This window comes from Variovorax nitratireducens, assembly GCF_051216545.1.
Taxonomy (GTDB): domain Bacteria; phylum Pseudomonadota; class Gammaproteobacteria; order Burkholderiales; family Burkholderiaceae_C; genus Variovorax.
Genome location: NZ_JBPJZO010000001.1, coordinates 843,528 through 897,742 on the forward strand (window position 1 = coordinate 843,528; position 54,215 = coordinate 897,742).

The 54,215-nt window shown below is 66.3% G+C and carries 57 protein-coding genes (2 of these 57 cut by a window edge); 24 read left to right on the forward strand and 33 right to left on the reverse strand.

Going from position 1 to position 54,215, the window contains the following annotated elements:
• The 7 genes from ACSFA8_RS03895 to ACSFA8_RS03925 all read right to left on the reverse strand — a co-directional run.
• Window positions 1-197, reverse strand: the 5' end (the start) of a protein-coding gene (locus ACSFA8_RS03895; protein ID WP_435478187.1) for a DM13 domain-containing protein. Its footprint begins 277 nt before the window's first position; the window shows 197 of its 474 coding nt (coding positions 1-197); the start codon lies at window positions 195-197; the stop codon falls past the left edge of the window.
• Between the two features lie 8 nt (window positions 198-205).
• Window positions 206-844, reverse strand: a complete 639-nt coding sequence (locus ACSFA8_RS03900; RefSeq protein ID WP_435478188.1) for a LysE family translocator — start codon at window positions 842-844, stop codon at window positions 206-208.
• Window positions 845-970: 126 nt separating this feature from the next.
• Complete coding sequence (locus tag ACSFA8_RS03905) at window positions 971-1,444, reverse strand: GNAT family N-acetyltransferase (protein WP_435478189.1); 474 nt, start codon at window positions 1,442-1,444, stop codon at window positions 971-973.
• Window positions 1,441-1,983 carry a GrpB family protein gene (locus ACSFA8_RS03910; RefSeq protein WP_435478190.1) on the reverse strand — a complete coding sequence of 181 codons (543 nt, stop codon included), beginning with the start codon at window positions 1,981-1,983 and terminating at the stop codon, window positions 1,441-1,443. Before ACSFA8_RS03910 ends, ACSFA8_RS03905 begins: the two co-directional genes overlap by 4 nt.
• A gap of 6 nt (window positions 1,984-1,989) precedes the next feature.
• The gene (gene fghA / locus ACSFA8_RS03915) at window positions 1,990-2,847 is read right to left on the reverse strand and encodes an S-formylglutathione hydrolase (protein ID WP_435478191.1); all 858 of its coding nucleotides are present in this window, start codon (window positions 2,845-2,847) and stop codon (window positions 1,990-1,992) included.
• Window positions 2,844-3,761: an alpha/beta fold hydrolase gene (locus ACSFA8_RS03920; RefSeq protein WP_435478192.1), complete on the reverse strand. Its 918-nt coding sequence runs from the start codon at window positions 3,759-3,761 to the stop codon at window positions 2,844-2,846. Before ACSFA8_RS03920 ends, fghA begins: the two co-directional genes overlap by 4 nt.
• Complete coding sequence (locus ACSFA8_RS03925) at window positions 3,754-4,863, reverse strand: S-(hydroxymethyl)glutathione dehydrogenase/class III alcohol dehydrogenase (protein ID WP_435478193.1); 1,110 nt, start codon at window positions 4,861-4,863, stop codon at window positions 3,754-3,756. Before ACSFA8_RS03925 ends, ACSFA8_RS03920 begins: the two co-directional genes overlap by 8 nt.
• A 193-nt stretch (window positions 4,864-5,056) precedes the next feature.
• Here ACSFA8_RS03925 and ACSFA8_RS03930 point away from each other — a divergent pair, with 193 nt between their 5' ends.
• From ACSFA8_RS03930 to ACSFA8_RS03950, 5 genes are all read left to right on the forward strand, one after another.
• Window positions 5,057-5,425: a hypothetical protein gene (locus ACSFA8_RS03930; RefSeq protein ID WP_435478194.1), complete on the forward strand. Its 369-nt coding sequence runs from the start codon at window positions 5,057-5,059 to the stop codon at window positions 5,423-5,425.
• Complete coding sequence (locus tag ACSFA8_RS03935; RefSeq protein WP_435478195.1) at window positions 5,425-6,186, forward strand: hypothetical protein; 762 nt, start codon at window positions 5,425-5,427, stop codon at window positions 6,184-6,186. The genes ACSFA8_RS03930 and ACSFA8_RS03935 overlap by 1 nt, the downstream gene beginning before the upstream one ends.
• A gap of 133 nt (window positions 6,187-6,319) precedes the next feature.
• Complete coding sequence (locus ACSFA8_RS03940) at window positions 6,320-7,153, forward strand: shikimate dehydrogenase family protein (RefSeq protein ID WP_435478196.1); 834 nt, start codon at window positions 6,320-6,322, stop codon at window positions 7,151-7,153.
• Between the two features lie 22 nt (window positions 7,154-7,175).
• Window positions 7,176-7,622, forward strand: a complete 447-nt coding sequence (gene aroQ, locus ACSFA8_RS03945; protein WP_435478197.1) for a type II 3-dehydroquinate dehydratase — start codon at window positions 7,176-7,178, stop codon at window positions 7,620-7,622.
• Window positions 7,623-7,786: 164 nt separating this feature from the next.
• A complete protein-coding gene (locus tag ACSFA8_RS03950; RefSeq protein ID WP_435478198.1) occupies window positions 7,787-8,227 on the forward strand; it encodes a hypothetical protein in 441 nt (146 codons plus the stop codon).
• Between the two features lie 11 nt (window positions 8,228-8,238).
• Here the strand turns inward: ACSFA8_RS03950 and dnaJ are convergent, their stop codons facing one another.
• From dnaJ to ACSFA8_RS04020, 14 genes are all read right to left on the reverse strand, one after another.
• On the reverse strand, window positions 8,239-9,378 hold the full coding sequence (gene dnaJ, locus ACSFA8_RS03955) for a molecular chaperone DnaJ (protein ID WP_435478199.1): 1,140 nt from the start codon (window positions 9,376-9,378) through the stop codon (window positions 8,239-8,241).
• A gap of 88 nt (window positions 9,379-9,466) precedes the next feature.
• Window positions 9,467-11,404: a molecular chaperone DnaK gene (gene dnaK, locus ACSFA8_RS03960; RefSeq protein WP_435478200.1), complete on the reverse strand. Its 1,938-nt coding sequence runs from the start codon at window positions 11,402-11,404 to the stop codon at window positions 9,467-9,469.
• A 108-nt stretch (window positions 11,405-11,512) separates the two neighbouring features.
• Entirely contained in the window at window positions 11,513-12,073 is a 561-nt protein-coding gene (gene grpE / locus ACSFA8_RS03965; protein WP_435478201.1) for a nucleotide exchange factor GrpE, read from the reverse strand.
• Window positions 12,074-12,296: 223 nt separating this feature from the next.
• Complete coding sequence (locus ACSFA8_RS03970; protein ID WP_286545884.1) at window positions 12,297-12,647, reverse strand: FKBP-type peptidyl-prolyl cis-trans isomerase; 351 nt, start codon at window positions 12,645-12,647, stop codon at window positions 12,297-12,299.
• A 115-nt stretch (window positions 12,648-12,762) separates the two neighbouring features.
• A complete protein-coding gene (locus tag ACSFA8_RS03975; RefSeq protein ID WP_435478202.1) occupies window positions 12,763-13,083 on the reverse strand; it encodes a winged helix-turn-helix transcriptional regulator in 321 nt (106 codons plus the stop codon).
• Between the two features lie 175 nt (window positions 13,084-13,258).
• The gene (asd, locus tag ACSFA8_RS03980) at window positions 13,259-14,104 is read right to left on the reverse strand and encodes an archaetidylserine decarboxylase (RefSeq protein WP_435478203.1); all 846 of its coding nucleotides are present in this window, start codon (window positions 14,102-14,104) and stop codon (window positions 13,259-13,261) included.
• 100 nt (window positions 14,105-14,204) lie between these two features.
• The gene (locus tag ACSFA8_RS03985; RefSeq protein ID WP_435478204.1) at window positions 14,205-15,197 is read right to left on the reverse strand and encodes a Bug family tripartite tricarboxylate transporter substrate binding protein; all 993 of its coding nucleotides are present in this window, start codon (window positions 15,195-15,197) and stop codon (window positions 14,205-14,207) included.
• A gap of 54 nt (window positions 15,198-15,251) precedes the next feature.
• The gene (locus ACSFA8_RS03990) at window positions 15,252-16,016 is read right to left on the reverse strand and encodes an SDR family NAD(P)-dependent oxidoreductase (RefSeq protein WP_435478205.1); all 765 of its coding nucleotides are present in this window, start codon (window positions 16,014-16,016) and stop codon (window positions 15,252-15,254) included.
• Between the two features lie 23 nt (window positions 16,017-16,039).
• A complete protein-coding gene (garD, locus tag ACSFA8_RS03995) occupies window positions 16,040-17,638 on the reverse strand; it encodes a galactarate dehydratase (protein ID WP_435478206.1) in 1,599 nt (532 codons plus the stop codon).
• 7 nt (window positions 17,639-17,645) lie between these two features.
• Entirely contained in the window at window positions 17,646-18,944 is a 1,299-nt protein-coding gene (locus tag ACSFA8_RS04000; protein WP_435478207.1) for a TRAP transporter large permease, read from the reverse strand.
• Entirely contained in the window at window positions 18,935-19,381 is a 447-nt protein-coding gene (locus ACSFA8_RS04005) for a TRAP transporter small permease (RefSeq protein ID WP_435478452.1), read from the reverse strand. The genes ACSFA8_RS04000 and ACSFA8_RS04005 overlap by 10 nt, the downstream gene beginning before the upstream one ends.
• Before the next feature lie 190 nt (window positions 19,382-19,571).
• Window positions 19,572-20,540 (reverse strand): TRAP transporter substrate-binding protein, encoded by a 969-nt coding sequence (locus ACSFA8_RS04010; protein ID WP_435478208.1) that lies wholly within the window; start codon window positions 20,538-20,540, stop codon window positions 19,572-19,574.
• Between the two features lie 41 nt (window positions 20,541-20,581).
• Window positions 20,582-21,481 carry an SMP-30/gluconolactonase/LRE family protein gene (locus ACSFA8_RS04015; RefSeq protein ID WP_435478209.1) on the reverse strand — a complete coding sequence of 300 codons (900 nt, stop codon included), beginning with the start codon at window positions 21,479-21,481 and terminating at the stop codon, window positions 20,582-20,584.
• A gap of 20 nt (window positions 21,482-21,501) precedes the next feature.
• Complete coding sequence (locus tag ACSFA8_RS04020) at window positions 21,502-22,335, reverse strand: NAD-dependent epimerase/dehydratase family protein (protein ID WP_435478210.1); 834 nt, start codon at window positions 22,333-22,335, stop codon at window positions 21,502-21,504.
• Window positions 22,336-22,394: 59 nt separating this feature from the next.
• Here ACSFA8_RS04020 and ACSFA8_RS04025 point away from each other — a divergent pair, with 59 nt between their 5' ends.
• From ACSFA8_RS04025 to ACSFA8_RS04045, 5 genes are all read left to right on the forward strand, one after another.
• Entirely contained in the window at window positions 22,395-23,216 is an 822-nt protein-coding gene (locus ACSFA8_RS04025; RefSeq protein ID WP_435478211.1) for a FadR/GntR family transcriptional regulator, read from the forward strand.
• Between the two features lie 110 nt (window positions 23,217-23,326).
• Entirely contained in the window at window positions 23,327-24,301 is a 975-nt protein-coding gene (locus ACSFA8_RS04030; protein ID WP_435478212.1) for a Bug family tripartite tricarboxylate transporter substrate binding protein, read from the forward strand.
• 52 nt (window positions 24,302-24,353) lie between these two features.
• Window positions 24,354-25,265 (forward strand): 5-dehydro-4-deoxyglucarate dehydratase, encoded by a 912-nt coding sequence (kdgD, locus tag ACSFA8_RS04035; protein WP_286545899.1) that lies wholly within the window; start codon window positions 24,354-24,356, stop codon window positions 25,263-25,265.
• 40 nt (window positions 25,266-25,305) lie between these two features.
• Window positions 25,306-25,764, forward strand: a complete 459-nt coding sequence (locus ACSFA8_RS04040; RefSeq protein WP_435478213.1) for a nuclear transport factor 2 family protein — start codon at window positions 25,306-25,308, stop codon at window positions 25,762-25,764.
• 79 nt (window positions 25,765-25,843) lie between these two features.
• Entirely contained in the window at window positions 25,844-27,280 is a 1,437-nt protein-coding gene (locus ACSFA8_RS04045) for an aldehyde dehydrogenase family protein (RefSeq protein ID WP_435478214.1), read from the forward strand.
• 18 nt (window positions 27,281-27,298) lie between these two features.
• On the opposite strand, the gene ACSFA8_RS04050 is transcribed toward ACSFA8_RS04045, so the two are convergent.
• Window positions 27,299-28,828 carry an ABC transporter permease/substrate-binding protein gene (locus ACSFA8_RS04050; RefSeq protein WP_435478215.1) on the reverse strand — a complete coding sequence of 510 codons (1,530 nt, stop codon included), beginning with the start codon at window positions 28,826-28,828 and terminating at the stop codon, window positions 27,299-27,301.
• Here ACSFA8_RS04050 and ACSFA8_RS04055 point away from each other — a divergent pair.
• Window positions 28,789-30,030 (forward strand): ROK family protein, encoded by a 1,242-nt coding sequence (locus ACSFA8_RS04055; RefSeq protein ID WP_435478216.1) that lies wholly within the window; start codon window positions 28,789-28,791, stop codon window positions 30,028-30,030. The two genes, ACSFA8_RS04050 and ACSFA8_RS04055, sit on opposite strands and share 40 nt — an antisense overlap.
• A 122-nt stretch (window positions 30,031-30,152) precedes the next feature.
• On the forward strand, window positions 30,153-30,542 hold the full coding sequence (locus ACSFA8_RS04060; protein ID WP_435478217.1) for a response regulator: 390 nt from the start codon (window positions 30,153-30,155) through the stop codon (window positions 30,540-30,542).
• A gap of 10 nt (window positions 30,543-30,552) precedes the next feature.
• On the opposite strand, the gene ACSFA8_RS04065 is transcribed toward ACSFA8_RS04060, so the two are convergent.
• From ACSFA8_RS04065 to ACSFA8_RS04075, 3 genes are all read right to left on the reverse strand, one after another.
• Complete coding sequence (locus ACSFA8_RS04065) at window positions 30,553-31,932, reverse strand: phospholipase D-like domain-containing protein (protein WP_435478218.1); 1,380 nt, start codon at window positions 31,930-31,932, stop codon at window positions 30,553-30,555.
• The gene (locus ACSFA8_RS04070; RefSeq protein ID WP_435478219.1) at window positions 31,929-32,597 is read right to left on the reverse strand and encodes a glutathione S-transferase family protein; all 669 of its coding nucleotides are present in this window, start codon (window positions 32,595-32,597) and stop codon (window positions 31,929-31,931) included. Before ACSFA8_RS04070 ends, ACSFA8_RS04065 begins: the two co-directional genes overlap by 4 nt.
• 126 nt (window positions 32,598-32,723) lie before the next feature.
• On the reverse strand, window positions 32,724-33,839 hold the full coding sequence (locus tag ACSFA8_RS04075) for a 5-methyltetrahydropteroyltriglutamate--homocysteine S-methyltransferase (RefSeq protein WP_435478220.1): 1,116 nt from the start codon (window positions 33,837-33,839) through the stop codon (window positions 32,724-32,726).
• A gap of 144 nt (window positions 33,840-33,983) precedes the next feature.
• Here ACSFA8_RS04075 and ACSFA8_RS04080 point away from each other — a divergent pair, with 144 nt between their 5' ends.
• The 9 genes from ACSFA8_RS04080 to ACSFA8_RS04120 all read left to right on the forward strand — a co-directional run bounded on the left by ACSFA8_RS04080 (window position 33,984) and on the right by ACSFA8_RS04120 (window position 42,261).
• Window positions 33,984-35,102 (forward strand): aromatic ring-hydroxylating dioxygenase subunit alpha, encoded by a 1,119-nt coding sequence (locus tag ACSFA8_RS04080; protein ID WP_435478221.1) that lies wholly within the window; start codon window positions 33,984-33,986, stop codon window positions 35,100-35,102.
• Window positions 35,099-35,866 (forward strand): GntR family transcriptional regulator, encoded by a 768-nt coding sequence (locus ACSFA8_RS04085; RefSeq protein WP_435478222.1) that lies wholly within the window; start codon window positions 35,099-35,101, stop codon window positions 35,864-35,866. Before ACSFA8_RS04080 ends, ACSFA8_RS04085 begins: the two co-directional genes overlap by 4 nt.
• A 31-nt stretch (window positions 35,867-35,897) precedes the next feature.
• Window positions 35,898-36,890 carry a PDR/VanB family oxidoreductase gene (locus ACSFA8_RS04090; protein ID WP_435478223.1) on the forward strand — a complete coding sequence of 331 codons (993 nt, stop codon included), beginning with the start codon at window positions 35,898-35,900 and terminating at the stop codon, window positions 36,888-36,890.
• A 151-nt stretch (window positions 36,891-37,041) separates the two neighbouring features.
• Window positions 37,042-38,217: an ABC transporter substrate-binding protein gene (locus ACSFA8_RS04095; RefSeq protein ID WP_435478224.1), complete on the forward strand. Its 1,176-nt coding sequence runs from the start codon at window positions 37,042-37,044 to the stop codon at window positions 38,215-38,217.
• 137 nt (window positions 38,218-38,354) lie between these two features.
• Window positions 38,355-39,227 carry a branched-chain amino acid ABC transporter permease gene (locus ACSFA8_RS04100; protein ID WP_435478225.1) on the forward strand — a complete coding sequence of 291 codons (873 nt, stop codon included), beginning with the start codon at window positions 38,355-38,357 and terminating at the stop codon, window positions 39,225-39,227.
• Window positions 39,227-40,201: a branched-chain amino acid ABC transporter permease gene (locus tag ACSFA8_RS04105; RefSeq protein WP_435478226.1), complete on the forward strand. Its 975-nt coding sequence runs from the start codon at window positions 39,227-39,229 to the stop codon at window positions 40,199-40,201. Before ACSFA8_RS04100 ends, ACSFA8_RS04105 begins: the two co-directional genes overlap by 1 nt.
• A gap of 127 nt (window positions 40,202-40,328) precedes the next feature.
• Window positions 40,329-41,090 carry an ABC transporter ATP-binding protein gene (locus ACSFA8_RS04110; RefSeq protein WP_435478227.1) on the forward strand — a complete coding sequence of 254 codons (762 nt, stop codon included), beginning with the start codon at window positions 40,329-40,331 and terminating at the stop codon, window positions 41,088-41,090.
• Window positions 41,083-41,808, forward strand: a complete 726-nt coding sequence (locus tag ACSFA8_RS04115) for an ABC transporter ATP-binding protein (protein ID WP_435478228.1) — start codon at window positions 41,083-41,085, stop codon at window positions 41,806-41,808. The genes ACSFA8_RS04110 and ACSFA8_RS04115 overlap by 8 nt, the downstream gene beginning before the upstream one ends.
• A gap of 54 nt (window positions 41,809-41,862) precedes the next feature.
• On the forward strand, window positions 41,863-42,261 hold the full coding sequence (locus ACSFA8_RS04120) for an SRPBCC family protein (RefSeq protein ID WP_435478229.1): 399 nt from the start codon (window positions 41,863-41,865) through the stop codon (window positions 42,259-42,261).
• A gap of 13 nt (window positions 42,262-42,274) precedes the next feature.
• Here ACSFA8_RS04120 and ACSFA8_RS04125 read toward each other — a convergent pair whose 3' ends face one another.
• The 3 genes from ACSFA8_RS04125 to dnaG all read right to left on the reverse strand — a co-directional run bounded on the left by ACSFA8_RS04125 (window position 42,275) and on the right by dnaG (window position 48,134).
• The gene (locus tag ACSFA8_RS04125) at window positions 42,275-43,504 is read right to left on the reverse strand and encodes a multidrug effflux MFS transporter (RefSeq protein ID WP_435478230.1); all 1,230 of its coding nucleotides are present in this window, start codon (window positions 43,502-43,504) and stop codon (window positions 42,275-42,277) included.
• A 157-nt stretch (window positions 43,505-43,661) separates the two neighbouring features.
• Window positions 43,662-45,974 (reverse strand): RNA polymerase sigma factor RpoD, encoded by a 2,313-nt coding sequence (gene rpoD, locus ACSFA8_RS04130; protein ID WP_435478231.1) that lies wholly within the window; start codon window positions 45,972-45,974, stop codon window positions 43,662-43,664.
• Between the two features lie 261 nt (window positions 45,975-46,235).
• A complete protein-coding gene (gene dnaG / locus ACSFA8_RS04135) occupies window positions 46,236-48,134 on the reverse strand; it encodes a DNA primase (protein ID WP_435478232.1) in 1,899 nt (632 codons plus the stop codon).
• A gap of 70 nt (window positions 48,135-48,204) precedes the next feature.
• Here dnaG and ACSFA8_RS04140 point away from each other — a divergent pair, with 70 nt between their 5' ends.
• Window positions 48,205-49,152 carry a YihY/virulence factor BrkB family protein gene (locus ACSFA8_RS04140; RefSeq protein WP_435478233.1) on the forward strand — a complete coding sequence of 316 codons (948 nt, stop codon included), beginning with the start codon at window positions 48,205-48,207 and terminating at the stop codon, window positions 49,150-49,152.
• A gap of 36 nt (window positions 49,153-49,188) precedes the next feature.
• Here the strand turns inward: ACSFA8_RS04140 and ACSFA8_RS04145 are convergent, their stop codons facing one another.
• The 3 genes from ACSFA8_RS04145 to ACSFA8_RS04155 all read right to left on the reverse strand — a co-directional run bounded on the left by ACSFA8_RS04145 (window position 49,189) and on the right by ACSFA8_RS04155 (window position 52,616).
• The gene (locus ACSFA8_RS04145) at window positions 49,189-51,060 is read right to left on the reverse strand and encodes a gamma-glutamyltransferase family protein (RefSeq protein WP_435478234.1); all 1,872 of its coding nucleotides are present in this window, start codon (window positions 51,058-51,060) and stop codon (window positions 49,189-49,191) included.
• 106 nt (window positions 51,061-51,166) lie between these two features.
• Entirely contained in the window at window positions 51,167-51,925 is a 759-nt protein-coding gene (locus ACSFA8_RS04150) for a 3-hydroxyacyl-CoA dehydrogenase (protein ID WP_435478235.1), read from the reverse strand.
• Between the two features lie 133 nt (window positions 51,926-52,058).
• Window positions 52,059-52,616 (reverse strand): phasin family protein, encoded by a 558-nt coding sequence (locus ACSFA8_RS04155; protein ID WP_435478236.1) that lies wholly within the window; start codon window positions 52,614-52,616, stop codon window positions 52,059-52,061.
• Window positions 52,617-52,794: 178 nt separating this feature from the next.
• Here ACSFA8_RS04155 and ACSFA8_RS04160 point away from each other — a divergent pair, with 178 nt between their 5' ends.
• Complete coding sequence (locus ACSFA8_RS04160) at window positions 52,795-53,241, forward strand: acyl-CoA thioesterase (RefSeq protein WP_435478237.1); 447 nt, start codon at window positions 52,795-52,797, stop codon at window positions 53,239-53,241.
• A gap of 59 nt (window positions 53,242-53,300) precedes the next feature.
• Here the strand turns inward: ACSFA8_RS04160 and ACSFA8_RS04165 are convergent, their stop codons facing one another.
• The gene (locus ACSFA8_RS04165; protein ID WP_435478238.1) at window positions 53,301-53,705 is read right to left on the reverse strand and encodes a hypothetical protein; all 405 of its coding nucleotides are present in this window, start codon (window positions 53,703-53,705) and stop codon (window positions 53,301-53,303) included.
• Window positions 53,706-53,767: 62 nt separating this feature from the next.
• Complete coding sequence (locus tag ACSFA8_RS04170) at window positions 53,768-53,989, reverse strand: CsbD family protein (protein WP_435478239.1); 222 nt, start codon at window positions 53,987-53,989, stop codon at window positions 53,768-53,770.
• Between the two features lie 179 nt (window positions 53,990-54,168).
• Here ACSFA8_RS04170 and pncB point away from each other — a divergent pair, with 179 nt between their 5' ends.
• Window positions 54,169-54,215, forward strand: partial view of a nicotinate phosphoribosyltransferase gene (pncB, locus tag ACSFA8_RS04175; RefSeq protein WP_435478240.1) — the 5' end (the start) only. The gene runs 1,162 nt beyond the window's last position; the window shows 47 of its 1,209 coding nt (coding positions 1-47); it begins with the start codon at window positions 54,169-54,171; the stop codon falls past the right edge of the window.

Genomic DNA, 54,215 nt, shown 5'->3' on the forward strand with positions numbered 1-54,215 from the left:
CCCCAGTGCAGCATGTCGCTGCCTTTCAGGTCGCGCTGGAAACGGCCCTTGAACGTGGCACCGCTGGCAGCAGCGCCCAATTCCGCCATCGAAGGCGCCGGGGGCGCGATGAGGATCGGCAGCACGTAAATGCCGCCGGCAAAGCCCAACGCCAGCACCAGCAGGTGGCTGATGGCGAGCAGCACGGCTTTCTTCACGGGATCGTTCAGGCGTTGCTGGCCGAGCGCTTGACCGTGGCCAGCAAGGCGCTGGCACCGATGAAGACCGAGCCCGACGCGCGGTTGAACCAGCGTGCACGGCCCTCGGTTCGCAGCCAGGGCGCGATGCGTGCCGCGAAGCTTGCGTAGAACATCAGCCAGAACAGCTCGAAGGCCACGAAGGTGGCGCCAAGCACCACGAACTGCGGCAACTGCGGCGCGGCCGGGTCAATGAACTGCGGGAAGAAGGCGGTGAAGAACAGCAATGCCTTGGGGTTGCTCACGCCGACCAGCAGTCCCTGCAGATAGAGGCTTCGGCGGCTCTTGCGCCCAGTGCCGTTGGCGGGCAGTGCGAAGCTCGACGTGGTCGAGCGCAGCGTCGTGACGCCCACGTAGAACAGATAGGCGACGCCGAACCACTTGATCGCGCTGAACACGTGCTCCGACGCGGCCAGCACCGCGCCGAGGCCAATCGCCGAGAAGCTCATGATCGCAAGGACCGCCGTGACACTGCCCATGGCCGAGAAAAATGTGCGGCGCGCGCCGTGGTTGACGCCGTTGGTGACGCACATCAGCACGCTCGGGCCGGGCGTGACGGTGAGGACGAGGACGGCGATGACGTAAAAAAACCAGGTGTGCAATGACATGAGAGGAGCTTCGATGGTTCAGGAAGTGATTTCAATGCGGTTGCCGTCGGGGTCGAGCACGTAGAACTGCTTGCAGCGCTCCAGGTCTTCGGTCCAGATGGCGATGTGGTCGATGCGCATGGTGTTTCAATTTTCGCGGGGCAGGCAATGGTATTCAACCCGCTCGCGGCCGGTGCCCGGATGGCGGTCGACGGCGCCGCGCACCAGGCCATAGCGCGTATAGAAGCGCTGAGCGCTGCTGTTCGCCGTGGCCACATGCAGCCGCCATCCTGCAGGCATGCGCCGGCTGGCTTCGTCGAGCAGCACGCGGCCGAATCCCTGGCCATGCAGGTGCGGGTCGACAAACAGCTGTGCGACATAGCGCCGCGTAGTGTGCAGCGCCATGAAGGCCAGCAGTTGGCCCTGGCGCTCGATCACCAGCACCTCGCAGGGCGGCTGGAACTCGGCCTGCACGCGCGCCACCCAGTGTGCGATCGGTTCCAGCACCTGCACGTCGCGGTGGGCAGAGGCCCACCCGCGGCGCCAGATGCCGGCGAGGGCAGCGGCTTCGCCCGGTGCGAAGGTGCAACGGCGCAGGCGCGAAGTGGAGGCGGGTGTCATGCTGCGCCCAGGACGGAGGCCACGAACGCCGTCTTGGCATCGGTGTAAGCCTCGCGATCGACGCGATGCAGCACCGCAAGGTCGTTCTTCAGCGCGGCGTAGCGGTCGGCCAGCGCGCCGTCGGCGCGCAGCGCGTCGCGAAAGCGCAGGCGCCGCTGCCATTCGTCGCTGCCGTACACCACCACATGAAGATGGTGCGTGCGCCGGCCGTCGGCCCAGCGCATGAACCAGCGCCGGTTCGCCAGGGTGGCATTGAACCCGGCAGACGTGGTGTAGTGCGACCGCAGCAAGGGACCGGCCAGCGCATCGGCCACCGCCATCGATTCGACGCCGGCCAGGATATCGATCACCGGCTTGGCCGTCATACCCGGAATGGCAGTGCTGCCGAAATGCTGCACGTCGATCAATTGGCCCGGGAACAGCGACATCAACCTCGCGCGCTCCGCTTCGAATTGCGCCGGCCAGCGTGCGTCCCAAGGGCTCAGTGCCACTTCTTCATGGATCGCGCGTTCCAGCGACTCGGCCTCTGTCGGCAGCATGGGGTTTCAGCCCGACAACGTGGCGGCGTGATGCGCCAGATGGTCTGCCATGAAGCTCTGGATGAAGTAGTACCCGTGGTCGTAGCCCTCGTGCCGGCGCAGCGTGAGGGGTTGGCCGATGGCCTTGCAGGCCGCCTCGAACAAGTGAGGGTGCAGTTGCTCGACCAGGAATTTGTCGCCCAGGCCCTGGTCGATCAGGATGCCGGCCGGGTAGGGCGCCAGCGGCTGGTGCTGCATCAGCACCGTGGCGTCGTGCTCGATCCAGCGCCCGCTGTCGGCGCCCAGATAGCCCGTGAAGGCCTTGACACCCCATGGGCATTGCGTGGGCGCGCAGATCGGCGCCATGGCCGACAGCGACTTGAACAGGCCCGGATGCCGCAGCGCCAGCGTGAGCGCACCGTGGCCGCCCATCGAGTGGCCGGACAGGCCGAGCTTGTGCAGATCGATCGGAAACTGCGCGCCCAGCAGCGGCAGGAGCTCCCCGATCAGATAGCTTTCCATGCGCCAGTGTCTGGCCCAGGGCGCCTCGGTCGCGTCGAGATAGAAGCCGGCCGCGACACCGAAGTCCCAGCTGTCGGCCTCGCCCGGCGCATTGGCGCCGCGCGGGCTGGTGTCGGGCGCGACCAGCGCGATGCCCAGCTCGGCCGCCAGCCGCTGCGCGCCGGCTTTCACCATGAAGGTTTCTTCGTTGCAGGTGAGGCCCGCGAGGAACATCACGGCCGGCACCTTGCCGAATGCGGCCTGCGGCGGCAAGAAGACCGAGAAGCGCATCGGCAGGTTGATCTCGCGCGATTCGTGCTCGAGAAAGCGTTGCACGCCGCCGAAGCAGCGGTGTTCGGAAAGTGTCTTGATGGCGTCGGTCATTGGGAAAGCAGCGGAACGAGTTCGAGCACCGCATCGGCGAACACGCGTGGCGCCTCCTGCGGCATGTTGTGGCCGACGCCAGGCACCAGACGGTGCGAACGCGGCCCCAGGAAGTAATGGCTATGGTCGGCGGTGCCGGCCGGCGCCATGACGCCATCGTCGGCGCCATCGAAGGTGATGGACGGCACGGTGACGTGCGGCATTTGCGCGAGGCGCGCCTGGAGGTCGGCATAGGCCGGGTCGCCCTCGACCAGGCCGTAGCGGTGCCGGTACGAGTGGATCACCACATCGACGAAATCGGGGTTGTCGAAGGCGGCTGCGCTGCGTTCCCATGTCGCTTCGTCGAAGTGCCAGGTGGGTGACCAGAGCCGCCACAGCAGCTTGCACAGCGCGTGGCGGTTGTGCTCCAGCCCGGCACGGCCACGCTCGCCGTGGAAGTACCACTGGTACCAGTAGCGAAACTCGTTTTCCGGCGCGGCGGGCGTCGCCGCGGCCGCGATGTTCTGTACCTTGTAGCTGTTGAAGGACACCAGGCCCGCGCAGCGCTCGGGCCACAGTGTCGCCGCCACGCATGCGGCGGTGCCGCCCCAGTCGTAGCCGGCCAGCACGGCGCGCGGGATCACCAGCGCGTCGAGCAGCGCCAGCAGATCCGACGCGAGCGCCGCCTGCTCGCCGGAGCGCGGCGTCGCGGCATCGACGAACTGCGTCGGCCCGAAGCCGCGCAGGTACGGCACCACCACGCGGCAGCCTTGCGCCGCGAGCAGCGGCGCCACTTCGGCATAGGCATGCACGTCGTACGGAAAGCCGTGCATCAGCAGCACCGGCGGCCCGTCGGCCGGACCGCTCTCATGGAACGCGACATCGAGCACGCCCGCCCGGGTGCGGCGCAGCGTGCCCAGGGCCGCTTCAGTCATACAGCACCACGCCGCGGATCGACTCGCCGCGCTTCATCAGGTCGAAGCCCTTGTTGATGTCGGCCAAGGGCATCGTGTGCGTGATCAGGTCGTCGATGTTGATCTTGCCTTCCATGTACCAGTCGACGATCTTCGGCACATCGGTGCGCCCGCGTGCGCCGCCGAAGGCCGAGCCTTCCCACTTGCGGCCGGTGACCAGCTGAAACGGCCGCGTGCTGATCTCGGCGCCCGCTTCGGCTACGCCGATGATGATGCTGCGGCCCCAGCCCTTGTGCGTGCACTCCAGCGCCTGGCGCATCACCTTGGTGTTGCCGATGCATTCGAAGCTGTAGTCGGCGCCGCCGTCGGTGAGCTGCACGATCGCGTCGACCACGTTCTCGGTGTCCTTGGGGTTGATGAAGTGCGTCATGCCGAACTTGCGCGCCATGGCTTCCCGCTCCGGGTTGAGGTCGACGCCGATGATCTTGTCCGCACCCACCATCTTCGCGCCCTGGATCACGTTCAGACCGATGCCGCCCAGGCCGAACACCACGACGTTGGCGCCGGCCTCCACCTTGGCCGTGAAGATCACCGCGCCGATGCCGGTGGTGACGCCGCAGCCGATGTAGCAGACCTTGTCGAAAGGGGCGTCCTCGCGGATCTTGGCGAGCGAGATCTCGGGGGCGACCGTGTAGTTGCTGAAGGTCGAGGTGCCCATGTAGTGGAAGATGGGCTTGCCGTCCAGGCTGAAGCGGCTGGTCGCATCGGGCATCAGGCCCTTGCCCTGGGTGCCGCGGATCAGCTGGCACAGGTTGGTCTTGCGCGAGAGGCAGAACTTGCACTGGCGGCATTCCGGCGTGTAGAGCGGAATGACGTGGTCGCCTTTTTTCAGGGTGGTGACGCCGGGGCCGACGTCGACCACGATGCCCGCGCCTTCATGGCCGAGGATGGCCGGGAAGATGCCTTCCGGGTCGGCGCCCGAGAGCGTGTAGTAGTCGGTGTGGCAGATGCCCGTTGCCTTGATCTCGACCAGCACCTCGCCGAACTTCGGCCCCTCCAGGTCGACGGTTTCGATGGTGAGCGGAGCTCCGGACTTCCAGGCGACGGCGGCTTTGGTTTTCATGGGCGGTGGGAAGGTCGTTTCAAAAGAGCGGCCACTATAAAACGCGCCTCCCTGCGACGCCCGGCGGCGGGCGGCTGGGCCTGGAAAAGATATGTTTGAAAACTAATGTTTCAAAATGTGTTTTAGTGCACGCGGACTTTTCCCGCGCCGTGGCAGGATGACTTTCAGTGCAAAAAGTCCCCTGCCACTCCCGATGAAAACCCTCTCCGATCGCGCACTTCTGGAGCGCGCCTTGATCGCCATCGAGCAAGTCATGGCCCGCACGGGTTCGGCGCCTGACCACGGCGTCGGCACGCCGGCCGGGGAAGCCGTGGCGATGTGCCTGACCTCTGCGGCCGCGCTGGTCGATGTGGCGCAGGTGCTCCTGCGCCAGGCGCCAGAGCAATCGCCCGAGATCCAGTCGCAGCAGTGGCAGGCGTTGATCGGCCACACCAAGAACGCCAGCCGTACCGCGCACCAGGCGGTGCTGGTGCTTTCGTCGCAGCGAAATCTCGTCGCCGCGCAGGACGGCATCACGCTCGCGAGCCACCCCGGTCGTTCTGCCGGCCAGGCAGCGCACTGATGGCATTGATCTGTTCAGCGTGCGGCACGGAAAACCGGGCCGTCGCCAAGTTTTGCATCGAATGCATCGGCGTGCTGCAACCCGACTTCGAACCGACCAAGGTCGTTCCGCTCCGGCCGTCGGGCGAGCGCAGCACAACGCTGCTCGGCATGCCCTCCGCGCTGGCGGCCTTCGCGTCGTCGGCGCCTGCGTCTGCACCGGCCTCTGCAATGGCACCAAGGCCTGTTCCTGCCGCAGGCAAAAGCCGTGACAGCGCGGAACCGCGCAAAGGCCTGTGGCTCAGCCTTGCCGCGTTTGCCCTCACGCTCGTGATTGGCGCCGCCGGTTGGGTCGTCGCCGGTGCGGGCGGCTGGTACATCTACAGTTCGAGCAGCACTGCGGAAGACGCGGCGCCCCCTGTCGCTGCTGCTCCCGCTGCTGCCGTTGCTCCGGTCGCCATTGCGCCCGCCGCCGTTGCGCCCGCCGCCGTTGCCCCAGCCGCCGTTGCCCCAGCCGCCGTTGCCCCAGCCGCGCGCGTGGCGTCGGCCGAAGATGCCGCCGTCGCCACCACCACGCGGCCTGCTGCGCCCCCTTCGAAGCCGCGCGTGGTGGCAACCGGCGACCCCGGCACTTCGTGCGCCAGCCTGGGTTTCATCGCCAGGTCGCAGTGCATGGCGGCACGGTGCGCCAAGGGCGAATACCGGGCGCAGCCGGCATGCCGGGCGGTGGTCGCGCAACAGCGGCTGATGGAAGAAAAGCGCAATCCCACGCTGGCGAACTGAACGGGTAAACCCGCAAAAAGATCGCTTATCGATCAAATTGAGTTGCTGATCGAACACGCATCGCCCTGCAGCGCTGTTTTCCGTACGCAGCCCTTCTAAAGTGTGCCTCGCTTCAACCCGAACGAGACGCACCATGATCAGCGGCAAGACCACCCTCATCGCCCACATCGGCTATCCGACTGAGTCGTTCAAGGCGCCCATGATCTACAACCCCTGGTTCGACCAGCAGGGTATCGACGCCGTGGTGGTGCCGATGGGTGCCAAAGCCGAGGACTACCCGGCCGTGATCAAGGCGCTCGCCACCCTGACAAATCTGCGCGGCGCGCTTGTGACCATGCCGCACAAGATCACGACCATGAGCCTGGTCGACGAAGTCACGCCCACCGCGCGCATTGCTGGCGCCTGCAACGCGATCCTGAAGCGGCCCGACGGCACGCTGCTCGGCGACCAGTTCGACGGCGCCGGCTTCGTGCGCGGCGTCGAGCGCAAGGGTCGCTCGCTCCAGGGCACGCGCGTGCTGGTGTCGGGTGCCGGCGGGGTTGGCTCGGCCATCGCGGCGTCGCTGGCGGCGGCCGGTGTGGCGGAGTTGGCGCTGTTCGACGCGAACACCGCCTCGGCCGAAGCGCTGGCCGGCCGGCTGCGCGAGCATTACCCGAGGCTTGCGGTCAAGACCGGTTCGAAGGATCCGGCCGGCTTCGACGTGGTGGTCAATGCCACGCCGCTCGGCATGAAGGAGGGCGACCCGCTGCCGTTCGACATCGACCGCATCGCGCCGACGACCTTCGTCGGCGAGGTCGTGATGAAATCCGAATACACGCCGTTGCTGCGCGCTGCGCTCGACAAGGGCTGTGCCGTGCAGGTCGGCACCGACATGCTGTTCGAGATGATCCCGGCCTACCTCGAGTTCTTCGGTTTCGGCACCGCGACCGCCGACCAGTTGCGCGCGACCGCGCAGATCCAGTACTGACTCTGGCGACAATGCCGGCACCATGAAAAAAATCCTCGTCCTGAACGGCCCCAACCTGAACCTGCTCGGCACGCGTGAACCCGCGCAGTACGGCTACGAGACGCTGGCCGATGTGGAGCGCATGTGCGCGGAGGCGGGCGCCAAACACGGCGTGCAGGTCGAGTGCCGGCAGTCGAACCACGAAGGCCAGTTGATCGACTGGCTGCACGAGGCCGGCCGCGAGATCGCTGCCGGCAACATGATCGGCGTGGTGATGAATCCGGGCGCCTACACCCACACGTCGATCGCGCTGCACGACGCGATAAAGGGCGCGAGCGTGACGCTGATCGAACTGCACATCTCGAACGTGCATGCACGCGAGGAGTTCCGCCACCACTCGTACATCTCGCCGGCCGCGCGCGGGATCATCGTAGGGCTGGGCGTCAAGGGCTACCCGTTGGCAATCGAGGCCCTGGTGCGGCTTCAGTAGGTTTTGGGAGGCCTGGGCCGGCCTTGGCTGCGTGCCGGCCGATTACGCAGAATTCAGTGATCTTTGTCACTGAATGCCGAGTGGCCTGCGGGCCGACATGCCCCGAGCTTGCTGTGCAAGCGCCCCGCTTCGGGACAATAGCGCGGCACAGGGGTACTCCAATTGTGAACACAGACGAACGCGCCAAATGGAGCGCGGCAGACCGGGTGTGGCGCCTTGCAAGCCAGAATTTGCAGTTGCTGGCGATGCTCGAAGTGCTCCAAAATCATACGGCGGCCGACATCGATCATCTGGCGGTGGCCACGCACATGACGCAGGCGATCCCGGCGCAGGTCAGTCAGGCCGAAAGAGAACTGCCGATCGATCCGGGCGGTCGTGCGCGCGACGCGCTCACCACGGCGCGGGCCAAGGCCCGCCTGCTCAACTTGCTGGCGCTTCGCGCGAGCCGCGCCCAGCCGGTGCCTTCGGGTGAACTGCCGCGGGTCGCCAGGTCGCTGGGGCAACTGGCCGATGCCTGCGAAGGCCTGTGCAACTGGATCGCTGCGCATGAAGAGGTCTTCGAGAAACCCGATCCGACCGAGCCCGTGCCGCTCGAGGCGGCATAGCTTTCTTCAGTTCAACTGAAGAATTCCTTCGCCTTGTCGAACCAGCCCTTGTCGGTGGGGCTGTGCTTGTTGCCCCCCTTCTTGAGCGACTCGTCGAGCTCCTTCACGAGCTTGCGCTGGTGCTCGGTGAGCTTGACCGGTGTCTCCACGCGCACGTGGCAGTACAGATCGCCCGGGTAGCTGCCGCGCACGCCCTTGATGCCCTTGCCGCGCAGGCGGAACTGCTTGCCGCTCTGCGTGCCTTCGGGGATGTCGATGGCGGCGGCGCCCTTGAGCGTGGGCACGTTGATCTCGCCGCCGAGTGCCGCGGTGGTCATGCTGACCGGCACCACGCAGTGCAGGTCGTCGCCCTCGCGCTCGAAAATCTCGTGCTTCTTGAGCCGGATCTCGATGTAAAGGTCGCCGGGTGGCCCGCCGTTGGTGCCGGGCTCGCCGTTGCCGGTGCTGCGGATGCGCATGCCGTCGTCGATGCCGGCCGGGATTTTCACTTCCAGCGTCTTGTTGTTCTTCAGCTTGCCCTGGCCATGGCAGGTGGTGCACGGCTCGGGAATGATCTTGCCGCTGCCGTGGCACTGCGGGCAGGTCTGCTGCACGCTGAAAAAGCCCTGGCGCATCTGCACCGCGCCGGCGCCGTTGCAGGTGGTGCAGGTGATCGGCTTGGTGCCCGGCTTGGCGCCGCTGCCGTGGCAGGTGCCGCACTCGTCCCAACTCGGAATGCGGATCTGGGCGTCCTTGCCCTCGGCTGCTTCCTCGAGCGTGACTTCCATCGCATAGCTGAGGTCGCTGCCGCGGAACACCTGGCGCCCGCCGCCGGCGCGACCGCGGCCACCGCCGCCGAACACGTCGCCGAAGATGTCGCCGAAAGCCTCGGCGAAACCGCCGAAGCCTTCCGCGCCCGGGCCGCCGCGCATGTTGGGATCGACGCCGGCATGGCCGTACTGGTCATAGGCGGCGCGCTTCTGGCCGTCCGACAGCATCTCGTAGGCTTCCTTCACCTCCTTGAACTTGGCCTCGGCGTCGGTGCTGGTGTCGCCGTGGTTGCGGTCGGGGTGGTGCTTCATCGCAAGCTTGCGATAAGCCTTCTTGATTTCATCCTCGCTCGCGTTCTTCGGAACGCCGAGGGTTTCGTAATAGTCGCGTTTGGTGGCCATGGTCGGTCGGTGCGGGCGGTCTTCTCAACAAGCGTAAAAGGCTGGACCACCCCGGGGGGTGATCCAGCCTTGTGTCAGTGCCGGGCGATCAGCCCTTCTTGACTTCCTTGACTTCGGCGTCGACGACGTTGTCGTCGGCGGGCGAACTGTTCGCAGCAGCTTCCGGGCCAGTACCCTGGCCGCCCGCGGCACCGGCTGCCGCCTGCGCGTCCGCGTACATCTTTTCGCCGAGCTTCTGGCTGGCGCTCATCAGCGTGTTGGTCTTTTCCTCGATCGCGGCCTTGTCGTCGCCCTTGAGCGCTTCTTCCACGTCCTTGATCGCGCCTTCGATCTTTTCCTTTTCGCCGGCTTCGAGCTTGTCGCCGTGCTCAGCCAGCGACTTCTTCACGCTGTGCACCATGGCTTCACCCTGGTTGCGGGCCTGCACCACTTCGACCTTCTTCTTGTCTTCGGCGGCGTTGAGCTCGGCGTCTTTCACCATCTTCTGGATCTCGTCCTCGGAAAGACCCGAATTCGCCTTGATGGTGATCTTGTTTTCCTTGCCGGTGCCCTTGTCCTTGGCGCCGACGTGCAGGATGCCGTTGGCGTCGATGTCGAAGCTCACTTCGATCTGCGGCGTGCCGCGCGCGGCAGGGGGAATGCCCTCGAGGTTGAACTCGCCTAGCGCCTTGTTGCCCGAAGCGATCTCGCGTTCGCCCTGGAACACCTTGATCGTCACGGCCGGCTGGTTGTCCTCGGCAGTCGAGAAGGTTTGCGCGAACTTCGTCGGGATCGTGGTGTTCTTCGTGATCATCTTGGTCATCACGCCGCCCATGGTCTCGATGCCCAGCGACAGCGGGGTCACGTCGAGCAGCAGCACGTCCTTGCGGTCGCCCGACAGCACCTGGCCCTGGATCGCGGCGCCCACGGCGACGGCTTCATCGGGGTTCACGTCCTTGCGCGGTTCCTTGCCGAAGAACTCCTTCACCTTTTCCTGCACCTTCGGCATGCGGGTCATGCCGCCGACCAGGATCACGTCGCTGATGTCGGTGACCGACACGCCGGCGTCCTTGATCGCGATGCGGCAGGGCGCCATGGTGCGCTCGATCAACTCTTCGACCAGCGACTCGAACTTGGCGCGCGTGAGCTTGATGTTCAGGTGCTTGGGGCCCGAGGCGTCGGCCGTGATGTAGGGCAGGTTGACGTCGGTCTGCGGGCTGTTCGACAGCTCGATCTTGGCCTTTTCGGCTGCTTCCTTGAGGCGCTGCAGCGCGAGCACGTCCTTGCTCAGGTCGACGCCCTGTTCCTTCTTGAACTCGGCAATGATGTAGTCGATCACGCGCTGGTCGAAGTCCTCGCCGCCGAGGAAGGTGTCGCCGTTGGTCGACAGCACTTCGAACTGCTTCTCGCCGTCGACGTCGGCGATCTCGATGATCGACACGTCGAAGGTGCCGCCGCCGAGGTCATACACGGCGATCTTGCGGTCGCGCTTGTCCTGCTTGTCGAGGCCGAAAGCCAGGGCGGCCGCGGTCGGCTCGTTGATGATGCGCTTGACGTCCAGGCCCGCGATGCGGCCGGCGTCCTTGGTAGCTTGGCGCTGGCTGTCGTTGAAGTAGGCCGGCACCGTGATCACGGCCTCGGTCACGACTTCGCCGAGGTAGTCTTCAGCGGTCTTCTTCATCTTGCGCAGGATCTCGGCGCTGACCTGTTGCGGCGCGATCTTCTTGCCGCGCACCTCGACCCAGGCGTCGCCGTTGTCGGCCTTGGTGATCGTGTAGGGCATCAGGTCGATGTCCTTCTGCACTTCTTTCTCTTCGAACTTGCGGCCGATCAGGCGCTTGACCGCGTAGAGCGTGTTCTTGGGATTGGTCACGGCCTGGCGCTTGGCCGAGGCGCCGACCAGCACTTCGCCGTCTTCCTGATAGGCCACGATCGACGGCGTGGTGCGCGCACCTTCCGAGTTCTCGATCACACGCGTGGTGTTGCCTTCCATGATCGACACGCACGAATTGGTGGTGCCGAGGTCGATGCCGATGATTCTGCCCATGGTGTTGCTCCTGAAATCTGAAAGAAATTAAGTTGTGATGAACGTGTGGATAACCGCGCCGGATTCAAGGGAGAGGGCGGGGATTTCCTGTGGATGCGTGTGTATGGATCAGCTCGGTGCGCTGACCGTCACGAGGGCTGGGCGCAGCACGCGCTCGGCGATCGTGTAGCCCTTCTGCAGCACCGAGACCACGGTGTTGGCTTCCTGATCCGGTGCCGGCACCACCGAGATGGCCTGGTGCTGGTGCGGGTCGAAGCGGGTGCCTGCGGCCGGTGCGATCTCGAGCACCTTGTTGCGTTCGAGCGCGCTCTTCAACTGGCGCAAGGTGGCCTCGGCACCTTCGCGGATCTGTTCGGGCGTGGCGTCGGTGATGGCCAGGCCGGCTTCGAGGCTGTCGGTCACCGGCAGCAGGCTTTCGGCGAAGGCTTCGACTGCGAACTTGCGCGCCTTGGTGATTTCTTCGTCGGCGCGGCGGCGTGCGTTCTGCACATCGGCTTGGGCGCGCAGGTACTGGTCCGACAGCTCGGCGTTCTTTGCCTGCAGTGCGGCCAGTTCAGCCAGTGCATCCTGCGCCTCGGCGTCGTTGGCGGCCTGGGCGGCTTCGAGTTCTTCGAGGCTGGGCTCGCCGGTGAGTTGGTTGGGATCGTTTTGCGGGGTTTCAGCGGACATGGGTAAAAAGCGGTGAAGGCCGAAAAATCATTGGATTCCGCCCGATTTGGGGCCATTCCGACCGGTTTCAAGCAAAAAAATGCGTCCGCGGAGGACGCTGGGTCTTCGCCAGGAACACCGTGGAACCGGCTTTGCCGGGCCACCGGTGTTGCCCCCGGCAGGGGGTTGGCGCAGCGACACGAAGTGCGCGCAGCCTGGGGGCGAGCAATCGGTGCGCGAGCAATCAGTGCGCGTCGAGCAGTTCGACGTCGAACTTGAGCGTGGCGTTTGGAGGAATCACGCCGCCGGCACCGCGTGCGCCGTAGCCGAGCGAAGCCGGGATGATCAGCGTGCGCTGGCCGCCGATCTTCATGCCGGCGACGCCTTCGTCCCAGCCCTTGATGACCTGGCCGGCGCCGAGCGAGAAGGCGAACGGGTCGTTGCGGTCGCGGCTCGAGTCGAACTTGGCGCCTTGCACGCCGTCGTTGTAGAGCCAGCCGGTGTAGTGCACGTGCACATGGTGGCCGGCCTTTGCTTCGGCGCCGTTGCCGACGGTGGTGTCTTCGTATTGCAGGCCGGAAGGGGTGGTGGGCATGAAAGGGCTCCTGGTTCGGTCGGAAGGAATGCGAGGCGCGCAGTTTAGCGGGCCCGAACATGACGGCGCCGCGCGGCCCTGCTGCGGCGGCGCGGCGCTGGTGGACAGCGGGGCGCTATTTATCGACCGGGATCTTCTTGACCTGGGCGCCTTGCCATTTGCCGGCAAAGGCCTGCAGGTCGGACAGTCGCTTGAGCAGATCCTGCCCGCTGAGCGTGAGGATGTAGCCGTCGTTGCCGTGGTTCACGATGCCTGCTTCGCGCAGTTCCTTGATCCGGGTGTTGAGGGTGTTGGGGGTGATGCCGCCGACGCTGTCCTGCAGTAGCCGGAAGGTTTGCGCATGGCCGTCACGCAGAGCCCAGAGCACGCGCAGCGCATAGCGGGCTTCGAGCAGCGCCAGCAACTGGCTGACAGCCGCGTTTTCCTTGCTACTCATCGACATCTTCTCCTCGGGCAATGGCTCGGCCGGTAACCATGCGCGGCCACGCGTTCTTGTGATCGGTTCTGACCCTGCGGGCCGGCCGGCGACTATATCGTAGAAGGCATGGTGCTACAAGTTTTATAGCTGGCTGCGCCCACTGCATGCGGCCTGTGGCGCGGAAGCCTCATTTTTAATCGCGGTTGGCCATGGCCTCGCCGAGCCGGATCGCACGGCCCGGCTCCCATGCCGGATTGAAGCTGAGCGACGGGCCGGGGAACAGCATGACGACGGTCGATCCGAGCAGGAAGCGCCCCATCTCCTCGCCTTGCTGCAACACGATCTGCTGGTCGTCGTAGCGCCATTCGCGCGGTTGTCCGGTGCGCGGCGGGTTGACCACGCCATGCCACACGGTCTGCATGCTGCCGACGATGGTGGCGCCAACGAGCACCAGCACGAAGGGCCCGCCCGCCGATTCGAACAGGCACACCACGCGCTCGTTGCGCGCGAACAGGCCGGGCACGCCGCGCGCCGTGGTCGGGTTGACCGAGAACAGCTCGCCCGGCACGTAGGTCATGCGCAGCAGCCGGCCGGCACAGGGCATGTGGATGCGGTGGTAGTCCTTCGGGCTCAGGTAGAGCGTGGCAAAGCTGCCGTGCTCGAACTGCGCCGCCAGCGCGGCGTCGCCGCTCAGCAGGGCGGTGCAGGTGTAGTGATGGCCCTTGGCCTGGAATATCTGCTCGCCGTCGATCGCACCGAACTGGCTGATCGCGCCGTCGACCGGCGACACAAGGTCGGCCGCTGCGATCGGCCGGGCGCCGGGCTTGAGCGCACGCGTGAAAAACTCGTTGAAGCTCTTGTAGTGGCCGATGTCGCTGTCGAGCGCTTCGTCCATGTTCACGTCGTACTTCTTCACGAAGCGGCGGATGATCCACGTCGTGACGCGGCCGCGCTCCTTGCCGGCCACCCATCCTGCGAACGTAGTCAGTGCCTGCTTCGGGAACAGGTATTGGGGCAGGACGGCGGTGCGGTTGGACACGATGTAGTTCTTGGAATGCGGTGCAAGGGGCGCATTCTATAAAGCCGCCCGCACGGCGCGAAGCACGCGCAGCGAAGCGCGTGAAAGGTCGGCTGCCCGCTTATTCGACCTTGATGTTCGCGGCCTTGATCACCGCAGCCCATTTTTCGACTTCAGACTTCTGGAAGGCGGCGATCTGCGCTGTCGTCAGGCTGGCCGGCTCCATGCCGAAGCCCTTCAGCTTGTCCTGCATCTCGGCCTTGGCCAGGATCTTCGCGATCTCGGTGTGCAGGCGCTCGATCACCGGCGCCGGCGTCCCGGCCGGCACGAAGATGGCCTGCCACGACACGACCTCGAAATCCTTCAGGCCGTTGATGCCCGATTCGGCCACCGTGGGCACGTCGGGCATCGACGCCAACCGCCGGGCCGAGGTGACGGCGATCGCACGCAGCTTGCCGCTCTGGATGTGCGGGCCGGCCACCACCGTGGTGTCGAACATCATGTCGACCTGGCCGCCGATCACGTCCTGGATGGCCGGGCCGCTGCCCTTGTAGGGAATGTGCGTGAACTTCACGCCCGACTTGTAGGCCAGCAGTTCCAGCGACAGATGCTGCGAGGTGCCGGTGCCCGCCGAGGCCGACGAGAGCCCGCCCGACGCGGCCTTCGCCTTGCTGGCTTCCACCACGTCCTTCAGGGTCTTGTAGGGGCTGGCCTGGTTCACGACCAGCACCACCGGGTTGGTACCGATCAGCGTGACCGGCGCGAACGACTTGATCGGGTCGTAGCCGAGCTTGGGGTACAGGCTCACGTTGATCGCGTGCGAACTGATCGTGCCGCCCAGAATCGTGTAGCCGTCGGGCGCCGCGCGCGCCGCGATCTCGGAGCCGACGCTGCCGCCGGCGCCGCCCTTGTTGTCGATGATGACCGAGGCGCCCAGCACTGTGCCGAGCTGCTGCGCGATCAGCCGGGCCAGCACGTCGGTGGTGCCCCCGGCCGGGAACGGAACGAGGTAGGTGATTGCCTTGCCCGTTGGCCAGGCGCCTTGCCCGAAGGCGGGAAGGGCGCCGGCGGCGAGGGCTGCGGCAGCGGCGTGAACAAGGGTGCGGCGTTGCATGGTGATGTGTCTCCGTCAGTTGATGTTGAAAGCGAACGGGCCTGCGGCGGCAGCTCAGGGCATGTACTGGCCGCCGTTGACCTCGAGGATCTGGCCGGTCACGTAGCCCGACATCTGTGCCGAGGCCAGGTAGAGAAACGCGCCGACGCAGTCGTCCGGGTCGCCGATGCGGCCCATCGGAATGCCGGCCCGGAAGGACTCGAGGATCGCGGGCGTCGAAAAGCGATCCTGGAACGGCGTCTGGATCACGCCGGGCGCCACTGCGTTGACGCGGATGCTGTCGGCGGCGAGTTCCTTGGCCAGCCCGTGCGTCGCGGTGCTGACGAAGCCCTTCGAGCCCGCGTACAGGTAGGCACCCGGCCCGCCGCCATTGCGCGCCGCAACCGACGACACGTTGATGATGCTGCCGCCCTGGCCCGCGGCGCGCATCAGCGGCACAACGTGGCGGCAGAACGCGATCACCGAGCGTGCGTTGATGTGCATGACCTCGTCGAACAGCGCGTCGTCGAACTCGGCGATCGGCACGCGCTTGACCAGGCTGCCAGCGTTGTTGACCAGCACGTCGATGCGGCCGAACTTTGCTGCGGTCTGCTCGACGGCGCCGCGAATGGCTGCCGTGTCGCGCACGTCGGCCTGCAGGGCGAAGGCTTCGCCGCCCGCGCTCCGGATCGTGCCCACCACCCCATTCGCCGCATCGGCCGAGCTGTTGTAGTGAACCGCCACGCGCATGCCGCGTGCGGCGAAAGCGATGGCCACTGCGGCGCCGATGCCGGTGCTGGCACCGGTGATCAGCACTGTCTTGCCCTTGAGGTCTTCCACGATGCGTTCTTCCTTGGGTTGGTTCAGGTCACTGGCGCCGGGTTGAACAGCACCAGTGCGTTGTGCAGCTTCCAGTGCTCGGCCCAGGTCTTCTTGCGGCCGCTGGCCACGTCCAGCATCAGCTGGAACATTTCCCACCCGACTTCGGCGATGGTTTTCTCGCCCGTGGCGATGGTGCCGGCGTTGATGTCCATCAGGTCGTGCCAGCGGCGGGCAAGGTCGCTGCGCGTGGCCACCTTGATCACCGGCACCTCGGCCAGGCCGTAGGGCGTGCCGCGGCCCGTGGTGAACACGTGCAGGTTCATGCCGGCCGCGAGCTGCAGCGTGCCGCAGATGAAATCCGAGGCCGGCGTGGCGGCGTAGATCAGTCCCTTTTGCTTCAGCTTTTCGCCGGGCGCGATCACGCCGGAGATGGGCGCACTGCCGGACTTGACGATCGAGCCCATCGCCTTTTCGACTATGTTGGACAGGCCGCCCTTCTTGTTGCCCGGCGTGGTGTTGGCGCTGCGATCGACGCGGCCCTTGTCCAGGTAGGCGTCGTACCAGGCCATCTCGCGGATCATGGCCGCGGCGACCTCCGCCGTGCTGGCGCGCGAGGTGAGCTGGTCGATGCCGTCGCGCACCTCGGTTACTTCCGAGAACATCACGGTCGCGCCGGCGCGCACCAGCAGGTCGGTGCAGAAGCCCACGGCCGGGTTTGCCGTGACGCCCGAAAACGCATCGCTGCCGCCGCACTGCACGCCGACCACGAGCTCGCTCGCCGGCACGGTCTCGCGCCGACGCGCATTGAGCCGTTCGAGATGCTCTTCGGCCTGCCGCATGATCGACTCGACCATCGACATGAAGCCGACGTGCGCGTCGTCCTGCAGGCAAACCACGTCGAGCTTCGCGTCCGCGCTGGCGCCGACATCGGCCACGTTGCGCTCGTCAATCAGCGGAATGGTGCCCGGCGGCATCAGGCGCTCGGGCTGCAGCTTCTCGCAGCCCAGGCTCACGACCATCACCTCGCCGCCGAAGTTGGGGTTGAGGCTGATGTTGCGCAGGGTGCGGATCGGAATGATCGCGTCCGGCGCGTCGATGGCGACGCCGCAGCCGTAGCTGTGCTCGAGCGCGACCACGTCGTCGACGTTCGGAAACTTCGGCAGCAACTCGGCCTTGATGCGTTGCACCGCGAAGTCGGTGACGCCGGCCACGCATTGCACGGTCTGGGTGATCGCCAGGATGTTGCGGGTGCCGACCGAGCCGTCGAGGTTGCGGTAGCCCTCGAAGGTGTAGCCCTCGAGCGGCGGCTGCGGGTCGGGTTTGACGGTGGCGATCGGCAGGCCGACGAGTTCGCGCGCCGCGGGCATCCGCAAAAGCCGCTCGTGCACCCAGCTGCCGGCCGCGATGGGCTTGAGCGCGTAGCCGATCGGCACGTTGTAGCGGCGCACCTCGCCACCCTCGGGTATGTCGACCAGCGCCACCTTGTGCGCCTGCGGCACCTTGTCGACCAGCGTCAGACCCGAAGGAAACACGGTGCCGGCCGGCAGGCCGCCATCGTTGGCCACGATCGCGACGTTGTCGCGCTCGTGCATCGTGATGTGGAGGGGGTTCGCAGCGTCGGACACGGGGTGAAGCTTCATCGAAAGACTATTTGGTCGATGCCACGAGGTCGGGCAGCCACATCGAGAACGCGGGTACGTAGGTCACCAGCATCAGGCAGATCAGCAGGGCGCCGTAGAACGGCCAGATCGATCGCATCACCTGCCCCACCGACACCCCGCCGATCGCGCAGCCGATGAACTGGGTTGTGCCTACCGGCGGCGTGTTGAGGCCGAGCGCGCAGTTGATCAGCATGACGATGCCGAACTGCACCGGGCTCATGCCGAACTGCATGGCGATCGGCAGGAAGATCGGCGTGCAGATCAGGATCGTCGCGGCCATGTCCAGGAAGGTGCCGAGCACGAACAGCAGCACGTTGATCATCAGGAAGATCACCCACGGATCGCTCGACACGCTGGTCATGAGCTCGCCGGTCTTCTGGGGCACTTCGTACAGCGCCATGAAATAGCCGAAGGCCGAAGAGATGCCGATCAGCAGCAGCACCACGCCGGTAGTCTTGCAGGCCTTGGCACAGGCCTTCAGGAAATCCTTCCAGCTGAGCGAGCGGTAGACCAGCACCGTGACACCGAGCGCCCAGAGCACCGCGGTGGCGGCTGACTCGGTGGCGGTGAACACGCCCGACAGGATGCCGACCAGGATGATCGCCACGATCATCAGGCCCGGCAACGCGCCGATGAAGGCAGCCAGCACCTCGCCCCAGCCCGGGAATGCGCCGCGGATCGGGTAGCCGCGGCGGATCGCCACGTAGTAGGCCGCGCCCAGGTTGCACAGCGTGAGCAGCAGCGCGGGGATCAGCCCGGCGAGGATCAGGCTCAGCACGCTCACCGAGGCGATGCCGGTGGTGGCGAGCGTGAAGATGATGAGGTTGTGCGACGTGGGCATCAGCGCGCCGACCAGCGCGGCGTGGGTCGTGACGTTGACGGCGTAGTCGGCGTCGTAACCCTCCTTCTTCATGAGCGGGATCATCACCGAACCCATCGCCGACACGTCGGCCACGGGCGAGCCCGCCACGCCGCCGAACAGCGTGCAGCCGATCACGTTGCTCATGCCGAGACCGCCGCGCACGTGGCCGACCAGGCTGTTGGCAAAGCGCACGATGCGCTGCGCAATGCCGCCGTAGAGCATCAACTCGCCGGCGAACACGAAGAACGGGATCGCCAGGAACGAGAAGATCTGCATGCCGCCGACCATCTTCTGGAACACCACCGCGACCGGCAGGCCAGCGTAAAGCACCGTGGCCACGGAGGCCAGGCCGATCGAGAACGCGACCGGCACGCCCAGCACCAGCAGTGCCAGGAAAACCAGGGAGAGGACAGTCAGTTCCATGCCGGCACCACTTCTTCGTCGCGCAGCAGGGCGACGATATGTTCGATCGAGAACAGCACGATCAGCAGGCCCGCGATCACCAGCGCCAGGTAGTCCAGGCCGACCGGAACACCCATCATGGGCTTGATGTCGGTCCACTTGAGTTGCGTCCACATCCAGCCGCTCCAGGCCATGATGCCCCCGAACAGCGCGACGAGCATGTGGATCAGCACCTCGATCTTGAGCCGGAGCGACTCCGGCAGCAGCACGACCAGCGAGTCCAGCCCGATGTGGCCGGCGTCGCGCACGCCGACGGCGACGCCGAGCGCCGTGACGTACAGCACCAGCTGCAACGCAAGCCCTTCGGCCCAGGTTGGTGTGTCGTTGAACACATAGCGGCCCACCACCTGGTATTGCACGCACACGATGATGGTGATGAGCATCGCCACTGCCAGCATCAGGCTGGCCTTCGAAAGGAACGCGCAAAAGCGCGAATAGGCATGGTTGGAAGGCGGTCGCGGATTCGGATTGGCGATGTCGTCGAGCGAAACGGGCGTTCCGGCCGCAGCCGGGTTCACCGTGGGGGCGGCAAGAGTCATGGTGGTTCGGCGAGGGCCCCTCCCGCGCACGGAAGGGGCACCGTGCGCTTTATTTGTTGTCTTGCACGGCCTTCACCAGGCGCTGCAGGTCGGGCGTGGCAATGAACTTGGCGTACACCGGGGTCATGGCCGCACGGAACGAGGCCTTGTCCACGTCGGCGACGATCTGCGCCCCGCCCTTGGTCACCACCTCGAGCGACTTGGCTTCCTGCTCGTCCCACCTCTTGCGCTGGAAGGTGACCGATTCCTTGGCCGTGGCGCGGAACAGATCCTGGTCGGCCTTCGGCAGCTTGTCGTAGATCGCCTTCGACATCACCAGCATTTCGGGTGCCATCGAATGTTCGGTGCGCGAGTAGAACTTGACCGCCTCGTAGTGCTTGAAGCCGTCGTAGGACGGGATGTTGTTCTCGGCCGCGTCGATCAGGCCGGTCTTGAGCGCGGTGAACACCTCGCCGGTGGGCATCGGCGTCGCATTCGCGCCCATGGCGCTCACCAGCGCAACCCACAGATCCGACTGCTGAACGCGGATCTTGAGGCCCTTGGCATCGGCCAGCGTCTTGACCGGCTTCTTGGCATAGATCGAGCGCGCGCCGCTGTCATAGAAGGCCAGCCCGACCAGGCCCTCCTGCTCGCATCCCTTGAGGATCTCTTCCCCGATCGGGCCGTCGAGCGACTTGCGCATGTGCGCGATCGAGTCGAACAGGAACGGCATCGTCGGCACCAGCGTTTTCGGGCAGATCGAGTTGAGCGCGCTGATGTTGACGCGGTTCATCTCGAGCGCACCGATCTTGACCTGATCCAGCGTTTCCTTCTCGGAACCCAGCGCGCTCTTGTTGAACACCTTGATCTTGTATTTGCCGTTGCTGCGCTTGTCGAGCAGCTCGCTCATGTGCTTGACGGCTGCGACGGTCGGGTAGTCGTCGCTGTTGTGCACGTCGGCCGAACGGAACTCGATGGCGTGGGCGGCCATGACGGTGGCGCCGGCGGCCAGTGCGACCAGGGTTTGTTTCAGTTTCATTTGTCTTCCTCTACGGGTTGGTGGCTGTCTGGAAACGGGAATCAAAAAACACATTCGGGTTCGGGCAGGCCCTTCACGCCCGGGCGCAGCGCGAACACGCCGCCCGCGAGCGGCTGGTCGGCCAGGTCGCCGCCGGGGCGGATCGAGGTCACATACAAGGTGTCGAGCTGCGCGCCGCCGAAGGCGCACATCGCGGGCTTCTTCACCGGCACCGCGAGCGAGCGGTCGAGCTTGCCGTCGGGCGTGAAGCGATGCACGAGCCCGGCGTCGTTGCCGCAGATCCAGTAGCAGCCGTCGGCATCGACCGCGGCACCGTCGGGTCGGCCGGGCAGCGGCTTCATGTCGACGAACACGCGCCGGTTGTGCGGTGTGCCGCTGGCGGTGTCGTAGTCGAAGGCCCAGACCGTTTGAACATTCGGGTGCGAGTCCGACAGGTACATGGTCTTGCCGTCCGGACTGAAGGCCATGCCGTTCGGCACGATCAGGTGGTCGAGCTGAAGGCGAAGCGCCACTTCGGCATTCACGTCGCTCTGGTAGCGGTACACGCGGCCGACATCGCGCGCCGCTGCCATGTCCATCAGCATGGTGCCGGCCCAGAACCGGCCTTGCCGGTCGCAGCGGCCGTCGTTGAAGCGCATCCCGCGTTCGGCATGCGAGACGCCAGCGAGCGCGCTCGCCGCCAGCGTGCCATCGGCGCGTGTGGCAAGCACGAACACGCCGCTTTCCATGCCGGCGATCCACTGGCCTGCGTGGCCGGTGCGCGGCGCGATGCAGGCCAGCATCTCGTCGCCTGTCCATTGCGTGTGTGCGCCGCTCGCGGCGTGCCAGCGATGCAATTGCTTCGCCGGAATGTCGACCCAGTAAAGCGCCTGCTCGTCGGCGCGCCAGACCGGGCTTTCGCCGGTGGCGTTGCGCGCGTCGAGGACGAGTTCGGCTTGCATGATGCGCGGTCGGCTTGCGGTCAATCGCCGAACGGGCCCTGTGCCGTGAAAGCGCCGCCCTGGTAGACCGCGTTCGGGTCGGTCGCCGCTACCGGGGGTTGCGCTTCCACCTTGTCGCGGAAAACCTCCGACGTGTCCTGCGGCACAAACCCGAGGTGCGCGGCTTGCGCGTTGTCCCACCACACGTTCTTGTTTGCCGACATGCCGTAGACGATGGTGTGTTTCACGTCGGGCGTGAACAGCGACTTCTCGATCAGCGCCGTGAGGTCGCTAAAGCTCAGCCACGTGTGCATCATGCGGCGGTTGGCCGGCTCGGGGAACGACGAGCCGATGCGGATGCTGACGGTCTCGATGCCGTAGCGGTCGTAGTAGAACTGTGCCGTGTCCTCGCCGAAGGATTTCGACAGGCCGTAATAGCCGTCGGGCCGGCGCTGGCAACTTGCGCCGAGCGTTTCGGCCTGCTTGTGGAAGCCGATCACGTGGTTGGAGCTGGCGAACACGATGCGCTTTACGCCGTGGCGGCGTGCGGCCTCGTACACGTGGAACACGCCGCGGATGTTGGCTTCGAGGATTTCTTCGAACGGGCGTTCGACCGACACACCGCCCAGGTGCACGATCGCATCGCAGCCCGCCACCAGCGCATCGACGGCCTGCTTGTCCGCGAGGTTGCAGGGCACTACCTCCTCGTGGTTCCCTGCAGCGGGTGCCATGGGTGCGATGTCCGACAAACGCAGAATTTCTGCAGAGGGTTGCAGGCGTTCGCGCAGCACCTTGCCCAGGCCCCCGCCCGCGCCGGTCAGCAACAGGCGGTGCATGCGACGGGTGGAAGGAGAAGGGGCGGCGGCGTCACTCATGTTGCTGTCTCGTAAGTTATCGGTTGTCGTACAACCAGTTGCGGGATTATCATCAGGGCATGGCAAGCCTGTCAACAGCAGAACCCTCTATCCCTGACGCCGGTGCGACCGGGCCGGGCGGCTACGCGGCCCGGCCCCGGCTGCGGGCGCGCGGGCTGGCTCACAGCCTGGTTGACAACTTCGGCGCGCGCATCCGCGACGGCGTGCTGCGCCCCGGCGACAAACTGCCGACCGAGTCCGAAATCATGCAGGCCTTCGGCGTCAGCCGCACCGTGGTGCGCGAGGCGTTGTCCAAGCTGCAGGCGAGCGGGCTGGTCGAAACGCATCATGGCGTCGGCACCTTCGTGCTGCAGCCGCGTGCGGGCGGTGTGTTCCGGCTGGATCCCGGCGAGATCGCGACCTCTGTCGACGTGCTGGCCGTGCTGGAGCTGCGCATCAGCCTCGAGACCGAGTCGGCCGGGCTCGCGGCGAGCCGCCACACCGAGGATCAACTGCTGGCGATGCGCCAGGCGCTCGACGATTTCGAGCGCAACGTGAATGTTGCAGGGGACACCGTGGCGCCGGATTTCCGCTTTCATCTTCAGATCGCCCAAGCCACCGGCAACCCGTACTTCGCAGACATCATGAGCCACCTCGGCACCACGATCATTCCGCGCACGCGCATCAGTGCCATCCGCAACCTCGAAGGCGGCGCCTACCTCAGCCGGGTCAACCGCGAGCACGAAGAGATTTATGCCGCGATTGCCCGGCGCGATCCCGAATCGGCGCGTGCCGCGATGCGGATTCACCTGACCAACAGCCGCGAACGGCTGCGCGTGGCTCAGGAGGCTGCGCAACGCGCCGACGCCGCTGCCAGCAGAGCCGCAGGTTCCGCCGGCTGAAAGGTTTTTGCAGAATCCGGCTGGACAAGTCATTTCTTCAGTTGTACGATGACTGACCTCTTGGATGCGCAATAGCAGCCAAGGTCACTCAAACCTCTGCAGGAGACACCATGACTCATTACCGCCGCAGCCTGCTGGCCGCCGCCCTGGTCGCCGCTGCGCTGCCGCTCGGCGCGCTTGCACAGCCGGCCGCCTGGCCGTCCAAGCCCCTCAAGATCGTGGTGCCGTACCCCCCGGGCGGCTCGTCGGACATCATTGCGCGCGCCATCAGCCAGCCGCTGTCGGAAGCGCTGAAGCAGCCGGTCATCGTCGAAAACAGGCCTGGTGCCAACGGCAACCTCGGTGCCGACCTGGTCGCCAAGTCCGCGCCCGATGGCTACACGATCCTGTTGTGCGACGTGGGCGCGCTGGCGATCAGCCCCTCGGTCTACACCAAGCTGTCGTTTGATCCGTCCAAGGATCTGCGCGGTGTGACCATGCTGGCCTACTCGCCGCACCTGCTGGTGGTGCATCCGTCGGTCAAGGCCAACAACCTCAAGGAACTGATCGCGCTCTCCAAGACCGGCGATCTGAACTTCGCGGTGACCGCCACCGGCAGCGCACCGCATCTGGCAGGGGTGGCGCTGGAGCGCGCCAGCGGGGCCAAGTGGACGTACGTGCCCTACAAGGGGGGCGTGCAGGCGATCCAGGACACCGTGGCCGGCCAGACCCAGGTGCTCATGAACGGCATGCTCGCCACGCTGCCGCAGGTGCAGGGCGGCAAGCTCAAGGTGCTGGGCGTGTCGAAAGCCACGCGCATGCCGCTGATCGGCGACGTCCCGACCATCGCGGAGCAGGGCGTGCCGGGCTTCGAATCGGGTACCTGGCAGGGCGTGGTGATGGCGCGCGGCACCCCCGATGCGATCGTCCAGCGTCTCAACAAGGAACTGATCAGCGTCATCCGCTCGGCCGACATCCGCTCGCGCCTGGCCGGGCAGGGCGCCGAGGTCGTGACCATGTCGCCGACCGAAGAAGAAGCCTTCTTCAACAAGGAGCGCGTGCGCTGGGCCGCGGTGGTGAAGGCCGCCGACATCCGGCTCGATTGAAAGTGCTCCCGCCATCCGTATCTTTTCCAACCCACTTTCCATTGGTGTTTCGATGAACCCGCAAGAACTCAAATCCATCATGGGCTCCGGCCTGCTCTCGTTTCCCATTACCGACTTCGACGAGCAGGGCGAATTCCGTCCCAAGACATACATCGAGCGTCTGGAATGGCTGGCCCCGTATGGCGCCAGCGCGCTGTTCGCCGCGGGGGGCACGGGTGAATACTTCTCTCTGGCAGGCGAGGAATACAGCCGCGTGATCAAGACCGCCGTGGACACCTGCCGCGGCAAGGTGCCGATCATCGCCGGCGCCGGCGGCCCGACCCGCACCGCCATTGCCCATGCGCAGGAAGCCGAGCGCCTGGGCGCCCACGGCATCCTGCTGCTGCCGCACTATCTGACCGAAGCCGGCCAGGAAGGCCTGATCGAGCACGTGGCCGCCGTCTGCAAGAGCGTGAAGTTCGGCGTCATCGTCTACAACCGCGACCGCACCAAGCTCACGCCGAATTCGCTGGCCATCTTGGCCGAGCGTTGCCCGAATCTGGTCGGCTTCAAGGACGGCGTGGGCAACATCGAGACCATGTCCTCGATCTTCATGAAGATGGGCGACCGCTTCGCCTACCTGGGCGGCCTGCCCACGGCCGAGGTCTATGCCGCCGCCTACAAGGCGCTGGGCACGCCGGTGTACTCGTCGGCCGTATTCAACTTCATTCCGAAGACCGCAATGGACTTCTATAAGGCCGTGGCGGCCGACGACCTGCCGACGCAGCACCGCCTGCTGAAGGATTTCTTCATGCCGTACTTGGGCATCCGCAATCGCGTCGAAGGCTACGGCGTGAGCATCATCAAGGCCGGCGCGAAGATCGTCGGCCACGACGGCGGCCCTGTGCGCGCACCGCTGACCGACTTGAAGCCCAACGAGATGGAAGAGCTCAAGACCCTCATCGACAAACTGGGCCCGCAATAAGCAAGCCGGCCGATTTCGTCATGACAAAGGAGACAACGACATGCTGAAAAAACTGATCCTCCTCGCCGCTGGGTCGATCGCGCTCGCCGGCTGTGCCGGCATGACCGGCCCGTCGTCCTCGACGACGGCGGCGGCCCCGGCCGTGGCGGCGGCGGCCGAGAAGCTGCGCGTGGCGATGATCGACCCGACGCCTGCGGCCCTCAACGCGCTGGTGGCCGACGACCTGAGCTACGGCCATTCGGGTGGCAAGGTCGACACCAAGGCCAGCTTCGTCAGCGACCTGGTCGAAGGCAGGTCGGATTTCGTCACCATCGTGATCACCGACCAGACCGTCAAGGTGGTCGACAACATCGCGATCGTGCGGCACACGCTCACGGCCGACACCAACGATTCGGGCAAGCCCGGCAAGGTCAGCATCAAGATCCTCGGCGTCTGGCAGAAGCAGGGCGCAGACTGGAAGCTGCTGGCCCGCCAAGCCGTGCGGCCGCCTGCACCCTGAGCCACAATCGACAACCCCCAATGGGCCGAAGCCTTACCGCTTCGGCCCTCCGTTTTTCCCCCCAGCCAGGACACACCCCATGCAACAACACGACAACCTTATCGGCGGCGAATGGAAGAAGGGCGGCGACTACAGCCCGAACCTGAACCCCTCGAACCTGGGCGACACGATCGCCGAGTACACCCAGGGCGATGCCAGCCATGTCGAGGCCGCCGTGGCCGCCGCCACCGCTGCCTTCCCTGCCTGGGCCACCGGCAGCATCCAGGCGCGCAGCGATGCGCTGGACAAGATCGGCACCGAAATCCTCGCGCGCCGCGAAGAGCTGGGCACGCTGCTGGCGCGTGAAGAAGGCAAGACAAAGGCCGAAGGCATCGGCGAAGCCACCCGGGCCGGCCAGATCTTCAAGTTCTTCGCCGGCGAATGCCTGCGCCTGTCGGGTGAACTGCTGCCCTCGGTGCGCCCCAACATCGGCGTCGAGATCACGCGCGAGCCCGTCGGCGTGGTGGGCCTCATCACGCCCTGGAACTTCCCGATCGCGATTCCCGCCTGGAAGATCGCGCCCGCGCTGGCCTTTGGCAACTGCGTGGTTCTGAAGCCCGCCGACCTGGTGCCGGGCTGTGCCTGGGCGCTGGCCGAGATCATCAGCCGCTCTGGCATTCCGGCGGGGGTGTTCAACCTGGTGATGGGCCGCGGCAGCGTGATCGGCAATGCGCTGGTCAACCACCCCGGCATCCATGCGATCAGCTTCACCGGCTCGGTCGGCGTGGGCCGCAGCATTGCGGTTCAGTGCGTGACCAACCACAAGAAGGTGCAGCTGGAGATGGGCGGCAAGAACCCGCAGGTGGTGCTGGACGACGCTGACCTGAACCATGCGGTGGAACTGAGCGTGCAGAGCGCGTTCTATTCCACCGGCCAGCGCTGCACCGCGTCCAGCCGGCTGATCGTCACCGAAGGCATCTACCCGAAGTTCATCGCTGCGATGCAGGAGCGCATGGCCAAGATCAAAGTGGGCGATGCGCTGGCCGCCGGCACCGATGTCGGCCCGGTCTCCAGCCGCAGCCAGCTCGACCAGGATCTGGAATACGTCCAGATCGGCAAGAGCGAAGGCGCCACGCTGGCAGCCGGCGGCGAGCGCCTGAAGCTGGCCACCGAGGGCTTTTACATGTCGCCCGCGCTGTTCAGCGAGTCGGTGGCGTCGATGCGCATCAACAAGGAAGAGATCTTCGGCCCGGTGGCCAGCGTGATCAAGGTCAAGAACTACGAGGAGGCGCTGTTCACTGCCAACGACACCGAGTTCGGCCTGTCGGCGGGCATTGCGACCACGAGCCTGAAGTACGCCACGCACTTCAAGCGCCACAGTCAGGCTGGCATGGTGATGGTGAACCTGCCGACCGCGGGGGTGGACTACCACGTGCCGTTCGGCGGGCGCAAGGGCTCCAGCTACGGCTCGCGCGAGCAGGGCAAGTACGCGCAGGAGTTCTTCACCACGGTGAAGACGGCCTACACGCTGGCCTGATGACCTGAGCCGAGCGCCTCAGCGGCGGCGCCGGAGCCAGTACTCGATCGCTTCGAACACCACTTCGCTGAGCAGCGCCAGCGCTGCCGCGGGCACGGCACCAGCCACGAGCAGGCCGCTGTCGTTCAGCGCGAGGCCGGTCACGATGCGTTCGCCAAAGCCGCCGGCACCGATGAAGGCGGCAATCGTCGCGGTGCCGATCGCGATGGTGGTGGCCGTGCGCACGCCGGCAATCAGTGTCGGCAGTGCGAGCGGCAGCAACACCAGCCGCAGGCTTTGCGGGGTCGTCATGCCGAGCGCGGTGCCTGCCTGGCGCAGGCCCGTGGGCACCTCGACCAGGCCGGTCACTGTGTTGCGCATGATCGGCAGCAGCGAATACAAGGTCAGCGCGATCAGCGCGGGCAGGGTGCCGATGACGCCCAGCCACGAAATCAGCAACGCCAGCAGCGCGAGCGAGGGCACGGTCTGCAGCAGGCCGGTGATGCCAAGCACCACGGCGCGCAGACGCACGTGCGGAAACACCAGGATCGCAAGCGGCACGGCCAGAAGGATGGCGCAGCCCACCGACACGGCGACCAGCAGCAGGTGCTGGCGCGCGAGACGGCCGAGGTCGGGGCCGAACAGCTTGGCGACCCAGCCGCGCTGGCCGCTGTCGCCGGCCTTCGCGCCGCCCACCAGGAAGTCGCGCGCGATGGTGTCGAAGGGCACGCTCTGCAGTTCGGCGCGTGCGTTCATCGCGATCATGGCGCGCTCGTCGATGCGGCCCTCGAGTTTCTGCAACGCGGCCCAGGCCTTGGGCAGGCGCTGCGGCAGGTCGAGCCGGTAAAGCAGCACCGCGTCGTAGCGCGGAAAGTACTGCCGGTCGTCCTGCAGCACACGCAGTTTCAGATGCTCGATCTTGGCGTCGGTGGTGTAGATGTCGATCACGTCGATCTGCTTTGCCGTGATCGCGTCGTAGGCCAGGCCGTGGTCGAGGCCGGTCGGCTGCTGGCCGAAGCCATAGCGCGCGGCGAGTCCCTTCCAGCCGTCGGCCCGGCCGATGAACTCGTTGGAGAGGCCGAGCCTGAGGTCGCGGTGCTTCGCCAGATCGCTCAGGGTCTTGATGCCGAGTTGGTCGGCATCGGCCGCGCGCATCGCGAGCGCATACCCGTCGTTGAAGCCCAGCGGCACCGCCACGCCGAGGCCCTTGGCCGCGAGCGCGGCGTTCATCGCCTCGCGCGTCATCGAACCCGTTTGCTGCAGCAGCTCGAGCGCAATGGTGCCGGTGTACTCGGCATAGAGGTCGATGCCACCGGAGCGCAGCGCCTCGTAGACGATGGCCGTGTTGCCCAGCCCCTGCCGCACCACGGGCGCCTGCGGCAACTGCGGCGCTGCCGTCTGCGCAATCACCTCGGCCAGGATGTACGACTCGGTGAAACGCTTGGAGCCGACGCGCAGCGGGTCGCTGTTCTGCGCCTGGGCCGCGGGCAGGCCCAACAGGGCCAGACAGAGCAGGCCCCATCCCGTCCATGCGGCGCGCCGGCCGCGGCTCGTTCGGCAAAAAAGCATCGCGGCAGTGTAGGCCGGCTGCGGCCGTGCGGAACAGGCGGCTTTCCTACAGCCGCCAGCAGGTGCCGCGGGGCACCATGGGCAATTCGGCAATTCGGCAATTCGGCAACACGGCACAACGAGCAATGGCAAAACCTGAGACGAAGAAGACAAAAAGCAAGACGGCACAGGAGGGACTCGTGCACGGCAGGATGAAGCTGCCCGCGGTCGTGGTGCGCAGCTACAGCCTCGAGCTGCGCGACCAGGACGGCTTTGTCGGCGACAACGCGAGTCAGACCGCCTTTCGCGAACTGCTCGACCGGTGGCGTCGTCGCCGCTCGCGCAGCGGCGACGACCCGCTGGGCGACACGCCATCGACCGCGTTGAGCAAGGAGGAAATCGACCGCAAGCTGCATAGCCAGACCGACGACCCGGCATCCGACATCGTGCACGGTGCGGTCGAGGAGTTTTCGGTGGAGCTCGCGCACGTCATCCGGCGCCACCTGCGGCAGAAATCGTGGAATGGCGTGCGCCGCATCGTGATCGGCGGCGGCTTTCCCGACAGCGACGTTGGCGAGCGCGTGATTCTGCAAACCGGCGCGATGCTGCACAACGAGGGCCTGAAGGTCGAATTGGCTCGGCTGTGCCATGAGCCCGACGACGGCGGCCTGCTCGGTTGGCTGCACCTGGCCCCGCCGCAGATGCTGACCGGCTACGACGCCTTCCTGGCGGTCGACATCGGCGGCACCAACTTACGCTGCGGCATCGTCAAGCCGCGCCGGGCCAAGGCGGCCGACCTGTCGAAGGCGAGGGTGCTCAATCGCGATAAATGGCGCCACGCCGACGACGATCCGAAGCAGAAGGATCTGCTCGCGGGGATCGTCGAAATGCTGGAGCGCAACATCCGGCGCGCAAATAAAAAGGGGCTGTCGCTCGCGCCGTTCATCGGCATCGCCTGCCCAGGGCTGATCCGCGAGGACGGCTCCATCGCGCGCGGCGCGCAGAACCTTCCGGGCGACTGGGCACGCGACACCTTTCACCTGCCGTCGCATGTGCACGACAAAATCCCGACCATCGACGGGCGGCCGACGCTCGTGATGCTTCATAACGATGCGGTGGTACAGGGCCTGAGCGAGTTGCCGTTCATGCAGGACGTGAGGCGATGGGCGGTGCTGACCATTGGCACCGGCCTCGGCAATGCGAGCTATCGGAACCGGGGGTGAGGGTGAATGTCGGGGGTCGAGCCTGCTGGCGTAGGCCAAGGCCGACAGCAGCTTTCGTCGGGTGCCCTCGCCAAAATCAGATTCTGGAAACTACACTGCGGGCAAATAACACCCTTAACGCTGTGTCGCTTATTACGTTCCTCGTCGAGGACAACTCCACGATTCGGGACAACCTGATTCCCGCAATGGAAGATCTGGTCAATGCCAGCATCGTCGGTTTTGCCGAGACAGAAGCAGAGGCTGCGCGCTGGTTGAGCGCGCATGCCAACGAATGGCATCTGGCGGTGGTCGATCTGTTTCTGAAGGAAGGCTCGGGGCTGGGCGTGCTCGCCAGCTGCCGCCAGCGCCAGCCGCTGCAGCGCGTGGTGGTGCTGACCAACTACGCCACCGCAGATATCCGCGAGCGCTGCCTCAAGCTCGGCGCCGATGCGGTGTTCGACAAGTCGAACGAACTCGACGCATTTCTCGAGTTCTGCAACCAGAACAGGCCTTCGAGCTTCGCGGCGCTGTGAGCCGCTGCGGCTAGAGCTGGAACGCCACCGTCAGCAGCAAGCCCTCGGCGACGTCGCGCAACAGCCCGGGTCGCCGCGCGCGGTACGGCTCGCCGGCGGAGGCCGTGGTTTCGATCCACTGCGCGAGCCAGTCGATCTGCTCGGTTCCATAGAACACCACGCCGGCCTCGTGATTCAGCAGCAGGCTGCGCAAATCGAGGTTGAACGATCCGCACAGCGCCAGATCGTCGTCCACCACCACCGCCTTGGCGTGCGCCATGAAGGGCAGCATCCGGAAGGTGACGCCCGCGCGTGCCAGGTCACGCATGGCGCGCGCACGCACGAAGTCGGCCAGCGGGTGGTTGGAGCGCGCCGGGATCGCGATGGTCACCTGCACGCCGCGCCGCGCCGCCAGCCGCAGTGCGTCGCGCAGCCCGTCACCCGGCACGAAGTAGGGCGTGACGGCCAGCAGCCGGTGCTCGGCGCGAAAGCAGGCGTCGATCAGCAGCGCCTGGGCCGTGTCTTCGGTCTGGTCGGGGCCGCTCGGCATGAACTGGGCGAGGGCGCCCTCCGAGGGCACGTCAGCCGGCGCGATGCGGCGCGGCTTGTGGTGGCGCACCGAGGCCCAGTCATGGTCGAACTGGCGGGCCGCCGCGGCGGCTGCGCTGCCTTGCAGGTCGAACGAGAGATCGCGCCAGGCCACCGGATGGGCATCGTTGCCGGTGAAGTACTCGCCGGCCAGGTTGCGCCCGCCCGACCACAGCCATCGGTCGTCGGCGATGGTGGCCTTGCGGTGGTTGCGCAGGTTGCGCGGGCCGTTGTGGCGCAGGCTGAAGATCGGGCGAAACACCGCCACCTGGCCCCCAGCCTCGCGCAGCGCATCGAAATGTCCGCGCGGCAATGACAGTGCGCCGAAGCCGTCGAGCAGCACGCGTACCGCAATGCCTTCGCGCGCGCGCTGCGTGAGCCGCGCCAGCACGTCGTGGCCGAAGGCGTCGTTGCCGATGATGAAGGTGCACACGTCGATGCGCTGCGTGGCACCGGCGATCACCTCCCACAGCGCGTCGCGCGCCACCTCGCCATCGGCATGCATGCGCACTGCGCACGGGCCCGGGGGTGCCAGGCCGAAGCTTTCGATGAGATCGGCGGCCCAGTGCCCCGCCGGCACCGAGCGCGGCGGCCTTGGCGCACCCGCGGGCCGCAACTTCCGCTGGCCGAACAGCAGATAGGCCGGCAGGGTGAAGTAGGGCAGCAGCAGCATGCCCATGACCCACGCGATGGCGGTGGTGGGTGCGCGCTGCTCGCGCCGCGCCCGCGTGGTGACCACGTAGACCAGCAGGCCGATGGCGACCACCAGGAAATGCTGCGACGGCGAAGGCAGCCAGTCGAGCCAGTCGTCGATACGGTTCACGTGCCGAGGTGCGATTGAAGAAACAGCGGCACCGGCCGGCCCTGCGAGGCCAGGAACTTCATCATCGGCCCGACCACCGCGCGCACCGCAGGACGCTGGCCGACGCGGTCGCGCCACGCCACCAGGCGGGGCGTGGCGGCGGTCATGCCGGCGCCCTTCCGGTCGGCGAACACATGGGCCATGTAGAACGCGATGTCGGCGAAGGAGTAGCCGCCGGCCAGGTGGTCGGCGTGCGCGAGCCGGGCTTCCATCGCCTCGTAGTGGCGGGCGCAAGCCGCGCAGGCCGCCACGGCAGGCGGGCTTTGCATCGCGTCCTGCAGGCCGAACAGCTTGATCACGTGCGGAAAGAAAACCTCGTCCGACAGGTGCTCGAGCAGGCGCGCCCGGGCCCGGGCGGTGGCGCCGGAGGGCCACAGCGCCGGCTGCGGCTGCAGGTCTTCGAGGTATTCGAAGATCTGGGTCGAGTCGAACAGCTCGAGCTCGCCGTCGACCAGCACCGGCACCTGCTGCTTGGGATTGATGCGCAGCACGTCGGGGTGCCGGGGCTGGTAACGGTCGCCGCTGTCGAAAGGCACCATCACGAGGTCGAACGCGATGCCTTTTTCAAGCGCCGCGATCTGCGCCTTGGCGCCGAACATGCTGAGGGGGCCGGAGAAGAGCTTCATGCGCCGAGCCTACTGCAGCCGGCCCCTTCGTGAAACACCGCGGACCCCGCTCTGCCGGGCCGCTGGTGTTGCCCCCGGCAGGGGGTGGGCGCCCGACACGAAGTGCGGGCAACCTGGGGGCGAGCCCTATTTCCAGACTTCCTGCGCGGTCTCGACCACCAGGCGCAGCTTGTTGCGCTGCGCTTCCACCGCGATGTTGTTGCCGTGCACCGTGCTCGAGAAGCCGCACTGCGGTGACAGCGCGAGCTGCTCCAGCGGCGCGTATTTGGCGGCCTCTTCGATGCGGCGCTTGAGCTCGTCCTTGTCTTCCATCTCGCCGAACTTGGTGGTCACCAGGCCGAGCACCACGGTCTTGCCCTTCGGCAGGTAGCGCAGCGGCTTGAAGTCGCCCGAGCGTGCGTCGTCGTACTCCATGAAGTAGGCGTCGAGATCCATTTCTTTCAGCAGCGCCTCGGCCACCGGCTCGTAATTGCCCGCCGCCGCATGCGTGCTCTTGAAGTTGCCGCGGCACAGGTGCATGGCCAGCAGCATGCCGGGCGGCTTCTGCGCGACGATCTTGTTGATGAACGCCGCGTAGCGGTGCGGCAGCTCGTTCGGGTCGTCGCCGCGCTGGCGTGCGGCTTCGCGCATCTTCTCGTCGCAGAGGTAGGCCAGGTTGGTGTCGTCCATCTGCACATAGGTGCAGCCGGCCGCGGCCAGCGAACGCAACTCGTCGCCATAGGCTCGGGCCACGTCGTCGTAGAACACCGGGTCGAGTTCCGGGTAGGCCTCCTTGCTGATGCCGGCGCGGCCACCGCGGAAGTGCAGCATGGTCGGCGAGGGAATCGTCACCTTGGGAGTGTTGCCGGCCGCAACCTGGCTCTTGAGGTACTCGAAGTCGGCCAGCTGGATGTTCTTCGCGTGGGTGACCTTGTCGATCACGCGCATCACCGGCGGCGCCAGCTCCTCGGTGCCATCGGGCTTGCGGATGGTGACCGGGATGTCGGTCTTCACGCCGCCGAGCTGCTCGAGGAAGTCGATGTGAAAGTAGGTGCGGCGGAACTCGCCGTCGGTGATGCTCTTCAGGCCGACGTCCTGCTGGAACTTCACGATCTCGGTGATGGCCTTGTCTTCGACGGTGCGAAGCTGCTCGGGCGTGATCTCGCCCCTGGCTTTTTGCTCGCGCGCTTCGAGCAGGTATTTGGGGCGCAGGAAACTGCCGACGTGGTCGAAACGGGCGGGCAGGGCGGCGTGCTGGGACATGGAGAGCTCCGTCAATGCTGGGATGGGATCGAGCATCGTAGCGGCACGACGGTCGCCCATGCTGGATACAGAGAAGTCGGTGTTTACCCTAGAAATGGCCTAAATCGGTGGATTTGTGGCCGTTTATGTATACATTCCGGATCCATGAACACCTCGCCCAGCTTCCCCCTGAACGCCTGGTATGCAGCGGCCTACGACGTCGAGGTCAAGCATGCGCTGCTGTCGCGCACTGTCTGCAACCAGAAACTCGTGCTTTACCGCCAGGCCGATGGCCAGGTTGCCGTGCTCGAAGACGCCTGCTGGCACCGGCTGCTGCCGCTGTCGATGGGCCGGCTCGAAGGCGACGAGGTGGTGTGCGGCTACCACGGCCTGGTCTACAACGCGCAGGGCCGCTGCACCTTCATGCCGAGCCAGGAGACGCTGAATCCGTCGGCCTGCGTGCGCAGCTTTCCGGTGGTGGAGAAGCATCGCTTCGTCTGGATCTGGCCCGGCGACCCGGCCAAGGCCGATCCGGCGCTGGTGCCCGACATGCACTGGAACGACGACCCGGCCTGGGCCGGCGACGGCAAGATGATCCGCGTCGCCTGCGACTACCGCCTGGTGGTCGACAACCTGATGGATCTGACGCACGAGGCCTTCGTGCATGGCTCGTCGATCGGCAACCGCGCGGTGGCCGAAGCACCGTTTGTCGCGACCCACGGCGACCGCTCGGCCACCGTGACGCGCTGGATGGAGAACATCGATGCGCCGCCGTTCTGGGCCGCGCAGATCCGGCACGGCTGCGGCTACGAGGGCAAGGTCGACCGCTGGCAGATCATCCGCTTCGAGGGGCCGTGCACCGTCAACATCGATGTGGGCGTGGCCGAGGCCGGCAGCGGCGCGGTGCCGAAGAGCGACGGCGACAAGGGCGACCGCAGCCGCGGCGTCAACGGCTACGTGCTCAACACCATCACGCCCGAAACCGACAAGACCTGCCTCTACTTCTGGGCCTTTGCGCGCAACTACTGCATCGGCGAGCAGCGCCTGACGCACGAGTTGCGCGAAGGCGTAGCCACGATCTTCCGCGAGGACGAGCACGTGCTCGAGGCGCAGCAGCGCGCCATCGACGAACGGCCCGACTATGCGTTCTACAACCTCAACATTGACGCCGGTGCGATGTGGGCGCGGCGCCTGATCGACCGCATGGTCGAGCGCGAGCAGCCGCGCCGGCCGAGCATTCCGATCCGGCCGGCCGAGGCCGAGGCCGCGGAGGCGCCCAAGTGAGTGCACTGCCGGTCGCGGTGCACGGCGACCCGGCCGAGGCTGGCGCGTCGCAGGCGGTCAAGGCCCAGTTGCGCCTGCGCGAGATGGTGTTGGCCGGCGAACTGCCCGGTGGCGCGCGCATTGCCGAAGTGGCGATCTCCGAGCAGCTCGGCGTTTCGCGCACGCCGGTGCGATCCGCGCTGATGCGGCTGGAGCAGGAAGGCCTGCTCGAAAGCCTGCCAAACGGCGGCTATGCGGTGCGTACCTTTTCCGAGCGCGACGTGTCGGACTCGATCGAGTTGCGCGGCACGCTCGAAGGGCTGTCGGCCCGGCTCGCGGCCGAGCGCGGCGTCTCGCCGGTGGTGCTGCGCGAAGCGCGCGCCTGCCTGCAGCGCATCGACGAGCTGCTGCGCGAGCCCGCGCTGGACGACGCCGCCTTCTCGCGCTACGTGGCGTTCAACGGCCAGTTCCACGCGCTGCTGTCGGAGCTGTCGGGCAGCGTGGTGATTGCGAAGCAGCTCGAGCGCATCACAAATTTGCCGTTTGCATCGCCCTCGGGCTTTGTCGTAGTGCAGGCCAACTCCCCCGCCGCGCGCGACATGCTGCTGATCGCGCAGGATCAGCATCGCCAGGTGCTCGACGCGATCGAGAGCCGCGAAGGCTCGCGCGCCGAAGCCCTGATGCGCGAGCACAGCCGCCTCGCGCAGCGCAACCTGCGCGAGGCGCTGCACGGCGCGCACGACCATCCGCTGCCGGGCGTGCAACTGATCCGGCGCCGCAGCTGAACCCGAACCCAAAGAAGAGAAGAGACAGGCCATGCAGAGTTCCACCCGCTGGCGCGCGGCACGCGTCGAAGCGCTCCGCGACATCACGCCGACCGTGCGCGAGTTCACCCTGCGCCCGCAGGACGCCAATGACATCAGCGCCGATTGGTCGCCTGGCAGCCACATCGAGGTCGAGCTGCTGCGCGAAGGCCGCCCGATCAAGCGCTCTTATTCGCTGGTCGGCCAGCCCGACGGCGAGTGCTTCCGCATCGCCGTCAAGCGGCTCGACCAGGGGCAGGGCGGCTCGCGCGCGATGTGGCAACTCGCGGTTGGCGACCGGCTGCAGGTGAACGGGCCGCGCAACCATTTCGGACTCGACCTGAACGCGCCGGCCTATCTGCTGGTGGCGGGCGGCATCGGCATCACGCCGATGCTGCACATGGCGCAGCATCTGCAGGCACGGACGGGCCGGGCGCCGCTGCGCATGGTCTACGGTGCGCACGAAGAGGTCGAACTGGCCTACCGGCCGTTGCTGCGCGAGCTGCTCGGCGAATCGTTCGCCGAGTTCGTCGCGTCCGAAGGCCGGCACATCGACATCGCGGCCGAGATCGCTGCGCTGCCTGCTGGCGGCCAGATGTACGTGTGCGGCCCGGTGCCGATGCTCGATGCGGTGCGCTGCCAGTGGGCCGCATCCGGCCGGCCGGTGGCCGACCTGCGCTACGAAACCTTCGGCAGCAGCGGTCGCTTCGCGCCCCAGCCATTTCGGGTTCAGGTGCCACGCCAGGGCGTCGACATCGTGGTGCCGGCCGACAGCAGCATGATGGATGCGCTGCATGCCGTCGGCGTGCAGACCCTGCACGACTGCAAGCGCGGCGAGTGCGGCCTTTGCGCGGTCGAGGTGCTGGCGCTCGACGGCGAGATCGACCACCGCGACGTCTTCCTGAGCGAGCACGAGAAGGCCGCGAACCAGCGCATCTGCACCTGCGTGTCGCGCGTGGTGGGCTCGATCGCCATCGATTCGGCGTACCGGCCAGACGCCGACTGAGCTGCGCGATGATCGCGCAGCAATTTTATTCACCGCGCAGAATTCGCGCCGCAGACGGGTTCCCTAGGGAATTGCCAAGGCCTGCGACGCGCCGTGTGGTGAGCACAATAGCGCCCACCCGTCTTTACCGATAACCGGAGACTCATCCACCATGCAACGCCGCCACCTCATTCACGCCGCCAGCCTCACCGCCCTTGCACTCGCCATGCCGCTGGCAGCCCATGCCCAGGACAACAAGTTCAAGATCGGCCTGATCCTGCCGATGACCGGCCAGCAGGCCTCCACGGGGCGCCAGATCGAGGCGGCGGCGCGTCTCTACATGGCGCAGAACGGTGACACCGTCGCGGGCAAGAAGATCGAGCTGATCATCAAGGACGACGTGGCCACGCCCGACGTGACCAAGCGGCTGGCGCAGGAGCTGATCGTCAATGACAAGGTGAACGTCATCGCTGGCTTCGGCGTCACGCCGGCCGCCCTGGCGGCCGCGCCGCTGGCCACGCAGTCGAAGACGCCCCAGGTGGTGATGGCGGCGGCCACCTCCAGCATCACCGAAGCCTCGCCGTACATCGTGCGCTCCAGCTTCACGCTGCCGCAGGTGTCGGTGGCGATGGGTGACTGGGCGCCCAAGAACGGCGTCAAGACCGTGGTCACGCTGGTGGCCGACTACGGCCCCGGCAACGACGCCGAAAAGTACTTCAGCGAGCGTTTCCAGCTCAATGGCGGAAAGGTGATCGAGAAGCTGCGCGTGCCGCTGCGCAACCCCGACTTTGCGCCGTTCCTGCAGAAGGTGCGCGATGCCAAGCCCGACGCGCTGTTCGTGTTCGTGCCCTCGGGCGCCGGCGGGGCGGTCATGAAGCAGTTTCTGGAGCGCGGCATGGACAAGGCCGGCATCCGCATGATCGCCACCGGCGACGTGACCGACGATGACCAGCTCAACGACATGGGCGACGGCGCGCTCGGCGTGGTCACCACGCACCACTACTCGACCGCGCATCCCTCGGCGACCAACAAGAAGTTCGTCGAGGCCTTCCAGAAGGCCAACCCGAAGATGCGCCCGAACTTCATGGCGGTGGGCGGCTACGACGGCATGCGCGTGATCTACGAAGCGCTCAAGATCACCAAGGGCCAGGGCGGCGGCGATGCGTTGCTGGCCGCGATGAAGGGCCAGGTGTTCGAAAGCCCGCGCGGCCCGGTGTACATCGATGCGCAGACCCGCGACATCGTGCAGGACGTGTACCTGCGCAAGGTCGAGAGGAAGGACGGGCAACTCTACAACGTCGAATTCGACGTGATCAAGGGCGTGAAAGATCCCGGCAAGGCAAAGTAAGCTCGCCCCCAGGCTGCGCGCACTTCGTGTCGCTACGCCAACCCCCTACCGGGGGCAACACCAGAGGCCCGGCAAAGCCGGTTCCTCGGTGTTTCCCGAAGAGACCGCGATGCGCGGCAAGCATGTGAGTAGCTGATATGTTGACTATTCTTTTCGACGGAGTTGCCTACGGCATGCTGCTGTTCGTGCTGGCCGTCGGGCTGGCCGTGACGCTGGGGCTGATGAACTTCATCAACCTCGCGCACGGTGCGTTCGCGATGGCGGGCGGCTACCTCACCGTGTTCGCGATGCAGAAGCTCGGGCTGCCGTTCCTGGCCTGCCTGCCGCTGGCCTTCATCGTGGTCGGACTGGCCGGCGCGCTGCTGGAGCGCACGCTGTACCGGCCGATGTACGCGAAGCCGCACCTCGACCAGGTGCTGTTCTCGATCGGCCTCGCCTTCATGGCGGTGGCCTCGATCGACTACTTCGTCGGCTCCTCGCAGCAGAACGTGCAGTTGCCGGAATGGCTGCGGGGCCGCACCGAGGTCGGCGACGGCGCGCTGCTGCTCGGCATGGGGCACTACCGCATCTTCATCATCGCGGTGTGTGCGGTGCTCACGGTGGTGCTGCAGCTCATCTTGTCGAAGACGCGCTTCGGCAGCCGGCTGCGAGCGGCGGTCGATGATCCGCGCGTGGCGGCAGGGCTGGGCATCAACGTCAACGTGGTGTTCCTGGCGACCTTCGCCGTGGGCTCGGGCCTGGCCGGGCTGGGCGGTGCGCTCGGCGCCGAGATCCTCGGGCTCGACCCGACCTTTCCGCTCAAGTACATGATCTATTTCCTGATCGTCGTTTCGGTCGGCGGCACCTCGTCGATCACCGGGCCGCTCGCGGCCGCACTGCTGCTCGGCATTGCCGACGTGGCGGGCAAGTACTTCATTCCGAAGATGGGCGCGTTCACCGTGTACCTGCTGATGATCGCGATCCTCCTGTGGCGGCCGCAAGGTCTCTTTACCCGCAAGGGAGGCCGCTGATGCAGGGCGCAACCAAGGATTTCCAGGCGGCACTGCTGCACAAGGCGCGCTGGCGGCCTTGGGAGTTCGCGGTGTGGCTCATCGCGTTTGCGCTGCCGCTGCTGGTGCCGTCCCATTCGCTGATGGTGAACGAGATCGCGATCGTCGCGCTGTTCGCGATGTCGCTCGACCTGATCCTCGGCTACACCGGCATCGTGTCGCTCGGCCATGCGGCCTTTTTCGGCTTCGGCGCCTATGCGGCCGCGCTGTTCGCCAAGCTGGTGATGCCCGACCCGATGGTCGGCCTGGTCGTTGCCACGGTGCTGTCGGCGGCGCTCGGCGCGGTGGCCAGCGTGACGATCCTGCGCGGCAGCGATCTCACGCGGCTGATGGTCACGCTCGGCACGGCGCTGCTGCTGCTCGAGTTGGCGAACAAGCTCGACTGGCTCACCGGCGGTGCCGACGGGCTGCAGGGCGTGGTCATGGGGCCGGTGCTGGGCCTGTTCGAGTTCGACCTGTTCGGCCGCACGGCAGCCTGGTACTCGCTCTCGGTCGTGCTGATCCTGTTCCTGCTGATGCGCCGGATCGTGCATTCGCCGTTCGGCGCCACCCTCAAGGCGATCCGCGACAACCGGCTGCGCGCGATGGCGATCGGCATTCCGGTCGCTTCGCGGCTGGTCACGATCTACACGCTGGCGGCGGCCGTGGCCGGTGCGGCCGGCGCGCTGCTGGCGCAGACCACCGGCTTCGCCTCGCTCGACGTGCTGGCCTTCGACCGCTCGGCCGACGTGCTGCTGATGCTGGTGATCGGCGGCGTCGGCTGGCTCTACGGCGGCATTGCCGGCGCGCTTGTGTTCAAGCTGCTGCAGGACTGGCTCTCGGCCGTGACGCCGCAATACTGGATGTTCTGGATCGGCCTGATCCTGGTGCTGCTGGTGCTGGTGGGACGCGACCGCCTGTTCAAGCCCTGGACATGGTTCGGGAGGCGGGCATGAGCGTCGCGCCCGGCCGCCCGAAGCAAGCTCGCACCGCAGTGCACAGCACGAAGGTTGACCAAATGAGCGCCGCGCCCGGCCGCCCGAAGCAAGCTCGCACCGCAGTGCGCAGCACGAAGGTTGACCAATGAGCACGGAGACCGTTCTTTCCGCGACCGGCCTGGTCATGCGCTTCGGCGGCATCACGGCCACCAACAACGTCTCGCTGCAGTTGAAGCGCGGCGCACGCCATGCGCTGATCGGCCCGAACGGGGCCGGCAAGACGACGCTGATCAATCTGCTGACGGGCGTGCTCACGCCGACCGAAGGCCGCATCGAACTGCTGGGCCAGGACATCACGCGCCTCGCGCCGCACCAGCGCGTGGCGCGCGGCCTGGTGCGCACGTTCCAGATCAACCAGCTGTTCGATTCGATGACGCCGCTGGAAACGCTGGCGCTCGTGGTCTCGCAGCAAAAAGGGGCCTCCGGCCAGTGGTGGCGGGCGCTCGGCGCTGCCAGAAGCATCACGACGCGTGCGGGCGAACTGCTCGAGCAGTTCCGCCTGGCCGACGTGGCGCAGCAGCCCGTGAAAGAGCTCGCCTATGGCAAGCGCCGCCTGCTCGAGATTGCGATCGCGCTGGCCTGCGAGCCGCGGGTGCTGCTGCTCGACGAGCCCGTGGCCGGTGTGCCAGCCGGCGAGCGCGAGGAGCTGCTGCAGACCGTGGCCGCGTTGCCGGCCGATGTGTCGGTGCTGCTGATCGAGCACGACATGGATCTGGTGTTCAGCTTCGCGGATCGCATGACGGTGCTGGTCAACGGCACGCTGCTGACCGAGGGCGATCCCGAGCAGATCGCCAACGACCCGAAGGTCAAGGAGGTCTATCTGGGCCAGGGAGCCGTCCATGGCTGAACTGCTGCAGATCGACAACCTGAGCGCGGGCTACGGCGAGGCGGTGGTGCTGACCGGCGTCTCGCTGCAACTGGGCGAAGGCCAGACGCTGGCGCTGCTGGGGCGCAACGGCACCGGCAAGACCACGCTGATCAACACGCTCGCCGGCGCCACGCGTCAGCACGGCGGCAGCATCATGCTCAACGGCAGCCCGCTGAACAAGCTTGCGCCGCACCAGCGCGCCGCGGCCGGTATTGGCTGGGTGCCGCAGGAGCGCAACATCTTCAAATCGCTCACGGTGCACGAGAACCTCACGGCCGTGGAGCGGCCGGGCAGGCCCGGAGGGACTTCCAATCCCTGGAACCCGCAACGGGTCTACGAGATGTTCCCGCGCCTGGCCGAGCGCAAGGGCAACCTCGGCACGCAGCTCTCGGGCGGCGAGCAGCAGATGCTCGCTGTCGGCCGTGCGCTGGTGGTCAACCCCCGGCTGCTGCTGCTCGACGAGCCGCTCGAAGGGCTGGCGCCGATCATCGTGGAAGAGCTGTTGCGCGCGATTCGCCGCATCACGCAGGACGAAGGCCTCGCCGCCATCATCGTCGAGCAGCATCCGCAGGCGATCCTCGCGATCTCGGACCGGGCCGTGGTGCTCGACCACGGCACCGTGGTGCACACCGACAGCGCCGTCGCGCTGCGCGCCCGGCCCGAGGTGCTGGAGCGGCTGCTTGGCGTGGCCCGGTAGTGCAAGGGCAGCGATGCGTCACAAGCAGCCGCTCCCAGCGCAATAGGTAGCACCATGGCATCGATTCGACGCGAGATGGACGTGGCGGCCGACGCAGCGCAGATCTGGGATGCCGTGCGCGACGTGGGGGCCTTGCACCAACGCCTGGTGAAGGGTTTCGTGGTCGACTGCCGGCTCGATGGCGACGATGCGCGCATCGTGAAGTTCGCCAACGGCATGGAGGTGCGCGAGTTGATCGTCGACCTCGACGATGCCGCGCGCCGCATTGTGTGGTCGGCCACGGGTGGACGGCTCACGCATCACAACGCCTCGTTGCAGGTGTTCGACCAGGGCGGTGGCCGCAGCCGCGTGGTCTGGGTGGCCGATCTGCTGCCGGATGCACTGGCACCCGCCATCGCCGGCATGATCGACGATGGCATGCGCGCGATGAAGGCAACGCTCGAAGCCGCCTAGCGCCGAGCGGCCGTCACTGTGCCACCAGGCGGCCGATCTCGGGCCAGCGCCGGTGCAGCCAGACCCAGGCGACCAGTCCGATGCTCAACATGCCGATCGAGGTCAGCGCGAGCCCCAGCGTCGAATGCATCACCAGCGGCGCCACCACGCCGGCCACCAGGCCGTTGGCGGTGGAGCCGATCACGGCCTGCAGCGACGAGGCCATGCCGCGCCGCTCGGGGTGCAGGTCGAGCACCAGCAGCGTGACCACCGGCACCATGAGCGCCCAGCCGAATGCGAAGAAGGCCAGCGGCCAGAGCGCCCACAGCACGTTCGGCGTGAACAGCGCGTTGGCCGCCACATTGACCACCGAGGTGATCAGCATGATCAGGAAGCCGTCGCGAATCTGCCGTTTCGGTGCCACCTTGCCGGCCATGCGGCCGCTGGCCCAGGCGCCTAACATGATGCCGCCGATGGTGAGCAAGAAGAACCAGAAGAACTGCGTCGGCGCCAGCGCCAGGTGGTCGCCCAGGAAGGCCGGCGCGGCCAGCACGTAGAGGAACATGCCGTTGAACGGAACGCCGCTGGCGAGCGCGAGCAGCAGGAAGCGTGGGTCGGAACACAGATCCCAGTAGCCGCGCATCAGGTGGCGCACTTCGAAGGACTGGCGCTGGTCGACATGCAGCGTTTCGGGCAGCAGCTTCCAGTTGGCCACGAACAGCACCACGCCGACCGCCACCAGGAACCAGAAGACGCTGTGCCAGCCCAGATGCACGAACAGGAAGCCGCCGACGATCGGCGCAATGGCCGGGGCCACGCCGAAGTAGATCGTCACCTGGCTCATCACCCGCTGCGCCTCGGCCGGGGGGAACATGTCGCGGATCACCGCACGGGACACCACGATGCCGGCGCCGGTCGACAAGCCTTGCAGGGCGCGGAACAACACCAGCTGGCCGATGGTCTCCGACAGGGCGCAGCCGAGCGACGCGATGGTGAACACCGCGAGCCCCCACAACACCACGGGCCGGCGCCCGAAGCTGTCCGAGAGCGCGCCGTGGAAGAGGTTCATGAACGCGAAGCCGAACAGGTAGGCCGACAGCGTCTGCTGCATCTCGGCCGGCGATGCGCCGATCGAGCGCGCAATGCCCGAGAACGCCGGGATGTAGGTGTCGATCGAGAACGGCCCGAGCATGCCGAGCACCGCCAGCAGCACCGCCAGCGCCCAGCGCGGGGCTTTCCAGAGGGTTTGGGCGTCGGGGTTCATGAAGACCTTCCAGGTATTTGACCGAAAAAAAAGCGCCCGCTACGGGCGCTCTCTTGTTCGCGAAACACCGCGGATCCGGCTCTGCCGGTCCGCTGGTGTTGCCCCCTGCAAGGGGGTTGGCGAAGCGACACGAAGTGCGCGAAGACTGGGGGTGTGCTTACAGTGTGTCGATGAAGCTGCGCAGCTTGTCGCTGCGGCTCGGGTGCTTCAGCTTGCGCAGGGCCTTGGCTTCGATCTGGCGGATGCGCTCGCGGGTCACGTCGAACTGCTTGCCGACTTCTTCCAGCGTGTGATCGGTGCTCATCTCGATGCCGAAGCGCATGCGCAGCACCTTGGCTTCGCGCGGGGTCAGTGAATCGAGGATGTCCTTGACCACGTCGCGTAGACCGGCCTGCATCGCGGCCTCGATCGGCGCCGTGTTGCTGCTGTCCTCGATGAAGTCGCCCAGGTGCGAATCGTCGTCGTCGCCGATCGGCGTTTCCATGGAGATCGGCTCTTTCGCGATCTTCATGATCTTGCGGATCTTGTCTTCCGGGATCTCCATCTTGGCGGCCAGGATGCCGGCGTCGGGCTCGAAGCCGAACTCCTGCAGATGCTGGCGCGAGATGCGGTTCATCTTGTTGATGGTCTCGATCATGTGCACCGGAATGCGGATCGTGCGCGCCTGGTCGGCAATGGAGCGCGTGATCGCCTGGCGGATCCACCACGTGGCGTAGGTCGAGAACTTGTAGCCGCGACGGTATTCGAACTTGTCGACCGCCTTCATCAGGCCGATGTTGCCTTCCTGGATCAGATCCAGGAACTGCAGGCCGCGGTTGGTGTACTTCTTGGCGATGGAGATCACGAGGCGCAGATTGGCCTCGATCATTTCCTTCTTGGCATCGCGCGAGGACGATTCGCCCTCGTTCATGCGCTTGTTGATGTCCTTCAGCTGCGTGAGCGGCACCACCACGCTCGACTGGATATCGGCGAGCATTTGCTGCAGTTCCTGCACCGGCGGAATGTTGCGGGCCAGCACCACGCTCCAGGGCTTGCCGGCCGCAGCCTGCTTTTCGACCCATTTCTGGTTCAGCAGATTCGACGGGATGCGATTGCCATGCTTGTCGAAGCCGCTGAAGTCACGGATGAAGTCTTCCTGCGGGAAGCCGCACTTGTCCACGATGATGCGGCGCAGCTCGCGCTCCTTCTTGCGCACGTTGTCGACCTGGGTGCGCACCATGTCGCACAGCTTCTCGATGGTCTTGGCGGTGAAGCGGATGGTCATCAGCTCTTCCGACAGGGCTTGCTGTGCCTTGGCGTAGGCCGGCGTGCCGTAGCCTTCCTTCTCGTAGATCTTGTGGATCTTCTCGAACATCAGGGCCATGCGGTCGAAGCGCTCGAGCGCATCGCGCTTGAGTTCCTCGAGCTTCTTGGTCAGCGCCTTCGAGCCGCCGTTGCCGTCGTCGTCGTCCTCGGCATCGAACTCGTCGAAGTCTTCTTCGGCCACATAGTCGTCGGCCTCGTTCGGGTTCGAGAACCCGTCGACGATGGTCGAGATGACCACCTTGCCTTCACGAATCTCATTGCCCAGGCGCAGGATCTCGGCGATCGTGGCCGGCGAGGCCGAGATCGCTTCCATCATGGCCATCAGGCCACCTTCGATGCGCTTGGCGATTTCGATTTCGCCTTCGCGCGTGAGCAGCTCGACCGTGCCCATTTCGCGCATGTACATGCGAACCGGGTCGGTGGTGCGGCCGAATTCGCTGTCGACGGTGGACAGGGCGGCTTCGGCTTCTTCTTCGGCTTCCTCGACGGTGGTGGCGGTCGGCGCAGTGTTGTTCAGCAGCAGGGTTTCGGCGTCGGGCGTCTGCTCGTACACCGCCACGCCGAGGTCGTTCAGCATCGTGACCACTACTTCCATGGTCTCGGCGTCGACCAGCTTGTCGGGCAAGTGGTCGGAGATTTCGCCCTGCGTCAGGTAGCCGCGCGTCTTGCCGAGCGTGATCAGTGTCTTCAGGCGCTGGCGGCGCTTGGCCATGTCTTCTTCGGACAGCACGGTCTCGTCGAGGCCGAACTCCTTCATCAAGGCGCGTTCCTTCGCCTTGCTGATCTTCATGCGCAGCGGCTTGACCTTTTCTTCGGTCGATGCGACCACGGGCTCGCCGGCGAGGTCGTCTTCGATGTCCGACAGGTCGATGTCGCTGGTGGGCGCGTCATTGCCGGCCTTGGGTTTGCGGCCGCGCTTGGCGCCGGTGGCGGGTGCGGCAGCGGCGCCGGCGGCCTTGGGCGGGCGGCCGACCTTGCGCGGTGCGGCCGGGGCAGCAGCGACGGCCGTGGCAGCGGTTTTTTTCAGTTCAGCGGTGGCGGGCGATTTCGTGGTCACGGTATTGGCTTTCTTGGCTGCGGCCGCCGTGGGGGCGGACGCAGCCTTCAACGGCTTCGCCGCGACGGGTTTGGTGACAGACACGGCAGGCTTCTTTGAACTGGGCATACGACCTCGTGGAACAAGAATGAACAAGCGGAATCACAAACGCCAACAACATTGGCGCTACCTACCCGGCGCAGGCATACAGGGGCGGAGAAGAAAATCTCTCCAACGGCAAGATGTCGGGCGAACATTTGGTGTGCAGTCCTTGCGGTGTATTGACCCGTTTCCCGTTGGGAAGTGCATTGCGCGTGGGGTCGGCCCGGAGGTGCTGCTGTCGCTCTTGCCGTACTAGACAGCCTTACATTATAGCGTGGTGGCCACTTTTCAAGTGCTGTTACGGCCCGCGCGCAGCCTCATTTGCAGTTCGCGTCGGCGTGTTTGCAACGCCCGGTAGCGTTCGATCGCATGGGGATCGCTGCCTGCGGCCGCGATCGCCTCGCTTTCCTGGGCCTTGAGGTGGTCGTCCAGCATGTAGTCGAGCACGTTGCGCAGTTCGGCCGCGGCGTCTGCCGCCTGGGCGTCGGCGCCGGCATCGACCGGCGCGCCGTCGGGGCCGGTCATCACCCGCTCTGCCAGCGTCTCGAACGGCAGGCCGCGCAGGCCTTCGCGCAGGGCAGCCCAGGGCTGGGCGCCGTGCTCGTGCAACTGGCTGTCGAGCCAGGCAAACAGCTGGCCGTGTGCGCCGGGCAGGTCGCACAGCAGGCCGTGCAGCTCGTGCGAGAGCGCTTCCCATTCCGCCGTGTTCGACAGGAGCAGCCGGGCTGCCACGTCGGGCCGGCCCAGCGGCAGCACGCGGCCGCGTGGCGCCGGCGGGGCAGAGGGCCTCTCCTGCCCGTAGCGCCCGCCGGGCGAGCGCCGACCGCTATCGTTTTGATAGCGTTGCGGCGCCGCAGAGGGTGGTGCGGCGGCGCGCGGGGCGGCTGCGGGCGGCGCCCACAACTCGGTCAGTGACTGCGCGTTCAATTGCACCAGCCCGGCGATGTCTTCCAGCAGCTGCCGCTTGAGTGCGCCGTCGGGCAGCGCGCTCCAGAGCGGGCGCACGTTGCTGGCCAGGTGTGCTCGACCTTCGGCGCTGCCCAGGTCGCAGCCCTCGCGCGCCGCTTCGAGCATGAACCGGCTGAGCGGCGTCGCCTCGCTCACGAAGCGCGCGAACGCGTCGGCGCCGAACTCGCGGATGAAGCTGTCCGGGTCGTGTTCGGCCGGCAGGAACAGGAATTTGACGCTGCGCACATCGCTGGCAAAGGGCAGGGCGCCGTCGAGCGCCTTGCGCGCAGCGCGTCGCCCCGCGGCGTCGCCGTCGAAGCTGAAAACGACCGCGTCGGTAAAGCGAAACAGCTTCTGCACGTGCTCGGGCGTGCAGGCGGTGCCCAGCGTCGCCACCGCGTTCGGGAAGCCGAGCTGTGCCAGCGCGACCACGTCCATGTAACCCTCGGTCACCAGCGCATAGCCCATGTCGCGCAGCGCCCCGCGGGCCTCGAACAGGCCGTAGAGTTCGCGGCCCTTGCTGAAGACCGGCGTTTCGGGCGAATTGAGGTACTTGGGCTTCTCGTCGCCGAGCACGCGCCCGCCGAAACCGATGCACTCGCCTTTGACATTTCGGATCGGGAACATCACGCGGTCGCGGAAGCGGTCGTAGCGCTTGTCCTCGCCGTCTTCGCCGACGATCACCAGCCCGCTTTCGGCCAGCAGCGGGTCGTCGTACTCGGGGAACACGCTGGCCAGCGTGCGCCAGCCGGGCGGTGCATAGCCGATGCCATATTGCCGCGCCACCTCCCCGGAAACGCCGCGGCCCTTGAGGTAGTCGACCGCCGTGGCCGACTGGCGCAGCTGCTTGCGGTAGGCCTCGCCGGCCTTTTCGAGCACTTCGGACAGCGTGGCCTGTTTCTGGCGCTGGCCGGCGGCGCGGGCGCGCTCTTCGGGCGAGGCGTCGTCTTCGGGCACCTGCAGGCCGTACTGGCCCGCGAGGTCGTGCACCGCTTCGACAAAACCCATGCCGGCGTGCTCCATGAGGAAGCCGATCGCGTTGCCGTGCACGCCGCAGCCGAAGCAGTGATAGAACTGCTTGGTCGGGCTGACCGAGAAGGAAGGCGACTTTTCGCCGTGGAACGGGCACAGGCCCATGAAGTTGGCGCCGGCCTTCTTCAGCTGAACGTAGCGGCCGACGATTTCCACCACGTCGGCGCGCGCGATGAGTTCCTGGATGAATGAAGGCGGGATGGTCATGTAGGCGGGGAGCGGCAAATGATACGCAAGCCGCCGTGACCGCAGCGGGCGACGGCATACTTGCCCGACGATGCACCGCCCCTTTGCACACGCCACGCCGCTGCTGCGCCATCCCCTTCGCTTCGTGTGGGAAGCGCTCAAGGCTTTCAAAGCCAACCAGGGCCTGTTGCTGGCCGGCGCGGTGGCCTACTACGCACTGTTGTCGATCGTGCCGTTGATGATCGTGAGCGTGATCGCGATCTCGCACTTCATGGATCAGCGCGAGTTGCTGGGCACCGTCGGGCGCTACCTCGAGTGGCTGCTGCCGGGGCAGTCGCGCGCGATCGTCACTGAACTGTCGAACTTCATGGAGCATCGCGACGTGCTGGGGCCGGTGCTGTTACTGACCATGGTGTTCTTCAGCTCGCTCGCCTTTTCGGTGCTCGAAAGCGCGATGGCGGTGATCTTCCACCACCGCAAGGCCCAGCATCAGCGGCACGCGCTGCTCTCGCTCGTGATGCCGTACCTCTACATCCTGAGCCTCTGCGTCGGGCTGATGCTGGTGACGCTGGTATCGGGCGCACTGCAGCTCATCGGGCAGGAAAGCGTCGAGCTCTTCGGGCGCAGCTGGTCGCTGTCGGGCGTGTCGGGGGTACTGCTCTACCTGCTGGGGCTGGGCGGCGAGATCTTCATGCTGACCTCGCTGTACCTGGTGATGCCGGTCGGCCGGCTGTCGCTGCGCCACGCGCTGCTGGGCGGCGTGACGGCAGCACTGCTATGGGAAGTCACGCGCCGGATCCTGGTCTGGTACTTCTCGACGCTATCGCAGGTCAACGTGGTCTACGGCTCGTTGACCACCGCGATCGTGGTGCTGCTGAGCCTGGAAATCGCCGCTACGCTGGTGCTATTCGGCGCCCAGGTGATTGCGCAGTACGAGCGGCTGGATCGCACCGGGCACGGCCAGCGGCCGCTGAAGGAGCCGCTGGCCGCCATCGTGGAGAAAAAGCCGGCGGACCGCCAGGGGCCGGAGCGCGGTTGAAGGGCGGCGCTGCGGCGCCGCCCGCGTGCGCGCTCGTCAATCGCCGCGCACCACGCCTTCGCGGCGCGGGTCGGCGCCGCCGAAGTAGCCGGTCGGAGTTTTCTGGATCGCCTGCAGGCCGCTGGTCATGTCCAGTTCCTGCACTTCGGCGCCGCGGGCCCGCAGTGCCTCGACGGTGGCGGGGGCGAAGCGCTGCTGTTCCAGCAGGCTCGGGCCGTTGAGCAAACCGAAGTTCGGAAGGTCGACGGCCTTCTGCGCATCGAGGCCCCAGTTCAGCATGCCGTACAGGGTCTTGGCCGTGTAGTGAATGATCAGCGCGCCGCCCGGGCTGCCGCCGCTCGCCACCAGCGCACCGTTGCCGCCATCGGCCGCCCTCTCGAAGACCAGCGTGGGCGCCATCGACGAACGCGGACGCTTGTTGGGCTGCACGCGGTTGGCGATCGGCTTGCCCTCGGCATCGGCGGGCGCCATGCTGAAGTCGGTCAGCTCGTTGTTCAGCAGGAAGCCGCCGGCCTTGCCGCTGCCGCCGTCGGTCAACTGGCGGGCGCCGAACACGTCTTCGATGGTCGTGGTCATCGCGAGGGCATTGCCGGAGGCGTCGACGATGCTGATGTGCGAGGTGCCGTACTCAAACTGGTCGGGCATCGGCGCGTACGACGTGCGCACGCTGCCCGGAACGCCGGGTTTCGCCGTCTTCATGCTTTGCGCGCCTGGGCCGGTGGCGATCAGCCTGGCGCGCTCGGCCAGGTACGCGGGCGCTATCAGGCTTTGCCAGTTACCGGCCGGCGGCTGCACGAAATCGGGATCGCCGAGGTATTCGGCGCGGTCGGCAAAGGCCAGGCGCGCTGCCTCGGTGTAAAGATGCAGGAAGTCGGCCGAGGGGGTCGGGCCCTTGGCCGCGTCGCTGCCAGCCACCAGCGGGAGCGTGTGCGCATGGGTGTTGTTGAGCATGCCCAGGATCTGCGCGACCGCGATCGCGCCCGAACTCGGCGGCGGCATGCCGCAAAGGCGGTAGCTGCGCGCCGGACCGCTGGCGTTCTTGGCGTCGTAGTCGCTGCAGATCGACTCGCGCTGCTTGGGTTGGTAGCCGGCCAGGTCGGCCAGCGCGAGCTTGCCGGGATTCGTGGGGTGCTGCTGCACCTTGTTCACGATCGCCTGGGCCACACTGCCTTCGTGCAGGCCGCGCGAGCCCTGGCGCTGGATCTTGCGCAGCACTTCGGCATAGGCCGGGTTCTTCAGCAGCGTGCCCTCGGCCAGTGGCTGGCCGCGCGGATAGAAAAAGGCCGCCGCCGCGGCGTCCTTCTTCAGGTGCACTTCGTTCTTGAGCAGGGTCGCGAGGCGCGGGCTCACCCTGAAGCCGTCGTCGGCGAGCCTGATCGCCGGCTCGAACAGTTGCGACCAGGCGAGCTTGCCGTACTGCCGGTGCGCCATCTCGAGCATGCGGATGGCGCCGGGCGTGCCGACCGAGCGGCCGCCCACCACGGCATCGTAGAAGGCCATGGGCTTGCCTTCGGCCGTGAGGAACAACTTTTCGTCAGCGGCGGCGGGGGCGGTCTCGCGGCCGTCGAAGGCCTCCACGGCCCGGCCGTTGTAGTGCAGCAGGAACGCGCCGCCGGCGATGCCGCTGGATTGCGGCTCGACCAGGCCGAGCACCAGTTGCACGGCGATCGCGGCGTCGATGGCGGAGCCGCCGGCCTTCAGCACCTGGTAGCCGGCGTCGGTGGCCAGCGGATTGGCCGCCGCGACCGCGAACTTGCTGGTGGCCCAACCCGGCTTCGCCTGGTAGCCCGAAGCACCCTCCGGCATGATCGGCGTGGTGTAGCCGAAGCCCTCCGGCGGGCTGGCACAGCCGGCCAGCAGCGCGGCGACCGCCACCGCGCCCAAAGTACTGCGAATATGTAGAGACATATGTTGTTTCCCCCTGATGAACCTCGCGAAGTCCAGGCAGCCGCAGTACGCAGCGAACTGACCGCGCAGTACGAGCGGCAGGAACGCAACGGTAGCGCCAGGGCGCCTACCGGGGCGGAAGCCGGATTGCCCCGTCCAGGCGAATGACTTCGCCGTTCAGCATGTCGTTTTCGATGATGTGCTTCGCGAGCTTGGCGTAATCCTCGGGCGTGCCGAGGCGTGACGGAAAGGGCACGCTTGCGGCCAGCGCGTCCTGCACCTCCTGCGGCATGCCGAACAGCATCGGTGTGCCGAAGATGCCGGGCGCGATCGTCATGTTGCGGATGCCGTTGCGTGCCAGGTCGCGCGCGATCGGCAGCGTCATGCCGACCACGCCGCCCTTGGAGGCGGAGTAGGCCGCCTGACCCATCTGGCCGTCGTAGGCCGCGACCGACGCGGTCGAGATCAGCACGCCGCGCTCGCCGGTGGCTTCGGGGTCATTCTTGCTCATGGCCTCGGCCGCGAGCCGGATCATGTTGAAACTGCCGATCAGGTTGACCGTCACGGTCTTGCTGAAAACGGCCAGCGCATGCGCGCCGTTCTTGCCCACTGTTTTCTCAGCCGGCGCGATGCCGGCGCAATTGACCAGGCCCACAAGCTTGCCGAGCTTCAGCGCGGCGGCCACCGCGGCCTGGCCGTCGGCTTCCTGGCTCACGTCGCACTTGACGAACGCGCCCCCGATCTCCCGCGCCACCGCGGCGCCTTTTTCGGCCTGCATGTCGGCCACGACCACCTTGGCCCCGTTGGTCGCCAGCATCCGCGCCGTGCCCTCCCCGAGGCCCGATGCGCCGCCCGTCACGATGAAAACCTTGCCTTCGATCTGCATGAATGAGTCTCCTGCTGTGTGAGCCGGCATTATCGGAGGCCCCGCCGCGCACACAAAAAAAATGGGCCCTGTCCGAAGACAGAGCCCTGAATTGGATCCGGGAGGACCCAAGGAGACAACTTGTAAGGTTTGCTTAACGCTTGCGCGAAGCGGTTTGAGCGGTGCTCTTGGCAGCGTTCACTGCCGAGGTCGACACGGCGGTGAAGTTGGCTTCGGCAACGTCGGAAGCTTGCTTGACGGCCTTTTGCACCGATTCGAAAGCGTTGTTGGCAGCAGCCACGGCGCTCTTCATCATGGCAACGGCAGTTTCCGAACCGGCCGGAGCATTCTTGGAAGCGCTGTCGACCAGGCCGACGATAGTGGCTTGCGTTTCGGCAGCCTTGGCTTCAAAAGCCTTGCTGAACTCGGCGCCGGTGCCCTGGGCGATGTCGTACAGGTGACGGCTGTAGGCCGTGGTCTTTTCAGCCAGCGGCTGGAACAGGCTGGCTTGCAGCGCGAGCAGTTCTTGTGCGTCCTTGACACTCAGCAGGGCCTGGGCGGTGCCCTGGGCTTCGCTCAGTGCGGCCTTGGAGGCGGTCACGTTCAGTTCGACGAGTTTTTCAACGCCTTCGAAAGCCTTGGTGGTCAGGCCGAACAGGGTTTCGATATTTGCCTTTTGGGCGGAGAGGAATTGGTCAGCGGTCAGTGCCATGGTGTGCTCCAGAGAGGTTGAAAGAAGGTTGACGTTTCGCTGACACCCGCATTAATGTTGCGCCGCAGCATGACTCGAAGTATAGGACGCTGAGCGCACGAATCAACCCTTTTTTGCTGCGATGCAGCAATCTAGAGGGTGTCTTCTAAATACCGTCTGACAGGCAGAATGCCGCGCAATGACCCGCGCAGCCGCCAAACCCGTCCCCCAGCACCGAAGCCACTATTGCGCGTTCCGAACTATTGCAACGCGCTGGGCCGACAACGACATGTACGGCCACGTGAACAACGTCGTTTACTACGGCTGGTTCGACACCGCGGTCAACGGGCTGCTGATCGAGCGCGGCGCGCTCGACATCCATCGGGGCGACGCCATCGGCTTCGTGGTCGAAACGCAGTGCAACTACTTTGCGCCCCTGGCCTTTCCCCAGACGGTCGAAGCCGGCATCCGGGTCGCCGACGCCGGCCGCTCCAGCGTGCGCTACGAGATCGGCCTGTTTGCAGAGGGCGCCGAGACCGCTGCGGCACAGGGCCATTTCGTCCATGTGTATGTCGACCGCGTGAGCCAGCGTCCGGTGCCGCTGCCCGCACGGCTGGCCGAGGTCGTGCAATCGCTCAAGTGTTGAGGTTCAGCGAAAAACGGCGCCCGCAGGCGCCGTTTCGGTCAACGGGCGTGTGGCCCTGATCACATCTTCTTCATTGTCTTGATGTCGGCCTTGCCCTTGGCTTCGTCGGCCTTGGCTTGCTTCATGCAGGCGCTCTTGGCGTCGCCGGTCTGGTCGTCGCATTTTTCCTTCGCAACTGCGTACATCGCGTCGACCTTTTCTTGGGCCACCTTCTTCATGTGGCTGTCGCTCGGCTTGTACTGCTGTTCGAGTTCGGCCTTGGCCACCTTTTCGGTGCCCTTCGCTTCCTTCTCGCAGACATCCTTCGCGTTGTCTTTCAGCGTGTCGCACTTGGCCTTGGAGACCTTGTAGTCGGCCTCGATCTTTTCCTTGGCGACCTTGTATTCGTCCTTGGTCATCGCGCTGGCGTGCGTGACCATGAAACAGGACGAAGCGATCGCGAGCATGAGCAGGTGTTTTTTCATTTGAGGTTCCCCCGTTGGGTTTGTGAAGTGGATTTCAGCGAATAAGGAAGCAGGTCGAAAAGTCAGGACTTTTCGAAGAAGGATTCGGGGTGGCGCTTTTCCCAATCGGCCACTTGCTTTTCAGCCTCGTCCTTGCTGATGCCATGGCGTTCCTGGATGCGGCCGAGCAACTGGTCGCGCTTGCCGGCAATGACATCGAAGTCGTCATCGGTCAGCTTGCCCCATTGCTCCTTGACCTTGCCCTTGAGCTGTTTCCAATTGCCTTCCATGGTGTCTTTGTTCACGGCGATCTCCTTCGTTGCAGTTGAGGCGTCGGCATGTTTGCCGGCGTGAACGGAATGTGGCCGTGCGCTGGCGAGGCCGCAGTAGGACGCGCCGGGAAGGGGGCGTAGGCACCGGCCGACGCGCGCCGTGATACGCCGTGATAATGGCGCGGCACAACGGGAACACGCGGTATTTGCCAATGATCATCCATAGCCTGCTCGACACCGACCTCTACAAATTCACGAT

Excerpts from the sequence above, each read along its gene's own strand:
- ACSFA8_RS03900 (WP_435478188.1), bottom strand. The coding sequence starts at position 844 with ATGTCATTGCACACCTGGTTTTTTTACGTCATCGCCGTCCTCGTCCTC.
- ACSFA8_RS03905 (WP_435478189.1), bottom strand. The coding sequence starts at position 1,444 with ATGACACCCGCCTCCACTTCGCGCCTGCGCCGTTGCACCTTCGCACCG.
- ACSFA8_RS03910 (WP_435478190.1), bottom strand. The coding sequence starts at position 1,983 with ATGCTGCCGACAGAGGCCGAGTCGCTGGAACGCGCGATCCATGAAGAA.
- fghA (WP_435478191.1), bottom strand. The coding sequence starts at position 2,847 with ATGACCGACGCCATCAAGACACTTTCCGAACACCGCTGCTTCGGCGGC.
- ACSFA8_RS03920 (WP_435478192.1), bottom strand. The coding sequence starts at position 3,761 with ATGACTGAAGCGGCCCTGGGCACGCTGCGCCGCACCCGGGCGGGCGTG.
- ACSFA8_RS03925 (WP_435478193.1), bottom strand. The coding sequence starts at position 4,863 with ATGAAAACCAAAGCCGCCGTCGCCTGGAAGTCCGGAGCTCCGCTCACC.
- ACSFA8_RS03930 (WP_435478194.1), top strand. The coding sequence starts at position 5,057 with ATGAAAACCCTCTCCGATCGCGCACTTCTGGAGCGCGCCTTGATCGCC.
- ACSFA8_RS03935 (WP_435478195.1), top strand. The coding sequence starts at position 5,425 with ATGGCATTGATCTGTTCAGCGTGCGGCACGGAAAACCGGGCCGTCGCC.
- ACSFA8_RS03940 (WP_435478196.1), top strand. The coding sequence starts at position 6,320 with ATGATCAGCGGCAAGACCACCCTCATCGCCCACATCGGCTATCCGACT.
- aroQ (WP_435478197.1), top strand. The coding sequence starts at position 7,176 with ATGAAAAAAATCCTCGTCCTGAACGGCCCCAACCTGAACCTGCTCGGC.
- dnaJ (WP_435478199.1), bottom strand. The coding sequence starts at position 9,378 with ATGGCCACCAAACGCGACTATTACGAAACCCTCGGCGTTCCGAAGAAC.
- dnaK (WP_435478200.1), bottom strand. The coding sequence starts at position 11,404 with ATGGGCAGAATCATCGGCATCGACCTCGGCACCACCAATTCGTGCGTG.
- grpE (WP_435478201.1), bottom strand. The coding sequence starts at position 12,073 with ATGTCCGCTGAAACCCCGCAAAACGATCCCAACCAACTCACCGGCGAG.
- ACSFA8_RS03970 (WP_286545884.1), bottom strand. The coding sequence starts at position 12,647 with ATGCCCACCACCCCTTCCGGCCTGCAATACGAAGACACCACCGTCGGC.
- ACSFA8_RS03975 (WP_435478202.1), bottom strand. The coding sequence starts at position 13,083 with ATGAGTAGCAAGGAAAACGCGGCTGTCAGCCAGTTGCTGGCGCTGCTC.
- ACSFA8_RS03985 (WP_435478204.1), bottom strand. The coding sequence starts at position 15,197 with ATGCAACGCCGCACCCTTGTTCACGCCGCTGCCGCAGCCCTCGCCGCC.
- garD (WP_435478206.1), bottom strand. The coding sequence starts at position 17,638 with ATGAAGCTTCACCCCGTGTCCGACGCTGCGAACCCCCTCCACATCACG.
- ACSFA8_RS04000 (WP_435478207.1), bottom strand. The coding sequence starts at position 18,944 with ATGGAACTGACTGTCCTCTCCCTGGTTTTCCTGGCACTGCTGGTGCTG.
- ACSFA8_RS04005 (WP_435478452.1), bottom strand. The coding sequence starts at position 19,381 with ATGCTGGCAGTGGCGATGCTCATCACCATCATCGTGTGCGTGCAATAC.
- ACSFA8_RS04010 (WP_435478208.1), bottom strand. The coding sequence starts at position 20,540 with ATGAAACTGAAACAAACCCTGGTCGCACTGGCCGCCGGCGCCACCGTC.
- ACSFA8_RS04015 (WP_435478209.1), bottom strand. The coding sequence starts at position 21,481 with ATGCAAGCCGAACTCGTCCTCGACGCGCGCAACGCCACCGGCGAAAGC.
- ACSFA8_RS04020 (WP_435478210.1), bottom strand. The coding sequence starts at position 22,335 with ATGAGTGACGCCGCCGCCCCTTCTCCTTCCACCCGTCGCATGCACCGC.
- ACSFA8_RS04025 (WP_435478211.1), top strand. The coding sequence starts at position 22,395 with ATGGCAAGCCTGTCAACAGCAGAACCCTCTATCCCTGACGCCGGTGCG.
- ACSFA8_RS04030 (WP_435478212.1), top strand. The coding sequence starts at position 23,327 with ATGACTCATTACCGCCGCAGCCTGCTGGCCGCCGCCCTGGTCGCCGCT.
- kdgD (WP_286545899.1), top strand. The coding sequence starts at position 24,354 with ATGAACCCGCAAGAACTCAAATCCATCATGGGCTCCGGCCTGCTCTCG.
- ACSFA8_RS04040 (WP_435478213.1), top strand. The coding sequence starts at position 25,306 with ATGCTGAAAAAACTGATCCTCCTCGCCGCTGGGTCGATCGCGCTCGCC.
- ACSFA8_RS04045 (WP_435478214.1), top strand. The coding sequence starts at position 25,844 with ATGCAACAACACGACAACCTTATCGGCGGCGAATGGAAGAAGGGCGGC.
- ACSFA8_RS04055 (WP_435478216.1), top strand. The coding sequence starts at position 28,789 with ATGCGGCGCGCCGGCCGCGGCTCGTTCGGCAAAAAAGCATCGCGGCAG.
- ACSFA8_RS04050 (WP_435478215.1), bottom strand. The coding sequence starts at position 28,828 with ATGCTTTTTTGCCGAACGAGCCGCGGCCGGCGCGCCGCATGGACGGGA.
- ACSFA8_RS04070 (WP_435478219.1), bottom strand. The coding sequence starts at position 32,597 with ATGAAGCTCTTCTCCGGCCCCCTCAGCATGTTCGGCGCCAAGGCGCAG.
- ACSFA8_RS04075 (WP_435478220.1), bottom strand. The coding sequence starts at position 33,839 with ATGTCCCAGCACGCCGCCCTGCCCGCCCGTTTCGACCACGTCGGCAGT.
- ACSFA8_RS04080 (WP_435478221.1), top strand. The coding sequence starts at position 33,984 with ATGAACACCTCGCCCAGCTTCCCCCTGAACGCCTGGTATGCAGCGGCC.
- ACSFA8_RS04090 (WP_435478223.1), top strand. The coding sequence starts at position 35,898 with ATGCAGAGTTCCACCCGCTGGCGCGCGGCACGCGTCGAAGCGCTCCGC.
- ACSFA8_RS04095 (WP_435478224.1), top strand. The coding sequence starts at position 37,042 with ATGCAACGCCGCCACCTCATTCACGCCGCCAGCCTCACCGCCCTTGCA.
- ACSFA8_RS04100 (WP_435478225.1), top strand. The coding sequence starts at position 38,355 with ATGTTGACTATTCTTTTCGACGGAGTTGCCTACGGCATGCTGCTGTTC.
- ACSFA8_RS04105 (WP_435478226.1), top strand. The coding sequence starts at position 39,227 with ATGCAGGGCGCAACCAAGGATTTCCAGGCGGCACTGCTGCACAAGGCG.
- ACSFA8_RS04110 (WP_435478227.1), top strand. The coding sequence starts at position 40,329 with ATGAGCACGGAGACCGTTCTTTCCGCGACCGGCCTGGTCATGCGCTTC.
- ACSFA8_RS04115 (WP_435478228.1), top strand. The coding sequence starts at position 41,083 with ATGGCTGAACTGCTGCAGATCGACAACCTGAGCGCGGGCTACGGCGAG.
- ACSFA8_RS04120 (WP_435478229.1), top strand. The coding sequence starts at position 41,863 with ATGGCATCGATTCGACGCGAGATGGACGTGGCGGCCGACGCAGCGCAG.
- ACSFA8_RS04125 (WP_435478230.1), bottom strand. The coding sequence starts at position 43,504 with ATGAACCCCGACGCCCAAACCCTCTGGAAAGCCCCGCGCTGGGCGCTG.
- rpoD (WP_435478231.1), bottom strand. The coding sequence starts at position 45,974 with ATGCCCAGTTCAAAGAAGCCTGCCGTGTCTGTCACCAAACCCGTCGCG.
- dnaG (WP_435478232.1), bottom strand. The coding sequence starts at position 48,134 with ATGACCATCCCGCCTTCATTCATCCAGGAACTCATCGCGCGCGCCGAC.
- ACSFA8_RS04140 (WP_435478233.1), top strand. The coding sequence starts at position 48,205 with ATGCACCGCCCCTTTGCACACGCCACGCCGCTGCTGCGCCATCCCCTT.
- ACSFA8_RS04145 (WP_435478234.1), bottom strand. The coding sequence starts at position 51,060 with ATGTCTCTACATATTCGCAGTACTTTGGGCGCGGTGGCGGTCGCCGCG.
- ACSFA8_RS04150 (WP_435478235.1), bottom strand. The coding sequence starts at position 51,925 with ATGCAGATCGAAGGCAAGGTTTTCATCGTGACGGGCGGCGCATCGGGC.
- ACSFA8_RS04155 (WP_435478236.1), bottom strand. The coding sequence starts at position 52,616 with ATGGCACTGACCGCTGACCAATTCCTCTCCGCCCAAAAGGCAAATATC.
- ACSFA8_RS04160 (WP_435478237.1), top strand. The coding sequence starts at position 52,795 with ATGACCCGCGCAGCCGCCAAACCCGTCCCCCAGCACCGAAGCCACTAT.
- ACSFA8_RS04165 (WP_435478238.1), bottom strand. The coding sequence starts at position 53,705 with ATGAAAAAACACCTGCTCATGCTCGCGATCGCTTCGTCCTGTTTCATG.